This window comes from Acetobacter papayae, from assembly GCF_047721125.1.
Taxonomy (GTDB): Bacteria; Pseudomonadota; Alphaproteobacteria; order Acetobacterales; family Acetobacteraceae; genus Acetobacter; species Acetobacter papayae.
The window spans coordinates 1-55,850 of sequence record NZ_JBDNWF010000013.1 but is presented as its reverse complement, the minus strand read 5'-3'; the positions used below and the strand labels follow the sequence as shown (position 1 = coordinate 55,850).

General features: G+C 60.0%; 56 protein-coding genes, 3 tRNA genes and 2 pseudogenes (1 of these 61 running past the window's edge). 29 read left to right on the top strand and 32 right to left on the bottom strand.

All coding sequences use genetic code 11. The features are described from left to right. The 3 genes in view from ruvC to secA are tightly spaced (at most 48 nt apart) and all read right to left on the bottom strand, a layout consistent with a single transcriptional unit that may run on beyond the window. On the bottom strand, window positions 1–477 hold the 5' portion of the coding sequence (gene ruvC, locus ABF757_RS06205) for a crossover junction endodeoxyribonuclease RuvC (RefSeq protein WP_025860126.1). 30 nt of this gene lie to the left of the window's left edge; 477 of the gene's 507 nt are visible here — the first part of the coding sequence; the start codon lies at window positions 475–477; the stop codon falls past the left edge of the window. A 3-nt stretch (window positions 478–480) separates the two neighbouring features. Next, entirely contained in the window at window positions 481–1,230 is a 750-nt protein-coding gene (locus ABF757_RS06200; RefSeq protein ID WP_415481384.1) for a YebC/PmpR family DNA-binding transcriptional regulator, read from the bottom strand. A 48-nt stretch (window positions 1,231–1,278) separates the two neighbouring features. After that, window positions 1,279–4,005: a preprotein translocase subunit SecA gene (gene secA / locus ABF757_RS06195; RefSeq protein WP_415481382.1), complete on the bottom strand. Its 2,727-nt coding sequence runs from the start codon at window positions 4,003–4,005 to the stop codon at window positions 1,279–1,281. Between the two features lie 294 nt (window positions 4,006–4,299). Here secA and ABF757_RS06190 point away from each other — a divergent pair, with 294 nt between their 5' ends. From ABF757_RS06190 to ABF757_RS06170, 5 genes are all read left to right on the top strand, one after another. Then, window positions 4,300–5,247, top strand: a complete 948-nt coding sequence (locus tag ABF757_RS06190; protein WP_415481380.1) for a peptidylprolyl isomerase — start codon at window positions 4,300–4,302, stop codon at window positions 5,245–5,247. Window positions 5,248–5,374: 127 nt separating this feature from the next. Then, window positions 5,375–6,616 carry a bifunctional glutamate N-acetyltransferase/amino-acid acetyltransferase ArgJ gene (gene argJ, locus ABF757_RS06185; protein ID WP_415481379.1) on the top strand — a complete coding sequence of 414 codons (1,242 nt, stop codon included), beginning with the start codon at window positions 5,375–5,377 and terminating at the stop codon, window positions 6,614–6,616. A 20-nt stretch (window positions 6,617–6,636) separates the two neighbouring features. Continuing rightward, complete coding sequence (locus ABF757_RS06180; RefSeq protein ID WP_415481377.1) at window positions 6,637–7,308, top strand: RDD family protein; 672 nt, start codon at window positions 6,637–6,639, stop codon at window positions 7,306–7,308. Between the two features lie 83 nt (window positions 7,309–7,391). Further along, window positions 7,392–9,908, top strand: coding sequence for a mechanosensitive ion channel family protein (locus ABF757_RS06175; protein ID WP_415481376.1), 2,517 nt, complete (start codon window positions 7,392–7,394; stop codon window positions 9,906–9,908). An 88-nt stretch (window positions 9,909–9,996) separates the two neighbouring features. After that, a complete protein-coding gene (locus ABF757_RS06170) occupies window positions 9,997–10,755 on the top strand; it encodes a 2OG-Fe dioxygenase family protein (RefSeq protein ID WP_415481374.1) in 759 nt (252 codons plus the stop codon). A 45-nt stretch (window positions 10,756–10,800) separates the two neighbouring features. Here the strand turns inward: ABF757_RS06170 and ABF757_RS06165 are convergent, their stop codons facing one another. Beyond that, complete coding sequence (locus tag ABF757_RS06165) at window positions 10,801–10,947, bottom strand: hypothetical protein (RefSeq protein ID WP_199897826.1); 147 nt, start codon at window positions 10,945–10,947, stop codon at window positions 10,801–10,803. A 274-nt stretch (window positions 10,948–11,221) separates the two neighbouring features. Between ABF757_RS06165 and ABF757_RS06160 the strand changes: the two genes are divergently transcribed. Continuing rightward, window positions 11,222–11,683, top strand: coding sequence for a hypothetical protein (locus ABF757_RS06160; RefSeq protein WP_415481372.1), 462 nt, complete (start codon window positions 11,222–11,224; stop codon window positions 11,681–11,683). Between the two features lie 112 nt (window positions 11,684–11,795). Here ABF757_RS06160 and ABF757_RS06155 read toward each other — a convergent pair whose 3' ends face one another. Next, window positions 11,796–12,668, bottom strand: a complete 873-nt coding sequence (locus ABF757_RS06155) for a DnaJ C-terminal domain-containing protein (protein WP_025860121.1) — start codon at window positions 12,666–12,668, stop codon at window positions 11,796–11,798. 304 nt (window positions 12,669–12,972) lie between these two features. Between ABF757_RS06155 and ABF757_RS06150 the strand changes: the two genes are divergently transcribed. The 6 genes from ABF757_RS06150 (at window position 12,973) to ABF757_RS06125 (ending at window position 17,024) form a co-directional block, all read left to right on the top strand. After that, on the top strand, window positions 12,973–13,248 hold the full coding sequence (locus tag ABF757_RS06150; protein ID WP_415481371.1) for an accessory factor UbiK family protein: 276 nt from the start codon (window positions 12,973–12,975) through the stop codon (window positions 13,246–13,248). Between the two features lie 73 nt (window positions 13,249–13,321). Further along, a complete protein-coding gene (locus ABF757_RS06145) occupies window positions 13,322–13,822 on the top strand; it encodes a type III secretion system chaperone family protein (RefSeq protein WP_025860120.1) in 501 nt (166 codons plus the stop codon). A 34-nt stretch (window positions 13,823–13,856) separates the two neighbouring features. After that, complete coding sequence (gene proC, locus ABF757_RS06140; protein ID WP_415481369.1) at window positions 13,857–14,678, top strand: pyrroline-5-carboxylate reductase; 822 nt, start codon at window positions 13,857–13,859, stop codon at window positions 14,676–14,678. Window positions 14,679–14,733: 55 nt separating this feature from the next. Further along, window positions 14,734–15,381, top strand: coding sequence for a TetR family transcriptional regulator (locus ABF757_RS06135; RefSeq protein ID WP_415481368.1), 648 nt, complete (start codon window positions 14,734–14,736; stop codon window positions 15,379–15,381). 95 nt (window positions 15,382–15,476) lie between these two features. Beyond that, a tRNA-Gln gene (locus ABF757_RS06130) sits at window positions 15,477–15,551 on the top strand. Between the two features lie 240 nt (window positions 15,552–15,791). Beyond that, complete coding sequence (locus ABF757_RS06125; protein WP_415481367.1) at window positions 15,792–17,024, top strand: MFS transporter; 1,233 nt, start codon at window positions 15,792–15,794, stop codon at window positions 17,022–17,024. 110 nt (window positions 17,025–17,134) lie between these two features. Here the strand turns inward: ABF757_RS06125 and ABF757_RS06120 are convergent, their stop codons facing one another. Next, window positions 17,135–17,404: an HU family DNA-binding protein gene (locus tag ABF757_RS06120; protein ID WP_025860118.1), complete on the bottom strand. Its 270-nt coding sequence runs from the start codon at window positions 17,402–17,404 to the stop codon at window positions 17,135–17,137. Between the two features lie 678 nt (window positions 17,405–18,082). Between ABF757_RS06120 and ABF757_RS06115 the strand changes: the two genes are divergently transcribed. Beyond that, a complete protein-coding gene (locus ABF757_RS06115; RefSeq protein WP_025860117.1) occupies window positions 18,083–18,289 on the top strand; it encodes a hypothetical protein in 207 nt (68 codons plus the stop codon). Here the strand turns inward: ABF757_RS06115 and ABF757_RS06110 are convergent. The 10 genes from ABF757_RS06110 to ABF757_RS06065 form a co-directional block, all read right to left on the bottom strand. Further along, the gene (locus ABF757_RS06110) at window positions 18,240–19,283 is read right to left on the bottom strand and encodes a LysR family transcriptional regulator (protein WP_415481366.1); all 1,044 of its coding nucleotides are present in this window, start codon (window positions 19,281–19,283) and stop codon (window positions 18,240–18,242) included. The genes ABF757_RS06115 and ABF757_RS06110 overlap by 50 nt on opposite strands. Continuing rightward, window positions 19,273–20,238, bottom strand: coding sequence for an agmatinase (speB, locus tag ABF757_RS06105; RefSeq protein WP_025860115.1), 966 nt, complete (start codon window positions 20,236–20,238; stop codon window positions 19,273–19,275). Before speB (ABF757_RS06105) ends, ABF757_RS06110 begins: the two co-directional genes overlap by 11 nt. Next, entirely contained in the window at window positions 20,235–21,194 is a 960-nt protein-coding gene (gene speB / locus ABF757_RS06100; RefSeq protein WP_025860114.1) for an agmatinase, read from the bottom strand. Before speB (ABF757_RS06100) ends, speB (ABF757_RS06105) begins: the two co-directional genes overlap by 4 nt. Further along, a complete protein-coding gene (locus tag ABF757_RS06095; RefSeq protein ID WP_025860113.1) occupies window positions 21,191–21,964 on the bottom strand; it encodes a creatininase in 774 nt (257 codons plus the stop codon). The genes speB (ABF757_RS06100) and ABF757_RS06095 overlap by 4 nt, the downstream gene beginning before the upstream one ends. Before the next feature lie 67 nt (window positions 21,965–22,031). Continuing rightward, a complete protein-coding gene (locus ABF757_RS06090; RefSeq protein WP_415481365.1) occupies window positions 22,032–22,745 on the bottom strand; it encodes an SDR family NAD(P)-dependent oxidoreductase in 714 nt (237 codons plus the stop codon). Window positions 22,746–22,756: 11 nt separating this feature from the next. Further along, window positions 22,757–23,515 carry an SDR family NAD(P)-dependent oxidoreductase gene (locus ABF757_RS06085; protein ID WP_415481364.1) on the bottom strand — a complete coding sequence of 253 codons (759 nt, stop codon included), beginning with the start codon at window positions 23,513–23,515 and terminating at the stop codon, window positions 22,757–22,759. Continuing rightward, entirely contained in the window at window positions 23,512–24,351 is an 840-nt protein-coding gene (locus ABF757_RS06080) for an ABC transporter ATP-binding protein (RefSeq protein ID WP_415481363.1), read from the bottom strand. The genes ABF757_RS06085 and ABF757_RS06080 overlap by 4 nt, the downstream gene beginning before the upstream one ends. Next, the gene (locus tag ABF757_RS06075) at window positions 24,348–25,151 is read right to left on the bottom strand and encodes an ABC transporter permease (protein WP_415481362.1); all 804 of its coding nucleotides are present in this window, start codon (window positions 25,149–25,151) and stop codon (window positions 24,348–24,350) included. The genes ABF757_RS06080 and ABF757_RS06075 overlap by 4 nt, the downstream gene beginning before the upstream one ends. Then, complete coding sequence (locus tag ABF757_RS06070) at window positions 25,148–26,134, bottom strand: ABC transporter substrate-binding protein (RefSeq protein WP_415481361.1); 987 nt, start codon at window positions 26,132–26,134, stop codon at window positions 25,148–25,150. Before ABF757_RS06070 ends, ABF757_RS06075 begins: the two co-directional genes overlap by 4 nt. A 1,074-nt stretch (window positions 26,135–27,208) precedes the next feature. After that, complete coding sequence (locus ABF757_RS06065) at window positions 27,209–27,382, bottom strand: tlde1 domain-containing protein (protein WP_415481390.1); 174 nt, start codon at window positions 27,380–27,382, stop codon at window positions 27,209–27,211. A 291-nt stretch (window positions 27,383–27,673) separates the two neighbouring features. Here ABF757_RS06065 and ABF757_RS06060 point away from each other — a divergent pair, with 291 nt between their 5' ends. Continuing rightward, the gene (locus ABF757_RS06060) at window positions 27,674–28,720 is read left to right on the top strand and encodes an exodeoxyribonuclease VII large subunit (RefSeq protein ID WP_415481359.1); all 1,047 of its coding nucleotides are present in this window, start codon (window positions 27,674–27,676) and stop codon (window positions 28,718–28,720) included. Between the two features lie 200 nt (window positions 28,721–28,920). Here the strand turns inward: ABF757_RS06060 and ABF757_RS06055 are convergent. Further along, a tRNA-Gly gene (locus tag ABF757_RS06055) sits at window positions 28,921–28,995 on the bottom strand. Window positions 28,996–29,179: 184 nt separating this feature from the next. Between ABF757_RS06055 and ABF757_RS06050 the strand changes: the two genes are divergently transcribed. From ABF757_RS06050 to ubiM, 9 genes and pseudogenes are all read left to right on the top strand, one after another. Then, window positions 29,180–31,228: an NAD(+) synthase gene (locus ABF757_RS06050; protein WP_415481358.1), complete on the top strand. Its 2,049-nt coding sequence runs from the start codon at window positions 29,180–29,182 to the stop codon at window positions 31,226–31,228. A gap of 96 nt (window positions 31,229–31,324) precedes the next feature. Continuing rightward, entirely contained in the window at window positions 31,325–31,921 is a 597-nt protein-coding gene (gene hisB / locus ABF757_RS06045; RefSeq protein WP_415481357.1) for an imidazoleglycerol-phosphate dehydratase HisB, read from the top strand. A gap of 72 nt (window positions 31,922–31,993) precedes the next feature. Further along, entirely contained in the window at window positions 31,994–32,653 is a 660-nt protein-coding gene (gene hisH, locus ABF757_RS06040) for an imidazole glycerol phosphate synthase subunit HisH (protein WP_415481356.1), read from the top strand. Beyond that, window positions 32,653–34,002: pseudogene (hisA, locus tag ABF757_RS06035) on the top strand (1-(5-phosphoribosyl)-5-[(5-phosphoribosylamino)methylideneamino]imidazole-4-carboxamide isomerase). Before hisH ends, hisA begins: the two are co-directional and overlap by 1 nt. After that, window positions 33,996–34,778, top strand: coding sequence for an imidazole glycerol phosphate synthase subunit HisF (hisF, locus tag ABF757_RS06030; protein WP_025860106.1), 783 nt, complete (start codon window positions 33,996–33,998; stop codon window positions 34,776–34,778). The pseudogene hisA and the gene hisF overlap by 7 nt, the downstream one beginning before the upstream one ends. A 1-nt stretch (window position 34,779) precedes the next feature. After that, on the top strand, window positions 34,780–35,247 hold the full coding sequence (locus ABF757_RS06025) for a phosphoribosyl-ATP diphosphatase (RefSeq protein WP_025860105.1): 468 nt from the start codon (window positions 34,780–34,782) through the stop codon (window positions 35,245–35,247). 3 nt (window positions 35,248–35,250) lie between these two features. Beyond that, window positions 35,251–35,628 carry a histidine triad nucleotide-binding protein gene (locus tag ABF757_RS06020; protein ID WP_025860104.1) on the top strand — a complete coding sequence of 126 codons (378 nt, stop codon included), beginning with the start codon at window positions 35,251–35,253 and terminating at the stop codon, window positions 35,626–35,628. A 94-nt stretch (window positions 35,629–35,722) separates the two neighbouring features. Continuing rightward, complete coding sequence (locus ABF757_RS06015; protein WP_415481354.1) at window positions 35,723–36,325, top strand: nitroreductase family protein; 603 nt, start codon at window positions 35,723–35,725, stop codon at window positions 36,323–36,325. Beyond that, window positions 36,322–37,530 carry a 5-demethoxyubiquinol-8 5-hydroxylase UbiM gene (gene ubiM, locus ABF757_RS06010; protein ID WP_415481353.1) on the top strand — a complete coding sequence of 403 codons (1,209 nt, stop codon included), beginning with the start codon at window positions 36,322–36,324 and terminating at the stop codon, window positions 37,528–37,530. The genes ABF757_RS06015 and ubiM overlap by 4 nt, the downstream gene beginning before the upstream one ends. On the opposite strand, the gene ABF757_RS06005 is transcribed toward ubiM, so the two are convergent. Then, window positions 37,519–37,989 carry a DUF4186 domain-containing protein gene (locus ABF757_RS06005; RefSeq protein WP_415481389.1) on the bottom strand — a complete coding sequence of 157 codons (471 nt, stop codon included), beginning with the start codon at window positions 37,987–37,989 and terminating at the stop codon, window positions 37,519–37,521. The genes ubiM and ABF757_RS06005 overlap by 12 nt on opposite strands. Window positions 37,990–38,240: 251 nt before the next feature. On the opposite strand from ABF757_RS06005, the gene ABF757_RS06000 reads away from it, so the two are divergent. Continuing rightward, window positions 38,241–39,368 (top strand): hypothetical protein, encoded by a 1,128-nt coding sequence (locus tag ABF757_RS06000; RefSeq protein WP_148300004.1) that lies wholly within the window; start codon window positions 38,241–38,243, stop codon window positions 39,366–39,368. Window positions 39,369–39,437: 69 nt separating this feature from the next. Here the strand turns inward: ABF757_RS06000 and ABF757_RS05995 are convergent, their stop codons facing one another. The 6 genes from ABF757_RS05995 to ABF757_RS05970 all read right to left on the bottom strand — a co-directional run bounded on the left by ABF757_RS05995 (window position 39,438) and on the right by ABF757_RS05970 (window position 45,305). After that, window positions 39,438–39,836, bottom strand: a complete 399-nt coding sequence (locus ABF757_RS05995) for an Ivy family c-type lysozyme inhibitor (RefSeq protein WP_415481352.1) — start codon at window positions 39,834–39,836, stop codon at window positions 39,438–39,440. Between the two features lie 113 nt (window positions 39,837–39,949). Continuing rightward, window positions 39,950–40,264: an antibiotic biosynthesis monooxygenase family protein gene (locus ABF757_RS05990; protein ID WP_415481388.1), complete on the bottom strand. Its 315-nt coding sequence runs from the start codon at window positions 40,262–40,264 to the stop codon at window positions 39,950–39,952. Between the two features lie 7 nt (window positions 40,265–40,271). Beyond that, window positions 40,272–41,093, bottom strand: coding sequence for an ATP-binding cassette domain-containing protein (locus ABF757_RS05985; RefSeq protein WP_415481351.1), 822 nt, complete (start codon window positions 41,091–41,093; stop codon window positions 40,272–40,274). Further along, window positions 41,090–42,118, bottom strand: coding sequence for a FecCD family ABC transporter permease (locus tag ABF757_RS05980; protein WP_025860100.1), 1,029 nt, complete (start codon window positions 42,116–42,118; stop codon window positions 41,090–41,092). Before ABF757_RS05980 ends, ABF757_RS05985 begins: the two co-directional genes overlap by 4 nt. Continuing rightward, window positions 42,115–43,047 (bottom strand): heme/hemin ABC transporter substrate-binding protein, encoded by a 933-nt coding sequence (locus tag ABF757_RS05975; protein WP_415481350.1) that lies wholly within the window; start codon window positions 43,045–43,047, stop codon window positions 42,115–42,117. The genes ABF757_RS05980 and ABF757_RS05975 overlap by 4 nt, the downstream gene beginning before the upstream one ends. Then, a complete protein-coding gene (locus tag ABF757_RS05970) occupies window positions 43,047–45,305 on the bottom strand; it encodes a TonB-dependent hemoglobin/transferrin/lactoferrin family receptor (protein ID WP_415481349.1) in 2,259 nt (752 codons plus the stop codon). The genes ABF757_RS05975 and ABF757_RS05970 overlap by 1 nt, the downstream gene beginning before the upstream one ends. A gap of 205 nt (window positions 45,306–45,510) precedes the next feature. On the opposite strand from ABF757_RS05970, the gene ABF757_RS05965 reads away from it, so the two are divergent. The 4 genes from ABF757_RS05965 (at window position 45,511) to tolA (ending at window position 48,231) form a co-directional block, all read left to right on the top strand. Continuing rightward, a complete protein-coding gene (locus ABF757_RS05965) occupies window positions 45,511–46,089 on the top strand; it encodes a biliverdin-producing heme oxygenase (RefSeq protein WP_415481348.1) in 579 nt (192 codons plus the stop codon). A gap of 67 nt (window positions 46,090–46,156) precedes the next feature. Further along, the gene (gene exbB / locus ABF757_RS05960; RefSeq protein ID WP_415481347.1) at window positions 46,157–46,891 is read left to right on the top strand and encodes a tonB-system energizer ExbB; all 735 of its coding nucleotides are present in this window, start codon (window positions 46,157–46,159) and stop codon (window positions 46,889–46,891) included. Between the two features lie 9 nt (window positions 46,892–46,900). Then, window positions 46,901–47,362, top strand: coding sequence for a TonB system transport protein ExbD (exbD, locus tag ABF757_RS05955; RefSeq protein ID WP_415481346.1), 462 nt, complete (start codon window positions 46,901–46,903; stop codon window positions 47,360–47,362). 455 nt (window positions 47,363–47,817) lie between these two features. Beyond that, a complete protein-coding gene (gene tolA / locus ABF757_RS05950) occupies window positions 47,818–48,231 on the top strand; it encodes a cell envelope integrity protein TolA (protein ID WP_415481345.1) in 414 nt (137 codons plus the stop codon). A gap of 63 nt (window positions 48,232–48,294) precedes the next feature. Here the strand turns inward: tolA and ABF757_RS05945 are convergent, their stop codons facing one another. The 7 genes from ABF757_RS05945 to mnmE form a co-directional block, all read right to left on the bottom strand. Continuing rightward, on the bottom strand, window positions 48,295–48,570 hold the full coding sequence (locus ABF757_RS05945; RefSeq protein WP_234394941.1) for a hypothetical protein: 276 nt from the start codon (window positions 48,568–48,570) through the stop codon (window positions 48,295–48,297). 343 nt (window positions 48,571–48,913) lie between these two features. Beyond that, window positions 48,914–48,989 (bottom strand) — tRNA-Lys (locus ABF757_RS05940). Between the two features lie 68 nt (window positions 48,990–49,057). Beyond that, window positions 49,058–50,014, bottom strand: a complete 957-nt coding sequence (locus ABF757_RS05935) for a ParB/RepB/Spo0J family partition protein (RefSeq protein ID WP_415481344.1) — start codon at window positions 50,012–50,014, stop codon at window positions 49,058–49,060. After that, on the bottom strand, window positions 50,011–50,796 hold the full coding sequence (locus ABF757_RS05930; protein WP_415481343.1) for a ParA family protein: 786 nt from the start codon (window positions 50,794–50,796) through the stop codon (window positions 50,011–50,013). The genes ABF757_RS05935 and ABF757_RS05930 overlap by 4 nt, the downstream gene beginning before the upstream one ends. After that, the gene (gene rsmG, locus ABF757_RS05925; RefSeq protein ID WP_025860083.1) at window positions 50,786–51,385 is read right to left on the bottom strand and encodes a 16S rRNA (guanine(527)-N(7))-methyltransferase RsmG; all 600 of its coding nucleotides are present in this window, start codon (window positions 51,383–51,385) and stop codon (window positions 50,786–50,788) included. Before rsmG ends, ABF757_RS05930 begins: the two co-directional genes overlap by 11 nt. After that, complete coding sequence (gene mnmG / locus ABF757_RS05920; RefSeq protein WP_415481342.1) at window positions 51,369–53,249, bottom strand: tRNA uridine-5-carboxymethylaminomethyl(34) synthesis enzyme MnmG; 1,881 nt, start codon at window positions 53,247–53,249, stop codon at window positions 51,369–51,371. The genes rsmG and mnmG overlap by 17 nt, the downstream gene beginning before the upstream one ends. A 42-nt stretch (window positions 53,250–53,291) precedes the next feature. Next, entirely contained in the window at window positions 53,292–54,611 is a 1,320-nt protein-coding gene (gene mnmE / locus ABF757_RS05915; RefSeq protein ID WP_415481341.1) for a tRNA uridine-5-carboxymethylaminomethyl(34) synthesis GTPase MnmE, read from the bottom strand. A 190-nt stretch (window positions 54,612–54,801) separates the two neighbouring features. Between mnmE and ABF757_RS05910 the strand changes: the two genes are divergently transcribed. Next, window positions 54,802–55,266: a methylated-DNA--[protein]-cysteine S-methyltransferase gene (locus tag ABF757_RS05910; protein ID WP_415481340.1), complete on the top strand. Its 465-nt coding sequence runs from the start codon at window positions 54,802–54,804 to the stop codon at window positions 55,264–55,266. Window positions 55,267–55,337: 71 nt separating this feature from the next. On the opposite strand, the pseudogene ABF757_RS05905 reads toward ABF757_RS05910, so the two are convergent. Then, window positions 55,338–55,850 (bottom strand): annotated as a pseudogene (locus tag ABF757_RS05905) (hypothetical protein); the annotation flags it as partial.

Sequence of the window (55,850 nt, the reverse complement as noted above, 5' to 3'; positions counted from 1 at the left end):
GCGCGCGCTGGCGCGATGGTGGGCGTGGCAGATAGCCACGGCCAGCGCATCGGACGCATCGGCCCGCACAACCTCCACCCCCGGCAAAAGGCGGCGCACCATCATTTCAACCTGTGTCTTGTCAGCCGAGCCGGTGCCCACCACGGCCTTCTTGACTGCCAGCGCACCGTATTCCGCCACAACAATCCCCGCCAGCGCCGGGGCCAGCAGGGCCACACCACGCGCATAGCCCAGCTTGAGCGTGGCGGTGCCGTTCCGGTTGACGTAGGTTTCCTCTACCGCCGCCTCGTCAGGGCTCAGCCTGTCGATAAGGGCGGTCAGGCTTTCATGCAGCATACGCAGCCTGTCAGGCACGCTCTCCGCACTATTGGTCGCGATAACGCCATTGGCAACATGCCTCAGCCTGTTGCCCTCGACATCAATCACGCCCCAGCCGGTAAAGCGCAGGCCGGGATCAATGCCGAGCAGACGCGCCACGGATCAGGACGACAGCTTTTCCGCCAGATCATCCGGCAGATCGAAATTGGCGTAAACATTCTGGACATCGTCATGATCATCCAGAACATCGAGCAGCTTGAACACGCTGCGTGCCTTTTCCTCATCCAGTGTCACGGTGTTTTCGGGCCGCCAGTCCAGCTTTGCACTTTCGGGCTCGCCATAACGGGTTTCAAGCGCATCGCGCACAGCAAAGAACGACTCCACCTCGCAGGTGATTTCGTGCCCGGCGGCGGTGCTTACCACGTTCTCAGCCCCGGCCTCGATCGCGGCCTCGAGCATGTCATCTTCTGAGGCGGTGGCCGCCGGATAGACCACAACACCCAGACGGCGGAACATGAAGGACACGGAATTGGCTTCGCCCAGCGAACCGCCGTATTTGGAGAACGCTGCGCGCACATCCGAAGCGGTGCGGTTGCGGTTGTCGGTCAGGGTTTCCACAATCACGGCCACACCCGCCGGGCCGTAACCCTCATAGCGGATTTCCACGTAATCATCGCTGCCCGCGGCCCCGCTGGCCTTCTTGATCGCGCGTTCGATCGTATCCTTGGGCATGTTCACTTCACGCGCGGCAACAATGGCCGCACGCAGGCGCGGGTTGGAGGCGGGCTCCGGCAGGCCGGAGCGCGTGGCCACCGTCAGTTCGCGGATAATCTTGCCAAACTGCTTGGCACGCTTGGCATCCTGCGCACCCTTGCGGTGCATGATGTTCTTGAACTGGGAATGACCAGCCATATTCCTTAACCCTGTCTCATATACTGCCGTGCCGCCACACGCCCCTTATCAGGGCACGCGGCCATGGCAATGCTTGTATTTACGCCCCGAGCCGCACGGACACGGCGCATTGCGGGGCGTTTCCCCCCAGCTTGAGGGGTCATCCGGCATGATGGCGCTGCCCCCTATGGGCGTTGCCATGACCGGACTGGCACCCGGTGTGAGTTCCGCCGCCGTATTGGCCGCAAAGCCCGGCACTTCGGGGTCCGCATGGATGGCGGCGGTATCCGCGAACGGATCAACCGCAACCGGCGGGGGTGTTACCTCCACCCGCGCCATGAGCGACACCACGCGCTGGCGCATTTCCTCCAGCATGAACGTAAACAGCGTGAAGGCTTCATGCTTGTATTCGTTCAGCGGATCTTTCTGCCCGTAGGCGCGCAGGCCAATACCCTGACGCAACTGGTCCAGCGCATGCAGATGCTCTTTCCATACCGCGTCATAGGTGGTCAGGAGAACCTGTTTTTCAATGAAGCGCATAAGCTCGGGGCCGATATTGGCAGCCCGTGCCGCCTGCGCCTGCGTGGCCGCCTGGCTGATACGCCCGGCCATGCCTTCAGCATCCATGCCATCTTCACGCGACCAGTCCGCCAGCGGCAGGTCTAGGGCGAAGATCCGGCTTACCTCCAGAGAAAGACCTTCGATATTCCACTGCTCGGCAAAGGCTTTTTCAGGAATATGCTGGCTTACCAGCATCTCGATAACATCATCCTGCGCATCAGCCACAATGGTGGAGACATCTTCCGTCGCCATGAACTCGCGGCGCTGGGTGTATACCTCCTTGCGCTGGTCGTTCATCACATCATCATATTTGAGCGTGTTCTTGCGCATGTCGAAGTTACGGGCTTCGACTTTTTTCTGCGCCCGCTCCAGCGCCTTGCTCAGCCACGGGTGAACAATGGCCTCGCCCTCCTTCATGCCCATTTTCTGGAACATGCCGCTCATGCGGTCGGAGCCGAAAATCCGCATCAGGTCATCCTGAAGCGAAATAAAGAAGCGTGAGTTGCCCGGATCACCCTGTCGCCCGGCGCGGCCGCGCAACTGGTTGTCGATCCGGCGGCTTTCATGCCGCTCGGTGCCGATAACATACAGGCCACCGGCCTCACGCACGATTTCGTGATCGCGCGCGACGCGGGCACGGATGGCCTGCTCGGCGGCATCGCGCTCGGGGCCTTCGGGCACATCGTCCAGTTCCTGGGCGATCAGCATTTCCACATTGCCGCCCAGCTTGATGTCCGTACCACGCCCGGCCATGTTGGTGGCGATGGTAATGGCACCGGGTGCGCCCGCCTGCGCGACAATACCGGCTTCCTTTTCATGGAATCGGGCATTGAGCACGTTATGGGGCACTTTTTCGCGGGTCAGCAGGTCCGACAGAGCCTCGCTTTTCTCGATGGACGTGGTGCCCACCAGAATGGGCTGCCCACGCTCATGCACCGCGCGGATAAGCGTTACCACCGCGCCGAACTTTTCGGCCTCGGTCAGGTAAATCTCGTCATCCTCGTCCTTGCGGGACACGGGACGGTTGGTGGGAATAGCCACCACATCGAGATTATAGATCTCGGCAAATTCGTCGGCTTCCGTCATGGCGGTGCCGGTCATGCCCGACAGGCGCGGATAAAGCCGGAAGAAGTTCTGGAAGGTGATGGAAGCCAGCGTCTGGTTTTCCTGCTGGACCTCGACATGTTCCTTGGCTTCGAGTGCTTGATGCAGGCCATCGGAATACCGGCGGCCTTCCATCATACGGCCGGTAAACTCGTCGATAATGACCACCTTGCCGCCCCGCACGATGTAATCCACATCGCGCGCGAACAGCGTATGGGCACGCAGCGACTGCTGCACATGATGCACAACGGCCACGTGGTGCAGGTCATACAGCCCGCCTTCACCCAGAACCCCGGCAGCGCGGAGCAGCTCTTCCACCTGTTCGGAACCGCTATCCGTCAGGATGACGGTGCGGAATTTCTCGTCCTTTTCGTAGGCCGTTTCATCGCGCACCAGTTCGTTCACAACCGCATCCACCGCGCGGTAGAGGTCGGAACTGTCTTCTGCCGGGCCGGAGATGATCAGCGGCGTGCGGGCCTCATCGATAAGGATGGAGTCCACTTCGTCCACGATCGCATGATGGAAGGGCCTCTGAACCATTTCGTTCAGATGGTACTTCATGTTGTCACGCAGGTAGTCGAAGCCGAATTCGTTATTGGTGCCGTAGGTAATATCGGCCGCATAGGCCTGCCGGCGGGCATCGTCCGGCATATTGGGCACAATCACGCCCGTGGTCAGGCCCAGAAATTCGTACAGTCGCCCCATCTCGGCCGCATCGCGCGCAGCCAGATAGTCATTGACCGTAACAACATGCACGCCCTTACCCGACAGCCCGCTGAGATAGACCGCCAGCGTTGCCACAAGGGTCTTACCCTCGCCGGTACGCATTTCCGCGATCCGGCCAGCGTGCAGGACCATGCCGCCAATAAGCTGCACATCGAAATGCCGCATGCCCAGCACGCGCCGCGCCGCTTCGCGCGTAACGGCAAAGGCCTCGGGCAAAAGCTCGTCCAGTGTCGCACCGTTACCCAGACGGGCCCGGAATTCCTGAGTTTTTGCGGCAAGGGCTGCATCATCCAGAGCCTGGATCTGCGGTTCAAGCGCGTTGATTTCCTGCACTCGGCGCTGGAAAACCTTGAGTGTCCGCTCATTGGCTGTGCCAAACAGGGCGCGGATGACGCGAGAAAACATGAACACCTTTCCGGAACTGAACCGCCTTACGAATGTTACGCTCATGACGCCTGACGCAACGGCAATGGCACCAGCGCGCGCAGGCCTGTCTTGGGCATGGCTTGCTCCGCAAAATAGGACCGGGCTGGTCTGCGGTCAACCAACCCCTCCCTTTTGTCCCCCGCGGCACCGCCCGCGCACCCGCCCCACCAGCCGCAACGGCAGAGCGAAACCACAAGAAACAGGGCTTGCCGGGCCGGTTAGCCTCCTTCATACAGGGTAGACAGTTTTTACCTGTGCAAGGTTCTGAATTTCATGCGGTTCACGTCTTACGCGTCCGGGCTGGCTACTGCCGCCCTGCTGGGCTCATCCCTGCTGGTTCACCCCTCCTACGCGGCTGCCCCTGCTGCTCCTCCCGCTGCGGCTCCGGCTGCTGACAAGGAAAAACCGGCTGACCCGGCTTCTGTCGTCGCGACCGTGAACGGTGAAAAAATCACCCTCGCGGATGTGCAGGAAGCAGCGGGCAGCATTCCCCCGCAGATGCGCCAGCTCCCGCCCAACGTGATCATTCCCATGCTGGTCAACCAGCTGATCGACCAGAAGGCGATCCTGATCGCGGCTCACAAGGACGGGCTGGACAAAAAGCCCGAAACCCAGAAGCTGATGACCTCTGCCGCCGATACGGCGCTGCAGAACGCCTGGCTGTCGCAGTCTGTCATGCCGCACCTGACGGATGCGGACATGACGAAGTATTATGAAGAAAACTACGCCAACAAGGCCCCGGAAAAGGAAGTGCATGCACGGCACATCCTGCTCAAGACCGAAGCCGAGGCGCAGGATGTCATCAAGAAGCTGAAAGCCGGTGCGGATTTCGGCAAGCTGGCATCTGAACTCTCCACCGACAAGGGCAGCGCCCAGCAGAACGGTGGCGATCTGGGCTGGTTCAAGAAGGGCGACATGATCCCCGCCTTCTCCGATGCCGCTTTCGCCATGAAAAAGGGCGATATCAGCACCACTCCGGTCAAGAGCCAGTATGGCTACCACGTCATTCAGGTGCTCGACACCCGCACGGACCCCGTGCCGTCGCTGGATTCCGTGCGTGACAAGATCCGTCAGGCCCTGATCCAGAAATACGTGCGTGAAGCCGTGGATAAAGCCGCAGCACAGGTGAAAGTCGTGCGCTTCGACCCCACCAGCGGCAAGCAGCTGCCCAACGCCCCGGCCACACCGGCCGGTGCCGCAGCCGCACCTGCCAAGAAATAAGTCAGGCATAACCCCACCCCGTAGCGGCCCTGCCGCCATGGGGTGGCTGACTACGGAACGGGCGGGTATGATCCCCGCCCGTATTCAATTCTGCCCACCAGTCCTTCCCGTTCAAGGATTCCGCCTCATGGCGCAGCCTCTTCCCGTTTCTCCGCTTGCTCTCCCCCTGCCTGAACTGGGCCCGGTACGCGGGGTTCGTCTGGGGGCCATTGCCGCAGGCATTCGCTACAAAGGCCGTACGGACCTTGTTCTGGCGGAGTTTGATGCTGGCACCACCGTGGCCGGTGTTTTCACGCGTTCCAAATGCCCCGGCGCGCCGGTGGACTGGTGCCGGGCCATCCTGCCCGAAGGCCGTGCGCGCGCACTGGTGGTGAACGCGGGCAACGCCAACGTATTTACCGGCCGCGCAGGGCGTGAAACCTGCGAGCAGACAGCACAGGCCGCAGCCAAGCTGACCCAATGCGCACCCGGCGAGGTCTATCTGGCCTCCACAGGCGTGATTGGCGAAATCCTGCCTGCCGAGCGCATTACCGCCGCCCTGCCCGCCCTGCATGACGCCCTGAGCGAAACCGGCTGGGAAGCCGCCGCGCGCGGGATCATGACCACCGATACCTTCCCCAAAGCCGCGCGGCGCACAGCCCTGCTGGGCGGGGTTGAAGTAACCATTCAGGGCATGGCCAAGGGCAGTGGCATGATCGCGCCAGACATGGCCACCATGCTGTCTTTTGTCGCAACGGATGCAGCCCTGCCCGCAGCCCTTCTGCAGGCCATGCTGTCTGCCGGGGTCAAGCGGACGTTCAACTGCATCACGGTCGATTCCGACACCTCCACCTCCGATATGGTGCTGCTGTTCGCCACGGGTGCAGCAGGCAACGCCCCGCCCGCAAGCACGGCCCCCGATGCCCCGGAACTGGCGGCCTTCCGTCAGGCGCTGGACAGCCTGCTTGAAGAGCTGGCCCTGATGGTGATCCGCGATGGCGAAGGAGCGACCAAGCTCATGACCATTGATGTGACCGGCGCGGTTTCCGATGATTCGGCCTGGCGTGTGGCCATGGCTATCGGCAACTCCCCTCTGGTCAAAACCGCTATTGCGGGAGAAGACGCCAACTGGGGCCGCGTTGTCATGGCCGTTGGGAAATGCGGTGAACCCGCAGACCGTGATACGCTCAGCGTTTCCATAGGCGGAGTATGTATCGCCCAGAACGGCACAGTGCGCGATGGCTATGACGAAACCCCGGTGGTTGCCCACATGAAGGGGCAGGAAATCTCCATCGCCGTTGATCTGGGGCTGGGCGAAGGCCATGCCCGCGCATGGAGCTGCGATCTGACCCACGGCTATATCGACATCAACGGCTCCTACCGGAGCTGAAAACCCGGAGCAGGCTTTCAATGTCCACGTTTACGCCGCCCCCCGGCTGGGGCGCTGCCCCTTCCGCTCCACCCGCGCCGGATAATGGTGCATGGTTTAGCCCTCAGGCCCCGGTGTGGGTTTATGCCGGGTTCTGGTGGCGTGTCTGGGCGTTTCTGGTCGATTCACTCCTGCTATCCGTGACCGAGGGCGTCGTGGGGCTGTTTGTGGGGCCGGAAATTTCCGTCCGCTGGCAGGAACTGCCAATATCGGGGGCGGATGGCCAGTCCACCAATGTGGTCGATATTGCAGCCTTCGCGGGTAACGCGCAGCCCTATGACCACCTGCTGCATGGGGTGTCGGTGCTGGTGCCCCATATCCAGACCGGCAACTGGCAGACACCCGGCAGTGTGCTGCTGGCCCTGCTGCCTGCGCTGTATTTCGTCCTGTTCGAATCCTCCCGCCTGCAGGCCACACCCGGTAAGCTGCTGTGCCGCCTGCGGGTTGTTACCCTCTCGGGCGAGCGTATCTCGCTGCCGCGCGCAGTGGTGCGCTTTGCGGTCAAGGCCTTCATCTCCTTTCCGTTCCTGTATATCGGCGTGCTGATGGTAGCCTTTACCCGCCGCAAGCAGGGCCTGCATGATCTGATCGCGGGCACCCTTGTGATCCGCCACGACGAGCCGCGCACCGTATCCTTCCGCCCCCGGGGCTGAACGCGCGCGCACGGCCCCAGCCCGTTCAGGGCGGGGCCTGCTTTTTTTCCTGTTCCTTCATCAGAAAAAGGATATGGCACCCCATGGTAGCTACCAGCCCGGACCAGACCCGTTTTCTCACGCATGAGGCCGCCATGCGCCCTCATGTCCGCCCCTCCGGCCCTGAAGGACAGAAACGCGTTCCTTCCCGTCTGTTCAGAGCGTTTATGATGCTCGCCGGGCTCTGCCTTGGCCTGCTGAGCCTGACCCTGATCACCAGTGCTCGCGCGGCCGACACAGCCGCTGCCACACCGGCAAACGGGCTCAGCCAGCAAGATGCCCAGCAGCTTCTGTCCGTGCTGAACGACCCACAGAAACGCGCGGAATTCTCGCGCACGCTCTCGCTCATGGCCAAAGGACTGCCCGCGGCACCTACCGCCAAGCAGAGCCCCGGCACCCCGGGCACTCAGGCCATGCTGGATACGGATGTCCATTCCGAGCTTGGTGTTCTGGGCGACACGGCACAGTCTTACGTGCAGAATTTCACCAGCCTGTTCACGGATCTGGGCGTTGTCGGCACATGGATGCACCATGTGCTCCATACACCTGACCTGCGCCAGAAGCTGACGGACTCCTTCACCCGCGCCTTTCTGATTCTGATCGTGGGCCTGCTGGCCGAACGGGGGGCCAGCATTGCCCTCAAGCGGCCCCTGCTTTCCGTCACCCGCCATGCCGAGGCCCGCGAGGCGCGACAGGCCATGGCGCAAGCCACCGCCAACGTGCAGGAAAGCACCTCCGAAAACCATGACGACGCCGACCAGAACTCCATTCAGGCACGCGAAACCGACCAGAGGCGCGGCAATGAAGTACTGCGCTACCTCGTGCGTGTGCCCTATAACGTGCTGCATTTCCTCATCAAGCTCGTGCCTGTGGGCGTGTGCCTGCTGCTGGGCTATCTGGGCGCGGAATTCCTGACCACCACGGATCAGGCCAGCACTGTCACGATTACCCTTGTCAACGCTTATGCCATTGCCCGCGGCCTGTATCTGGTTGTGGAAACCACGCTGGCCCCGCGCTCACCCGTTATTCGTCTTGTGCCTGCCTCCGACACTACGGCCCGCCTGCTTACACGCTGGTGGAACGTGCTGGTGGCGGCCCCTTCGCTGGTTATCTGCCTGTCCACGCTGGGCAGCGAGTTCGACATGGCCACACGCGGTGTGGATGCCATGCTGCGCGCCGTGGTGCTGATCCAGCATCTGATTATTGCCGCGTTTATCTGGCGTATCCGCTCCATTGTCGGCTCCGCACTCCAGCCCTCCGAAGAATGGCGGCGCAAAAATGCGCTCTGGGGCTTTGTCAGTTCGCTGGCGCGGCTGTGGTGGGTGCCGATCATGTTTCTGGACATGGCGTTGTGGTTTGTCTGGGCGGCCCATCTCAAGGGCGGCTACCAGTGGATTTTGCACGGCTCGCTGCTCAGCCTGCTTTTTCTGGTGCTCTCGCGCGTGGTGGCCCTGCTCGTTTACGGCTTGCAGGACAGGCTGTTCCGGGTCAGCCCCGAGTTGCAGGCCCAGTATCCTGACCTGCAAAAACGCGCTGATTTCTACTACCCCTTCGTACGCAGGATCATGACGGCGTTCCTGATCCTGCTCACCCTGATTGCTCTGGCCCAAAGCTGGGGACTGCCTGCGCTGCACTTCTTCAGTGACTCACCCATTGGCACGCGCCTGCTGGGGGCGGCGATCTGCCTTGTTATCGGCATGGCCGTAGCCGCCGTGGCGTGGGAACTGGTTAACGGGCTGCTGAACAAGCAGATCACACGCTACGCATCCTCCGCGCAGGCGGGGCGTGCGGCGCGGTTGCGCACCATTCTGCCGATTATCCGCACCTTTCTGCTTACGATCATTATCGTGTTCGTGGCCGTTACCACCCTCTCCCAGATCGGGATCAATGTTGCCCCGCTGCTGACAGGGGCGGGCATTCTGGGTGTTGGCCTGTCCTTTGGTTCACAAAGTCTGGTCAAGGACGTGATCACCGGCTTTTTCATGCTGGCAGAAGACGCGATACAGGTAGGGGACTGGGTAACAACCGGCGGTGTGGCCGGTACGGTGGAGCATCTTTCCATCCGCACGCTGCGGGTGCGCTCTTTCGATGGCGACCTGCATATCATCCCCTTTTCGTCCGTGACATCGATCGCCAACACCGCGCGTGACTTCAACCAGATTATCGTGCGCCAAACGCTCGACCTGAGCGAGGACTCGGTAAAAGTCGCGCAGATCATGAAAGACACCATCACGGAAATGCGTGAGGAAGACGCCTTCGGCCCGCTGATCCTGTCCGACTACACGGATCTGGGGGTGGATAGCTCTGACCAGAACGGTGCCGTGCTGATTGGTATCATCAGAACCGCGCCGATGATGAAATGGAAAGTGCAGCGCGAGTTCTACCGCCGCATCGCCCTGAAAATGGCGAAGGCGGGGATCAAGTTCTACACGCCCACTGCCTACACCACCTCCCCGCCGGGTATTCCTATGCATCTGGCGCTGGATGCCATGCCCGAAGCCGCGTATGCGCCCGCGACCATTGCGGACAACGCGCAAAAACCGGCAACACCCCCGGCCTGAGGCTGCGGGGTGTCTGTTCGGCGCGGCTGGTTTGGGGCAGACTGGCCGCGCCGCCCCTGATGCGGCGCAGATTGCAGGAAACGCTCTCATGTCCACCATCGTCCCGCCCCCTTCCCAGCCGGAAGAGACGCGGTCTCCCCTTCAGACCCTTCTGGAAAATCCGCTGGCGCACGATGGTTTCGTGTTTGTACAGGCCGAAGCCATGCACAGCCTGCTGCCGGGGCTGACGCAGTGGGACCAGTTTGCCGCAAGCTGGAACGATCTGGGGGTGGATCTTTATATGGCCGATGGCGGGCGCTACCGGCGGCGGCGCTATGCCACGTTTTCGCTCAGCGGCGAGACAATCAGCCGCAAACCGCACCAGCCCCATTACCAGAGCCGCGATTATAATACCCTCAATGGCGGGATCGAACGCTGGTTCGAACCCTTCCTGCCTGAGACCGCAACCAGCCCAGCGCTGGAGGCCATTCTGCGCCTTGTCTGCCGGGTGGCAACAGACCTGACACCCCCTGCGCGCAGGCCCGGCTCATGGCATGCCGAAACGCACCAGTTCCGCATTGAGGCGCAATCCGACAAACCCGGCCACCCCACACCAGAAGGGCTGCACCGTGATGGCGTGGACTGGGTGTGTGTTATCATGATCCGGCGCGAGAACGTGGCCTGTGGCGAAACCTCAATCCACGATCTCAACCGCCAGCTTGTGGGCAGTTTTACCCTGACCCAGCCGCTCGATACCGCCTTCGTGAACGATAACCGCGTCTATCATGGGGTCACGCCGGTTGAACCGAACGACCCCACGCGCCCCGGCTGGCGCGATGTGCTGGTTGTAACCCTGCGGCACGAATAAGCGGCAACAGGGGTAAGTGCGGCCACACCGGGTGTGGCCGTGCGTTCAGTAACCCGCGTAGGAAATAGCGTGCAGGCCCAAGGCCAGAACCGCGAGCACAAACAACATGGCCCCCGCCATCTGGGCACCTTCGCGCAGGCCAATCCGTTCCGATGCCTGACCAGTATCCGCCTGCGTGAGCGATTCACCCATGGTCTGTTCCCTTCTGCGAGGCTGTAACGGCCCCTGTCATCGTCGCGTCATGGCTCCTGCCGCCGTACCTGTCTGGCGCTATTTCGCCCCCTGTCATCGGGGGTTTGCGGCCTGATGTTTTCAAGGCGCGCGGCATGCCCTGTCTTTCTTATCCGGTCCGGGGTGGGCTGCCGTCAAGCACTGGACGCATGCCCCCAGAATACGGCACACAGGAGAGCCGGCCCCGAGGCGGTTTGCCGCACCGTGGAACGGCCTTGTATTTCATGGAGCTGGCATGACCCGTTTTTTCAGTTTTTCCGCCGCGCTGCTCTTGAGCATCAGCCCCGCTCTGGCCGCAAACGCCACCGCACAGCCGGACACCAAACCCGCCCCGGCGACACATGCGGCCAAAGCCAGCGCGCCGGAGCACAAGGGCAGCTACCCGACAGCCCTTTTCTGCGGCACATGGGCAATGATGTCCGCCGCCGATGCCATTGAGGTTGCGGCCAACCGGGCCATGGGGCCTGCCGCCCGCCTGATGCTAACACTGCCCCCGATGTACAGCCGGGTGGTCAAGCAGGAGCATTTCAGCCTCTCACGGGTTGATGGTGCAAGCTGGACAACCTCCAGCCCGCCCCTGAAGCTGACCTTCACCTTGCAATCAGAAAACACGGCGCTGCTGGTTATCGACAGCTCGGAAGGCCATAAAATGGAACTGCCGCTCTACCGTGACGACACCCGCACCCAGAACCCCTGACAGCGCTACGCGGCTGCCAGCGTGGGCTTGTCCGCACGGCCATAACCAACCGGGCAAGTAGCGGGGCACCCGCCTGCCACATTCAAAGCGGCAGGCATCAACCCGGCTGCGTTCAGGCCTGCGGGGTCCAATCCTTCAGGAAGGTTTCCAGTGCGGCATCGGCCTTGCCGATCTTGACCTGTAGCGTGACATACAGGTTGCCCGCCTCGCGCTTGCCGTAAGCCTGCACGCCCTTGCCGCGCAGGCGCAGCACCGTGCCGCTGTCGGAATTTGCGGGCACATTCATCCTGACTGTGCCGGTAGGCGTCGGCACCATAATGGGCCCCCCCAGCACGGCTGTTTTGATATCAACCGGCAGGGTCTCACGCAGGTCCACACCATCGCGCGTGTAGGTGGCGTCGGGCTGCACGGTTACGGTAATCAGCGCATCGCCATCCGGCCCGCCCTGCACGCCGGGATTACCCTTGCCGCGCAGGCGCAGCACCTGACCATCCTCTATCCCCGGCGGGATTTTTACATCCAGCGTGCTGCCATCAGGCAGGGAAACGCGCGACGTGGTGCCATTGACCGCATCCTGAAAGCTGACCTTGAGCGCATAGGACGAGTCCGCCCCCTGTCGTGGCCCGCCCCGACGCCCGCGCGCGCCGCCAAACCCGCCGAACATGCTGCCGAACAGGTCATTGAGGTTTTCCTCATTAAACCCGCCGCCTGCGCCACCGCCATGAAAGCCGCCGCCATAGCCGTGGGGGGCCCGTTCCTGACCCGAGGCGTCTATTTCACCCCGGTCAAAACGGGCGCGCTTTTCCGCATCGGACAGCAGATCATTGGCCTGATTGACGGCCTTGAACTGCTCTTCAGCCTTTTTGTCATCCGGGTTGAGGTCCGGGTGATATTTCTTGGCCAGCTTGCGATATGCCTTGCGGATGTCATCCTGGCTGGCTGTCCTTGCTACACCAAGAACCTCGTAGGGATCACGTCCGCTCATGCAACCGGTTTCTCCATGTCTTGCCCAATGGCGGAACCCGCGCCGGGCATTGTCTTTGTCTTTTTATCCATTGCCTTAAATAATGGGAATGCTCCATGCCCCGGTCAATGGAAAGCCGCACCGAAATGGACCGCCGCACCGGGGCCGCGCTGTGTCCACAAAGCCCCGGCCCGGAGCGTTGGCATAAAGTTGGGGCGGAACATCTGGGCGCGCCAGCCTTTATCCTCTATAGGTTCAAAGGCAGAAGAGGAGATACCAAGCGCGTGAAGGGCTTGTGTATCCCGGATTGAATGGAGAACCGGCCATGGCTGACAGACCCCGTTTCCTTGATGACCTTGCCGGTGTGGCAGGTGGTGCCGTTTCCGCCCTGACAGGCGTGCGCGAGGAAATTCACGCCATCGTCCGCAGCCGTGTGGATGAAGTGCTGACCACGCTACAGGTCGTCCGCCGGGAAGAATTTGAAGTCATGCGTGAGCTGGCCGCACAGGCCCGCATCGGGCAGGAAGAGGCTGAACGCCGCCTGAACGCCCTTGAAGAGCGTGTACGCACGCTTGAGCACGCATCGGCGCACAAGGGCTGAACAACGCGCCTTTAGCCCTTTTGCCAGTGTGTCAATCCGTTCATATCTCACGCAGGCACGGAGAACCGCCACCATGCCAGCCCTGACGAGCGATTCCACGCCAGTACCCGCCAACCCGCTTGACCTGATGGAACAGGTTATCGGGGGGCTGGGCTGGACATTCGACCGCTGCACCCCCACCGAAATGGCCGCCGAAGCCCCGGCCCGCTGGTGCGATTACGGCCTGTTCTTTTCATGGTCGGCCGAACTGGGCACGATCCTGTTCACCTGCGCGTTTGACCTGCGCACAAGCGCAACCCGCCGCGCAGCCCTGTACGAACTGATCGGCCTTGCCAACGAGCAGATGTGGATTGGCCATTTCAGTGTCGATGCGGAAGACGGCGTGCTGCTGTTCCGCCACGCGCTGCTGCTACGCAACACGCAGGCCGTGGCCGATATTTTTGAAGACATGATCGACATCGCCCTGAACGAATGCGAGCGGTTTTACCCCGCGTTCCGTTTTTTCCTGACGGAAAAGCTCTCCGCCTCCGAGGCGCTGGGCATGGCCCTGCTGGACTGTCAGGGCGAGGCCTGAGTACCCCAAGCCCGCGCATGAACAGGATTTTGCTATGAGCACACCCACACAACTGCCCTCTATCCTTCTGGTCGGGTGCGGCAAAATGGGCGGCGCCATGCTTGATGGCTGGCTGGCCTGCGGGCTGCCACCCTCCGCCGTGATCGACCGCCACCGCGACAGCCTGCCCGCGCCGCATATTCTCGTGCCTTCGCTGGATGACCTGCCCGCGGACTTCCAGCCCGATATCATCATACTGGCAGTCAAACCCCAGAAGGCCGATGCCACTCTGGAAATACTGGCCCGGCGCTTTGCCCGCGCAACCCTGCTATCCGTCATGGCGGGGCGCAGCATTGCCAGCCTGAGCAGCGTTTACACCGCCGCCGCCGAGGGCACCGCCCCGGTTTTCATTCGCGCCATGCCCAATACCCCCAGCACGCTGGGTGCGGGCATGACCGGCCTCTACGCCCCGCCCGCCGCCACCCCTGAGCAAAAGCAGCAATGCGACAGCCTGATGCGCGCCGTAGGCGAAACCGTGTGGGTGGAAACGGAACAGCAAATCGATGCCGTAACCGGTATTTCCGGCAGTGGCCCGGCCTATGTGTTCCTGCTGGCCGAACTGCTTGAAAAAGCCGGGGTGGAGCAGGGCCTGCCACAGGCCACAGCCCGCACGCTGGCCCGGGCCACGCTGTACGGAGCCGGGCAGATGCTGCACAGCCTACCAACCGATGCCGACGAACTGCGCCGCAATGTCACCAGCCCCGGCGGCACCACCGCTGCGGCACTGGGTGTGCTGATGGCCCCCGATGCCTGGCCCGCCAGCACATCGCAGGCCGTAGCCGCCGCCGTACGCCGCGCAGGTGAACTGGCGGGCTAAGCCCCCACCCACGATTGCAGCCCCAGCCTGACGACTCCACCCGGAAAGTGCCACCATGACAACCGATCCGTTCGAAACAGCCCTTGTAACCGCCGCCCTGTCTTTGGCGGCTGAAAAGGGCTGGGGGCAGTTTAGCGTGCAGGATGCCGCCCGCGCGGCGGATCTGTCCGAAACCGAGGCGCGCAGGCGTTTTTCCTGCAAAACCGGCATTGCTCTGGCACTCGGCCGTATGGCGGATGACGCAGCCCTTGCGGACGAGGCAGGCTATGGCTCCACGCGCGAGCGGCTTTTTGATTTGCTGATGCGCAGGCTCGATGTGTTTCAGGCCCACAGGCCGGGCGTACGCGCCCTGCTCAAAGCCATGCCGTTCGACCCGCCAATGGTTCTGGCCCTTGGAGCCGCCACACTGCAAAGCATGCGCCAGATTGCTCAGGCAGCGGGTATCAACGCCTCTGGGCTGACGGGCATGGCCCGCGCCTCCGCCCTGACCGCGATCTGGACTGCGACATTCCACACATGGGAAAAAGACGACAGCCCCGATATGGGCCGCACCATGGCAGCACTTGATCAGGCACTGGACAAGGCCGGGCGCTGGGGGCTGTTTACCAGCAGCAATACCGCCCAGGACGAAGACACAGGCCTGCCTGATCTGCCCGATGATACTCTGGCCGATACCAACTGGCCGAGCAGCACTACAGCATAGGGTTTCGAAATCTCGCCCAGCCGGTCTTTACGAAAGCCTACGGTTCAGCCTAAAAGGAAACCGCTGGGCAGGACGGTTTATCCCGTCCACCATAATGGGGCGTAGCCAAGCGGTAAGGCAGCGGATTTTGATTCCGCCATGCGGAGGTTCGAATCCTCCCGCCCCAGCCATTTTTTCCAGCTTTTTCACACTACATCTCATCGGCTGGCAGGCATTTAAGCCCTTTCAGCCCCACCACACCCAGCCGCCCTGTGCAGGGTATCTCTCTTCCGTGACTTTTCTTTTTGTCGCGATGAGTGCCAAAGTGCTCCCCCTTAAAAACACCGGCGCCGGGCGCGGTCTTTTCTGCCCCTCAGGCCACCCGCGCCGGATGTCCGTTCTGTCTCTCACTTCTTCCACGGCCATCCCCCATGTCTGAACCGTCTTCTCCCTCTCTTTTCAGCCAACCCGGCCTGCCTGCCGTTCTGGGCGGGCGCGCCCTTTCGGCCTTTGCCGCACAGGTGCTGGCCGTAGCCGTGGGCTGGCAGATTTACGCCCTGACACACAGCACGGCGGCTTTGGGTTTTGTCGGACTGGCGCAGTTCCTGCCTATGTTTGCGCTGATTTTGCCCGCAGGCCACGCCGCCGACCAGCATAACCGCCAGAAAATCGTCCTGACCTGTCAGGTGCTGGAAATGCTGGCAACAGCCGCCACGGCCTATGCCGCCTTCACCCACAGCCTGACACCGGGCATGCTCTACGCGCTTGTTGCTCTTTTTGGAGCCTGCAAAGCGTTTGAAATGCCAGCCCAGCAGACATTCCTGCCCTCTCTGGTCACGCCCGCCCTGTTTCCACGCGCAACAGCCCTTTCTGCCTCGCTGTTTCAGGTCGCCAGCATTGCCGGGCCATCGCTGGGGGGGCTGCTATACGGTGCCGGGGCGGCATTATGTTACAGCCTGTGTGCCATAGGCTTTGGCATGGCGGCTCTGGCCACCGCCTCGCTGAATATCAAAAGACCCGCCAAGGCCCGCCAGCCTGCAACGCTGGCCAGTGTTTTTGGCGGCATTGCCTTTCTGCGGCGCAAACCCGCCATGTTTGGCGCGATTTCGCTGGATCTGTTTGCCGTGCTGCTGGGCGGTGCTACCGCCATGCTGCCGGTTTTTGCCACCGATATCCTGCATGCGGGGCCAGTCGCCCTTGGCTTTTTGCGAGCCGCCCCGGCCGTGGGCGCGCTGATGGTAGCCGCCGTTCTGGCCCGGCACCCGCTGGGTCGCCATGCGGGGCTGTGGATGTTTGGCGCTGTCGGTATTTTCGGCCTTGCCACCATTTGTTTCGGCCTGTCACGCTCAGCATGGCTTTCGGTTATCATGCTGGCGATACTGGGCGGGGCGGATGTTGTCAGCGTCATGGTGCGTGGCGCGCTGGTACAGCTTGGCACACCGGATGAAATGCGGGGCCGCGTTTCCGCCGTGAACATGCTGTTTATCGGCTCATCCAACCAGCTTGGCGAATTCGAAAGCGGAATGCTGGCCTCACTCACCGGCCCTGTGGGGGCTGTTGTGCTGGGTGGAGTCGGCACCCTGCTGGTGGCGGCAAGCTGGATGCTGCTCTTCCCCGGTCTGCGCAAGCTAGACCGGCTGGAGGATATTACCCCCGAGGGCTGAAGGCTGAGGGATGTTGCCCCCCGGAGACTGGACACAAAAAAACCGCGCTGGCTTAAAACCAGCGCGGTTTTTTATACGCTCTGCCTGAACAGACGGAATGACAGCTTGTGTCAGACCGCTTTTTTCAGGTTGGGGCTGGCCTTGAAACGCACCGTCTTGCCTGCCTTGACCTTGACCGGCTCACCCGTGCGGGGGTTCAGCGCCTTGCGGGCCTTGGTCTTACGCACCGTGAACGTGCCGAAAGAAGGCAGGGTAAAGCCACCTTCGCGCTTGAGTTCCTGCACGATCGCATCAATCAGATCATTAGCGGCCTGATTGGCAGCAACACCGGTGCAGCTGATCGAATCCTGGATCACCGCCGCAATAAAGGCTTTGCTCATTGAGTTTCTGGCTCCCTACTTTTTCAGACAGAATTTTAGAGACAATAATTACCTGGCCGTGACGCCCATACTTTATGGGCTTGTAGTCATGTTTTTCTGAAAAACCAACCCAAAAATGTCCCCTCTTTCGATTCTTTCCGACAGGGACAGCAGAAAGGACGGTCGCATTTTGCAGTATTCACCCCTGTCCATAACGGGGGGCTTACGAGAAATCGCCATTCCCTGCGGAATTATGTGACCTTTTCCACCCGGACAGAGGGTATATATATCCGTAAAAAATAAATTAATTACTCATTCTGTTCTCCTTATTATTACAAAAAACGCACTACCGTTTTTCTGTTTTTTATTCGTAATAACTACCCTGCGCCGCCCCCCTTGGTCCGTGGGGCATAAAGTCACGTTTTGAGAAGTGGATTTTTGTATTTTATTTATTCCACTATTTTTTGTTGACTAATAAAATATAACACCATAAAGATTCGTTCCATTGCCGCGCAAAGAGGCCGCCAAAGTCACTGCGCGCGTTAACACCACTGCCGTCAGGAAAGTTCCCATGACTCCCGCACGAATGCCATGGCCGCCGCGATGTCTCGCGGCACCAATTCAACAGGCTTTTCCTTTCCCCGGCTGAACGCAGCGTCTGGCCGGGAGCTGATTTTTCCCGATCCAGGACAGAAAACCATGCGTGACTCGATCATTCTTGAAATCAACGGCGTTTTTGTCGGCACCGTCATTTCTTCCGGCAACCCGCGCCAGAAGCGCTTCTATGCCGTGCATGAAAGCGTGCACGCCCTGCATAACCATGTTTTTTCAGACCGCGATGATATCCGCCGTCTGGTTATCGGGCATTTTCATCATTCAACACCTCGGAACGCCCTGCCTGCCTGAGCAGTTCGCGGATAAAAATCTGCAGCACATTCCGGCTCTGATCGATGGCTCTGAAAGCAATATAGTGTTGCGAAACAAAGTGATAGGCAGCAGGCAGAATGGGCCGCAGGCGACCTGCGCGCCGGTATGGGGCTGCTGACTGCTCGGGCAGAAAACCAATGAACCGGCCTGACAGGATCATCATCAACTGTGCTTCCATATGCACAATACTGCCGCTGGCGCGCGGGTGGTTGATGCGTTGCAGGTCTTCAAGCTTACGATAAGCCCGCACGGAAAAACGCGCCCGGTCTATCATGTCCTTGGTGATCAGCTCATCCGCCATGTCAAAAAACGGATGGCCCTGCCCGCAATACAGCGCATGCGGCTCCTCACACAGGGACAGGTAGCGCACACCGGGGGCATGGCGGGCAAACGGGCCTATCGCCACATCCCGCGTGCCATCTGCCACCTGTAATTCCAGATCCTGCGGGATACCCAGTTGCAGATCGACATGCACGGTGGACACCTGATCGATCACGCGGGCCAGCACATCCTGCAACCCGATATCCGGGTTGTTGATAATACCGCCGATACTGCCAATCCGCAGTCGTCCGCCCAGTTCCTGCGGGGCCTGACTGACACGCGCCTGAAAAAGCTCAATACTTTCAAAAAGGTCCTGTATGGCTTCAAGGGTTTCCTGACCGAACGCGGTCAGGCGGAACCCCTTACGCCCACGCAAGCACAAAGGCCCGCCCAAACGCTGCTCAAGAGACGCCAGATGTGTGCTGAGTGTGGACTGGCTGAGGTTGAGGGCAATCTGTGCCGCGGCAAAGCTGCCGGTTTCAGCCAGCACAGCAAAAACCCGCAGCAACCGCAGGTCTATGTTATCGAGCCGCCGGACACGGGTTGCCCCGGAGACAACGCGCTTGGGCGGAAAGCCCGGCTCCACCGCCAGAGCTTTCTGACGGCGGGCCGGGTTGGATGGTGTCGAACGCTGCTCTGGTTTATCGCTCATTGTTCCTGAAATACAGGATACGGCCGATCAGATTAAGCAGAAGCTGCGCCGCCAGAATGGGCGTTACGCGGGCGGGGTCATAATCGGGGGCGACTTCCACCAGATCCACCCCGGCAATACGGCCACGCGCGGCAAGCCCCGCCAGAAATTCCAGCATTTCGTAATACAGGAATCCGCCATGGCTGGGGGTACCCGTGCCGGGTGCTATCGAAGGGTCGAACCCGTCGATATCGATCGACACGTAGTAGTTTACCCCTGCAGGTATCCGCTCCAGCAGAGCCTCAACCCCCATGGCGCGCACCTGTCGCACGCTCAGAATATCTGAACCGAAACCGCGCGCATCATCATATCCTTCGCGCGCGGTGGAGGACACGTTGCGGATACCGATCTGGGTCATGCCCGTGATATGCGAACGCTCAGCCGCCCGGCGCATGGGGTTGCCATGGCCATGGCGCACGCCGTGGCGCTCGTCCACAAAGTCCAGATGCGCATCAATCTGCACGAGGTGCATGGGCGGCTGGTCATCAAACGCGCGGATACAGGGGATATTGATCGAGTGATCTCCCCCCAGCACCACCGGCAACGCCCCCGCTGCCAGAATGGCGCGCACCCCGGCCTCTATGCTCGCATGGCTGCGCTCGGTATCGGTATGGACGATATCGGCATCACCTACATCGACAATGCGGCTGCCCTCACCCCCCAGATAGACGCGGTCATCCTCATGATCATAGGCCCCTGCATGGCCGAATGCGAACAGGGTGGACGCCTCGCGGATACTGCGTGGCCCAAAACGAGCCCCCGCACGCCACTGGGTGCCGCCATCAAACGGTGCGCCCAGAATGGCAATATCCGCATCAATAGCCGACCAGTCTGTCTGGATCGGGTATTTTCCAAAACTGCAAATGCCGACAAAAGGCAGGTCCAACCTGCCGCTGTCATACCCGTTGGCACTCATGCGCCCCTCCCTGCCGCGATAGCGCACAGCAATTCAAACATAATGGTTGCGCCTGCCAGAGACGTAACCCCCCCCACATCGAAGGGTGGCGAGACTTCCACGACATCCGCCCCGACAATATCGAGCCCGTTCAGCCCCCGGATCATGCGCTGGGCCTCACGCGTGAGGAACCCGCCCGCTTCAGGCGTGCCGGTGCCCGGTGCTACGGCCGGATCGAGGCAGTCGACATCAAACGAGATATAAACCGGGCCATCACCCACGCGGGCGCGAATGGCCTGCACAATGCCGTCCGGCCCCAGTTCCGTGGCTTCATCCATCAAAATCAGCTGAAAACCGGCATTGCGGGCGTAATCATAGTCGCGCGGAGTGTACAGCGAGCCGCGCAGGCCGATCTGCAACGTGCGTTCGCAATCGATCAGCCCTTCCTCCACCGCGCGGCGGAACGGCGTGCCGTGCGTGTAGCGGTTTTTACCGAAATACGAATCCGCCGTGTCAGTATGGGCATCGAAATGGATCAGCCCCACCGGACGTTCCGCCGCAAGACCGCGCAGAATGGGCAGGCTGACCAGATGATCGCCCCCTGCCGCTACGGGAATAGCCCCGGCAGCCGCAATACGGGCAAAATGGCGGCTTATCAGGTCAAGGCTGTCCATCACGTCAAACGGATTGACCGGGCAATCGCCTATATCCGCCACTTTCAGCGTATCGTACGGGGCTATGCCATTGGCATTGACCTGCCGCATGAGCGATGAGGCATTGCGCAGCTCACGCGGGCCATGGCGCGCGCCGGAGCGATTGGTTGTGCCACCATCATAGGGAATACCGGTAAAAACGACATCATACCCTTCCGGGCCCGTCGCCAGCGGCAGGCGCATGAAGGTCGGCACCCCGGCAAAACGCGGCACCATGCTGGCATCGGCCACCTGCGTTTCCACGGCATGTGGTTGGGTGCTCACAGATCAAACTCCTTGCGCAGGGCAGCGGAGAGCAGGCGCACGTGGTCATCCATCAGCCACTGCCCCTTCTCCGCCGTGGAGCCCTGCGCGCGCGCCAGCACGCCCGAAGCGGGCACCACACCGGGGCGCAGGGGCCAGCGGTCATAGGTGGGGAAATCGGCCGGGCCATCCGTCGGCACTTTTGTCATATCCACCAGATCCTCGCGCAGCAGCAGCATGAGCGAGGTTTCAAGCAGGCTTGCATGCTCCAGCTCGGTGCCGGGGAAACCATCGGGGAACAGCTTGTCCAGCGTAGAGCGCTCGACAAAATCCCAGTATTCGAGACGCATGGCCACAAAATCCGTAATCCCGTCGCGCCGGATTTCGCGCATGGCCAGATCCAGCCCTTCGACCGCAGGCCAGGCGTTTTCAAAATGCCCGTTCACCAGCACCAGCCGCCGTACGCCATTTTGCGCCAGACGATAGACCACATCGCGGATAACCAGCGACAGCGTTGCCGCATCCAGCCCGATACAGCCGGGAAACTGCTCCCCCCCACCGGAACGAGGCTGCGACTTGTAGCCATAGGGCAGAGTGGGGGCCACAAGCCCGCCCAATTCCGCCGCCACGCAATTGGCAACACCGGAGGGCAGAACCTGATCGACATTCAGCGGCAGGTGCGGGCCATGCTGCTCCGTGGCACCCAGCGGCAGGAACACAACCGGGTTGCGGGCAATCCGCTCCGCAAAGGCGGGCCAACTCAGTTCGGCAAGCTGAACGGTTTCAGACATGATGAACGTATTCCTCTAGTTTTGAAAAACGATCTTGTTCTTAAAAAACACCCGGCACAGGCACTGTTCAGTGCATGGCCGCCCCGCCATCCACACTCAGGCACTGCCCGGTAATGAACCCCGCATCGGGCGATGCAAGGAACAGTGCCGCACGCGCTATTTCGTCAGGCTGGCCAATGCGGCCCATCGGGTTGGAGATGTCCTGCGCACGGGTTTTTTCATCCTGTGCGGCAAAATTGAGCAGGGGCGTATCCACCGGGCCGGGTGCAATGGCGTTGACCCTGATCCGTGGGCCAAGTTCACGCGCCCATGAGCGCGTGAGCGAGAGCATGGCCCCCTTGGTGGCACAGTAGAGCGACGCCCCAGCACGGCCCAGATATGCCAGTTCGGAGGCGATATTGAGAATGCACCCGCCTTCCCCCATGAAAGGCAGGGCCGCCTGCGCCACCAGAACCGGCGCGCGCAGATTGACCGCCAGTGTCAGGTCGAGTGCCTGCTGCGTAACCTGTGCCAGCTCCTGCTCCAGCATAACACCAGCGCAGTTCACCACCACATCGATACGCCCATCCAGCAGGGCGGCAGCCTGTTTTACAGCACCCGCCGTAGCCTGTGGGTCCGCCAGATCAACCGTTACGATCTCTAGCCCAGAGCGGGTATCAGCCTTGATATCCAGCCCGACAACACGCCCGCCCGCAGCCTGCCACGCAAGGGCAATGGCCTGCCCAATACCCGATGCGGCCCCTGTTACCAGCACATGCTGGCCTGTCCTGCGTTCACTCATGATCCACGCCCCTAAAACGGATGTTCGCCGCGATCGACGCCGAATGTCTGCCCGGTAATGCTGGCGGCATGGGCAGATGCCAGAAACAGATACGTGCTGCTGATATCGTCAGGGTTCATGAAACCGGACAGAGCCTGCCCATCCAGTATTCCCTGCATCAGATCAGCCTCATCACGGCCTGAGCGCTCGGCCATGGCAGCGAGCGAGCGTAGCGAGGCCTCGGTTTTGACCCAGCCGGGCGCTACCGCGTTCACGCGGATTCCGCGTGGCCCGAGTTCTTTCGCCCATGTTTTGGTCAGGCCGATAATCGCGTGTTTGGACGCCACATACGCGCCAAACAGCGGCTCTGCCACACGGCCCCAGATGGATGCGGTGTTAAGAATGCACCCGCCCTCACCCATATGCGGCAAGGCCAGCCGCGTAACATGATAGGTGCCCACAATGTTGGTGTGGATAACCTGCTCAAACAGGCCGACAGTCTGCTCATCCTGCGCCGTTACGGGCGTCAGGCGCTCAAGCCCTGCATTGTTGACCAGCACATCCACCGGGCCGTGATCGTGCAGAATGGCGGCCATGGCAGCCGCATTCCCGATATCGGCCACATAGCCGCGCGCGCCGAGCGTTGCGGCCACTTCGGGCATGGTTTCATCCTGCGCGACAAGGCTGAGCGAAGCCCCGGCGGCGGCAAAGGCACGGGCAATACCCAGCCCTATCCCCCTGCTGGCGCCGGTAATCAGAACCGACCGGCCAGAAAAATCGAACGCTGTCATGCGCCCTCCAGCCCACCTTCGCGCATGCGCCCGCGCAGGAGGTGAAGAATATCCGTACGGATATGAAAAAACTGCTCACTATCGCGCAGGGTTTCATCCCGCACGGAACCTATCATGGACAGGATATCCATATCCGCCATAACCCGCGCGGGCCTGCTGCCAAACACGATGATACGGTCAGCCAGAAAAACCGCTTCCTCTACGTCGTGTGTTACAAAAATTGTTGTCTTGCCAGATTTTTTCTGGATTTTCCGCAGTTCATACTGAAGGTCTTCACGCAGATTGGCATCGAGCGCGCCAAAAGGCTCATCCATCAGCAGCACGTCAGGGTCCGCCGCGAGCGTACGGGCAATGGCCACACGCTGGCGCATACCGCCCGAAATACGCGAAGGATAGCTGTTGGCGAAATCCGCAAGACCAACAAGATCAAGAAAATATGAAGCTCTTTCGCGCTTCTGTGCCTTTGTCATATCGCGACGAAAACGCATGCCAAATTCGACATTTTTGCGCACGCTCAGCCACGGAAACGACGAATAGGACTGAAACACCATACCCCGGCGGATATCCGGCCCACCCACAGGCTGCCCCTGCAACAGGATACGCCCGGAGGACGGTGTATCCAGCCCGCCGATCATGCGCATGAGGGTGGTTTTGCCACAGCCCGAAGGCCCCAGAAACACCACGAACTGCCCTGCGGGAATATCCAGCGAAAACGGCTCCTGCACGACAGGCACAGTGCCGAAAGTCTTTGTTACGGACTCAAAGCGCAGATACGCGCCCTGCCCTTCGGGTGCGAGACCCGTGCTGTTGTCCGTATTACCGAGCGTGTTACTCATGACGACTGATACCTGAAAAGATAGCGGTGCAGCAGGCGCAGGCACTGATCTGTCAGCAACCCGATCAGACCGATCATGATCACACCCGCCATGACCTGATCCGTTTTCATGAACCGGCGCGCCGTCCAGATAACAAAACCCAGACCGCTATCCGAGGCCACGATTTCGGCAATAATGACATACGTCCAGCACCAGCCGAGGCTTATGCGCATGCTGTCCATAAGCTGGGGCAACATGGCGGGCAGCGCCACCGTGCCCAGTGTCTCGTGCGGTTTGGCCCCCAGCGTATAGGCCGTTTCAAAATACTCACCGGGGACACGCTTCATATCGGCGGCCACCATCAGCACAAGCTGGAAGAACGTACCCAGCCAGAGCAGGAAAATCTTGGTTTCCTCCCCCACGCCAAACCAGATGATGGCCAGCGGCACCAGTGCGGGCACAGGCAGGTAGCGGATGAAATCGATCAGCGGCTCAAGAAACGCACCTATAATCCTGTAGCCGCTCATCAGAATACCAAGCGGCACCGCAATCAGCACGGATAGCAGGAAAGCGGACCACACCCGGCCAATGGAAATCAGCGCATTGGGCATGGCCACGCCATCGGCACACATGGTCCAGAACGCGCGGGCCACGGTTGCGGGCGAGGGCAGGAAGATGGGCGCTACAACATGCAGCGCCACAATAAGCCACCACGCCCCCAGAAATGTCGCGGCCCCCAGAAAGGCCGCAACCACAACCGCCGCACGCGGCACCGCCGAGCGAAAACGCAGCAGCCCCCCGGAAGAGGATGCGCTGCTCATGGCGTGGACAGAGCCGCGATCGGCGCACTGTTGATGGCGCGTGTTGCATCCAGCTTTACCGAGGCCGCGCCGTTTTCAACATTCAGATCCATGAGGGTGTTAAAAATACCGTTAATGGGGCCGGGTTTCTGCGGTGTGCCCATATAGGCGGAAGACTGTTCAAGCCCGGTATATTCAAGGCTGCCATTAATGCTTTTCTGGAAATCATCAACTGACAGGTTGAAATGCGGCGCAGCCATGCGCGCAAATTCCGCATTATGGGTTTTATGGTAATCCACCGCCTTGTAGATGCACGACAGAAAGCGCGAATACTTGCCGGGATTGGCCGCCAGATCATCATTGCGGGCAATCATCACATCCACAATATAATCAGGATAGTCAGCCGAAGACACAAGGACTTTTGGCTTACGGGCCTGATCAATGCTCATGATCTGCTGCAGGAACGGCTGATAGGTTACAACGGCTGCAAGACTCGTATCGGCAAAAACCGCAACGCTGTCGGAAGTCAGGATTTCCTTGATCTTCATATCCGCAAGCGACATGCCGTGCTTGTGCAGTTCAAGCTGCAAAAGCATAAGCCCGGGCACATTGCTTTCTGATGCAATGGTCTTGCCCTTGAGTTCCGTTACGTCGTGGATAGCCCCGTCAACCACGACACCATCGCCGCCCATGCTGCGGTCAATCGGCCCGATGATAACGCCGGGGGTATCATTGTCGCGCGGGCGGCCCTGATACTCGCTGATGGTGCGCATTTCCATCTCGATGCTGCCATGGGCCATGGCGGCCATGACATCGGCGCGTTCATCCGCGAATTTCAGATCCACATTCAGGTTGGCATCGTGGAAGCAGCCCATATCCTGCGCCACAAAAACAGGTGCGAATCCAGACCAGACAGGCGCCATGATGCGGATCGTATCCTCCGCATACGCACCAGTAGAACAGGTCAACCCCAGAGCAACGGCCAGTACTTTGACAGACTTCATCTCACACCCCACTACCACAACGTTACGTTAACATATTAATCGCACGTTTGGTTAAGGTGTATCAAAATATTCCGAACATTATATCGATATACGCCAATGTATGGCGCAGGCCTCACACGCGCCACCACCCCACCGAACCGGGCACGATAGCGTAATTCATCAGACCCACAACAAGACTCAATGCATTGTATTTGTTGAGTTTTTTATTCTTTTTGCCGGGGTGGAAGCAGGAAAGCAGAGCCATGGTGAAGGGCGGCGCAGCGTTTCATCCGGCAAACGGAACTGAGTGCCTGGAACGCATCTGTTACAACGGGTTCAGAAACAACAGGGGGCCGGACTCGGCATGGTATATCCCTCTGGAACGGATATCAGGGCTCACCACAAGACGGCGAGAACTTCCAAACGGGATCGCGCTCGTCGCAAGCAAGACCATCATGACGCAATGGCGTCGCTCTCACGATGGCTATAACATAACAGTCAGCATGATCGCAGACTGCCCCCGGGCAGGCTCATGCACTGCCTTTGGCGGTAGCCATGCTCGACGCTCTTGCCACCTTCCTCTGTGGATGGTGGCAAGCAAAACCTCTGTCAGGCATCCTTGCCGCAGGCAGGCTCCAATCCTGACCGGGGATCAGCTTTGTGTAATAAACAATTATGCCTGCGGGTCAGGGCTTTTCTGGCGCGACCGTCGTCTGATTAATTTAACAGCCAGTTTATGAAGACCATATATAATAACACCACAGAACGCCGCTCCGAGGAATATAACTATGAGCTCGGCGAAATCTTCCACTTCGGGAGTGGTCAATCATATCTTCAGTTTCTATGAAACGAAGAATGGTTTTCAAGGTTATCTCGAGATCGCGAGGCATTACACCGGGGAAACTATTAATGCAATCTAAAATAATTCCACCGCCAATCAAGGCAGCATAGACTTCTAAAAGAAGAAAAAAACTTTAAGAATAAAAATAGATATTTTAATCACTTTTTTCATTTTACAACGACCGTTCCGTAAGCCTTGCCGCCGCCCGGCATGGATAATGAAGCTCCATTTTTTCGCAAAGCATCAGACACTCTCTAAAAATCAATCAAATTAACGACAGTAATACAGCCTTCACTGAACTTCAGCTCACCTTCTGGGTAAAGACGAAAATTTCCACGGCGAATACCGTTAACGATTGTCTGTTTCCCTATTTTTTCTTCCTTTTTCATAACCCAGCCACCCCTCTTCTGTATAAGCCAGATATACATTCCCTTCATAAAGAATTGGGTATTGGCTTCCTTGTTTTGATTTATGGCATTCGTCCTTTACGTTCTAAATCTACATCAGATCACATCATTCTCGTTGCACCAGAATATCGTGGATATTGAAGCTTTATGCAGCGGGGTCTTGCCTTATGGGCAAACCGCTTCAATCAGCCTCTCCCTGATCACCCCTGTTTTGATCTGTGAAAATGTCTGACCTGTATGCTGACACTCTAGAAAAAGTTTCCAGAAAGAACAGGCCCTAGATTGCAAAGAGAAACCGGGCATAATGCGCACATGACTACGCTGATTCGCGCTTTTGCAAACCCCGGGTCCACCGGGCAGGCTCCCCTTCTTCGTCCAGCACAGGTCGAACGATTATTCGCCGATGGTCTGAGCCAGATTACCGCACAGATTTGCGACTGGGCTTTTCCCGTTACACTTGTCGGGGTGCTGGGGCATTATTCCGACCGGGCCCCCAAGGCACCCCGTTATTATCAAGTGCCTATCGAGGATCTGGCGGATGGGTCGGTCATCCATATGGATATCGATAAAACAGCACTCAATGGTAGCGGTATCGAACCCGGCGATCAGGTGCGGGTGGTAGGCCGGATTGGTGCCAATCTTTTCCGTGGAGAGATTTCGCTCCGGCTCAACGCGCTGGCGATTTCCCTTGATGAAGAGCCGTCCCATAACCGCCGCCGTCAGGAACGCCCCCTGCTGGACCTGCTGCGCCACCTGCCCCGCAAGCGTCATGCTTTTCCTGAACAGCCAGAGCCGACACTCACCCTGATTCATTCCGCCTCATCAGAAGCCCGCGTGGCGGACGATTTCCTGAACGCCCTGCAGGACAGGGTTTCGGCAGGCCGGCGCATTCTGGTACCGGTATCCATGAATGACCCTATCCGCATTGCCGCGGCCATTCGCGATGCCAGCACAGCGATTGTGGCCGTTGTACGGGGCGGTGGACCTGCTTCGGATTTTCGCGTGTTCGACCACCCCGATGTGCTCGAAGCCCTTGCCCACTCGCGCGCGTACAGGGTGCTGGGCCTCGGCCATAGTGCAGACACGTCGCTGGCGGAACTGGTGGCCGATCACCCCGCTACCACGCCCTCCGCGGCGGGGCAGTATGTGGGGGACCAGATCATGAAAATCCGCGCGACGCGCTTTCGCGAGCAGCGGGAGGCGGAACCACGACGCGTGGAAACGATCACCCCGCCTGCCATGGCTGGTAAGCATGCTCCGGCTGGATCAGCCCTGCCAGAATGGCTCAGAAACCATACAACCCTGAAACTGCTCGCACTGGGCACACTGGTCGGGCTTGCACTCGCCCGGATGCTCTAAACCGCACAGTAAAACCCTGCCCGGCAAACGGGCAGGCCCCAACACCATGCAACATGGCGGACGGGAAACAGATCAATCAGGAAAAGCCCTGATAGTGGCTGCTTTTATACTTAATTTTTCTATTGATTATCGACAATGCATAAGGATGAAAGAAAAGTTTTTTCTTTTATCCTGAACCGCTCCAGACTTACCATAAAATCTGGAGCGGGCGATGGGATTCGAACCCACGACCCCAACCTTGGCAAGGTTGTGCTCTACCCCTGAGCTACGCCCGCATTGGATGGCTGCCTTTTACGGCTGATGGGCACACTGCGCAAGAGGGAAAATTGAAAAATCTTTCTTTTTTATCATCTTCACCCCTGTTCGCGCTTCTGTGTGTTCTGCGCTGGCGGGTTGGCGTGGTTTTTTTTACCCTGCTAAACAGGGGGCGGCCATTCCGGCAGCAGGAAGGGTAAGATCGTGGCTTCATCCGTATTCCGTTCGCTCTATCATCAGGGATTTGCCCGGATTGCGGCCTGTACCGTGCCTGTCAGTCTGGCGGACCCCGCCACCAATGCCGAGCAGATTCTCGCCGTGGCGCAAGCCTGTGCGCGGGAAGGAGCCAGCCTGTGCGTTTTTCCCGAACTGGGGCTGACCGGCTATTCGATAGAAGACCTGATCCAGCAGGAAGCCCTGCTGAACACCGTGGAAACCACGCTGGCCGATCTGGCGGCCCGCACGCGCGACCTGCTCCCCGTTATTGTGGTGGGCGCCCCCTTGCGGCTGCGCCATACGCTTTACAACTGCGGTGTTGTTATCCATCGCGGGCGGATTCTGGGGGTGGTACCCAAGAGTTTCCTGCCTGATTACCGCGAGTTTTACGAAAGCCGGCACTTCACTTCGGGAGCAGACCTCTTTCAAGAAACCCTCCCCCTTCCCGGTGGCGCCGTTCCCTTTGGGGTTGATCTGCTGTTTGAAGCCTCGGACCTGCCGGGTTTCTGCCTTGGCGTGGAACTATGCGAAGACCTGTGGGTGCCCGCCCCGCCCTCCACCGCGCAGGCTCTGGCGGGGGCCACGCTCATTGCCAATCTCTCCGCCAGCGACATCACCGTGGGCAAGGCCGAAACACGCGCCATGCTGTGCCGTTCGCAATCAGCCCGCTGTATTGCCGCCTATCTTTACGCTGCCGCCGGTGAGGGCGAATCCACCACCGATCTGGCATGGGACGGCCAAACCGCCATTTTTGAAAACGGCACGCTGCTGGCCCAGAGCGAGCGCTTTCCCTCCGGCGCACGCATGGTGCTGGCGGATACGGACCTGACACTGCTGCGGCAGGAACGCCAGCGCATGGGCTCGTTCAGTGCATGCGCGCGGGCGCAGGACAGCGGCAGGCCGTGGCGGCGCATCGGGTTTACTCTGGCCCCCCCCATGGACACTCTGGGCCTGCGGCGGCCCGTGGCGCGCTTTCCCTTTGTGCCCTCAGACCCCGCAAGGCTGGAGCAGGACTGCTCCGAGGCTTTTGCCATTCAGGTTTCAGCCCTTGTGCAGCGGCTCAAAACCAGCGGCGCACGCAGCATGGTTATTGGCATATCGGGCGGGCTGGATTCGACACATGCGCTGCTGGTGGCCGTGCGTGCAGCCGATGCCCTGGCCTGGCCGCGCGAGGCCGTGCGCGGCTACACCATGCCCGGTTTCGGCACCACCGATAAAACACTGGACAGCGCACTGGCCCTGATGCGCGAACTGGGTATCCATGCCCAGACACTGGATATCCGCCCCGCGGCCCGGCTCATGCTGGGCGAAATCGGCCACCCCTTCGCGCAGGGCGAGCCTGTGCATGACATCACCTTTGAAAACGTGCAGGCCGGATTGCGGACGGACTTCCTGTTCCGTCTCGCCAACCAGCACGGGGGGCTGGTGATCGGCACGGGAGACCTGTCGGAACTGGCACTCGGTTGGTGCACCTACGGCGTGGGCGACCAGATGGCGCATTACGGCGTCAATGCCGGTCTGCCCAAAACGCTCATCCAGCATCTGATCCGCTGGTGCATTGCCTCGGGTCAGTTCGCACCTAGCGTCAGCACCGTGCTTGAAACGGTGCTGAACACCGAAATATCGCCCGAGCTGGTACCCGCCACCGAAGGGGAAAGCCAGAAGACCGAAGAAATCATCGGCCCGTATGCGCTGCATGACTTCACGCTTTATCACATCCTGCGCCATGGCTTTACCCCCACGCGCATTGCCTTTCTGGCAGAACACGCATGGGCCGATGCACAGAAGGGGGAATGGCCCCCCGGCTTCGACCCACAGGCCCGCACGGCTTATGAGTTGCCCGTTATCCGCCACTGGCTGGGTGTTTTCCTGCGCCGTTTTCTGGCTACCAGCCAGTTCAAGCGCTCGGCCATGCCCAATGGCCCAAAAGTGATGGCGGGTGGTGGCCTCTCCCCCCGGGGTGACTGGCGCGCCCCCTCGGATGGCAATGCCCGGCTCTGGCTGGAAAACCTTGAGCAGGGCGTGCCCAAAGCCTGACCCCATACCCCACCACAGGCACAACGCATCACGAACAGACCCAAACCCGCAAGGCCGATAGCGCTACCGGGTCTCTTGGGCTATAAGCGGCACATCATGACCATATCACGCCAAGCCACGCTCCATCGCGTCACAAGCGAAACCGATATTGCCATCACCCTGAACCTCGACGGTTCGGGAACCGCACAGGTTGAAACCGGTATCGGCTTTTTTGACCACATGCTGACAGCACTGGCCAAACACGGGCTGTTTGACCTGACTGTGCGCGTGCAGGGCGACCTGCATATCGATGGCCACCACACGGTGGAGGATACCGGCATCGCTCTGGGGCAGGCCATGCGGCAGGCTCTGGGCGAAAAACGCGGCGTGCGGCGCTTTGGCCATGCGCTGGTGCCGCTGGACGAAGCGCTGTGCGAAGCCGTAGTGGACCTTTCGGGCCGCCCCTTCCTGGCGTTTGACGCCCATTTCGACCGGGACCGCCTCGGCACGCTGGATACCGAACTGGTGGAGGAATTTTTCCGCGCCTTCGCCATGTCCGCCATGCTCACCCTGCACCTGAACCAGAAAGCAGGGCGCAACTGCCACCATATTGCCGAAGCCGCGTTCAAGGCGCTCGCCCGCGCCCTGCGCATGGCCTGCGAGCCCGACCCCCGCGCGCTGGGGGCCATCCCTTCCACCAAAGGGGTTCTGTAACCCGGTGCGGCAGAGCACCACCCTGACCCGGCCAACCCCGGTCAGGGAGGATCAGACCAGCAGGAGGGTTCCATGACCCAGCCGCTTTCCATTGCCGTTATCGATTACGAAGGGGGCAACCTTGCCTCTGCCGCTCGCGCGGCCGTACGCGCCTCGGAACTCTCCGGGCTGGCCGCTGCGGTGGTGGTAACCAACGAACCCTCCGAGGTTCGTCGGGCTGACCGCATCATCCTACCCGGACAGGGGGCCTTTGCCGCCTGCGCACAGGGGCTGGAAGCCACACCCGGCCTGAAAGACGCCATTGCGGGCGCGGTTGCGGGGGGCACGCCGTTCCTTGGTATCTGCGTAGGTATGCAGCTTATGGCCGAACGGGGGCTGGAACACGGCGTGACCGAAGGCTTTGGCTGGATCCGTGGAGAAATCGCCCCCATGGATGCACCCGGCCTGCGCCTGCCGCAGATGGGGTGGAACGAACTGACCCTTACCCAGCCCGAACACCCGCTGGTGCGCGGCCTTGGCCCCGCACCGCACGGTTATTTCGTACATTCCTACGCCCTGCATGGCACGGAAAGTGAAACCCTGCTGGCCACCACGGACTATGGTGGCGCAGTTCCCGCCATTGTCTGCCGGGGCAATGCGGCGGGCACGCAGTTCCATGTAGAAAAAAGTCAGACCGTCGGCCTGAAAATTCTGGCCAACTTTCTGGCCTGGGAACCAGAAGAGCAGCTCTGATGCCCGAAAAACTTCGCGTTCAGCGCATTCTGAGTCTGGATGAGGACGACCTGACCGCCCTGTGCGAAGTCGTGGATGCCGCCATTCTGGATGGTGATGGCTTCGACTGGCTACAGCCGCAGGGGCGTCAGGTGCTTGAGCGCTATTTCCGTGGCCTGCTCATGGTGCCCGAGCGCATGCTGTTTGCCGTCCGTCAGGATGGCGTCATCATGGGGGGGGCACAGCTTGTCCGCTCTCCGCGCAATAACGAAATGCAGGCCATGTGCGTAACGCTGGCGCATCTGTTCGTGGCCCCATACGCCCACCGCAGCCTGCTGGGCGCCATTCTGCTGCAGGAAGTGGAAAGTGCGGCCCGCAACATGGGTTTTCGCGTTATGAACGCCGATGTGCCTGAAAACCGCACCAGCGCCATTACCCTGCTGCATCAGGCGGGCTTCACGCAGTGGGGCAGCCACCCGTTTTACGCCCGCGTGGGAGAAGACACCCTGCGCGGCCTGTTTTTCACTAAGCCGCTGGACGACACGCCGCCTTTCAGGGTGGACCAGCTTTCTTCCTCCGCCTCCAGCACCATGCAGGACTGAACCATGCTCCCCCCTGCCTCCTCCCCCCGCCCTCTCACGCTTTACCCGGCCATCGACCTCAAGGACGGCGCGTGCGTGCGCCTGCGCCGGGGCGAAATGGACGATGCCACAGTCTATTCCGACAACCCCGGTGCACAGGCCAAAGCCTGGCATGATGCGGGCTTTACCCGCCTGCATGTTGTGGACCTGAACGGCGCCTTTGCCGGGACTTCGGTCAATGCAGACGCGGTGCGCTCGATTATTGCAGCCACGGATGTGCCGGTTCAGCTCGGCGGTGGCCTGCGCGATATGGCCGCCATTGCCGGCTGGCTGGAAGCCGGGGTTTCGCGGGTTATTCTAGGGTCTGTGGCGGTCAAAAACCCCGCTCTGGTGCGTGAGGCCTGCCGGGCGTTCCCCGGTCAGGTCGTGGCGGGCATCGATGCACGCGCGGGCCATGTCGCTACCGAAGGCTGGGCCGAGGTTTCTGACATGCAGGCTACCGACCTCGCCCTGCGCATGCAGGATGCCGGGGTGGCGGCCATTATCTTTACCGAAATCAGCCGCGACGGCATGCTGGAAGGGCTGGATATCGAACAGACAGCCGATCTGGCGCGGGCTGTCAGTGTGCCGGTCATTGCCAGTGGCGGCGTGGGCGCGCTGGAACATCTGGTCGCCCTGCGCGATGCCGCGCGTGACGCGCCGGGCATTGAAGGCGTGATTATCGGCCGCGCGCTGTATGACGGGCGGGTAGACCCCGCCGAGGCCCTGCGGGTACTTGGCGCATGTTGAAGCTGCGCGTCATCCCCTGTCTGGACGTCAAGGACGGGCGTGTGGTCAAGGGGGTCAATTTCGTTTCCCTGCGCGATGCGGGCGACCCGGTGGAACAGGCCGCCGTGTACGATGCCGCGGGCGCGGATGAACTGACCTTTCTCGACATTACCGCCAGCCACGAAAACCGCGATACCATTCTGGATGTGGTCAGCCGCACCGCATCGCGCATTTTCCTGCCGCTGACGGTGGGTGGTGGTGTCCGCACCACGGACGACATGCGCCGCCTGCTGCTGGCCGGGGCCGATAAATGCGCCATGAACTCGGCCGCCGTCAGCCGCCCCGAACTCATTAACGAGGCAGCTCGCAAATTCGGCAGCCAGTGCGTAGTGGTGGCCGTGGATGCCCGCCAGACAGGCCCGGACCGCTGGGAAGTCTTTACTCATGGTGGCCGCACCGCCACCGGGCGCGACGCCATTGCCTGGTGTCAGGAAGTGGCCGAACGGGGTGCAGGCGAAATCCTGCTAACCTCCATGGACCGTGACGGCACGCGCTCGGGCTTTGACCTCGCCCTGCTGCGCGCGGCCACCCGTGCCGTGCGGCTGCCCATTGTGGCCTCGGGCGGTGTGGGCGCGCTCGAGCATTTTGTGGAAGGTGCCGCCGCTGGCGCTACCGGGCTGCTGGCGGCCAGTGTATTCCATTTCGGGCAATTCACCATTGCCGAGGTCAAGGCGGCACTAGCACAGGCCAGGCTGCCCGTGCGCCCTTCTCCCGCTCCCTTTCAGGATTTTTCGTGACATGATCAAGAAAGTCGATACCGCAGCGGCAAGCCCGGCCGCCACTCAGGGCAAGCGTGGGAAAACTGCCAAACCCGCAAAGCCTGCCAAGCGCAAGAACGAGGCCGCAACCGATCTGGCCATCGAAGCAGACAGCACAGTGCTGGAACGGCTCTATGCCGTTGTCCAGAGCCGCAAGGGGGGCGACCCCTCGCTCAGCCACTCGGCACGCCTGCTTTCGCGCGGCACCTACAAGATCGCGCAGAAATTCGGTGAAGAAGCGGTCGAATGTCTGATCGAAGCCGTGGCTGGCCGTAACGACCACCTTATTGGCGAAAGTGCTGATGTCCTTTACCATCTCATCGTCTTGTGGGTGGACGCGGGCATTACGCCTGAAGAGGTGTGGGCCGAGCTGCGCCGGCGCGAAGGCACGAGCGGCATTGCCGAAAAAGCCTCACGGCCACGCACGCCCCAGCCAGAAAAGGAATAAAGCATGAGCACGCCTGTTACCGGCAAGGGGCCTTACGATACGCAGAATATCTTCGCGCGCATCCTGCGTGGTGAAATTCCGTGCAAGACCGTTTTTGAAAATGAATGGGTGCTGGCGTTTTACGATATCGCCCCCAAGGCCCCCGTGCATGTGCTGATCATTCCGCGCAATCCGTATGTTTCTTTCATGGATTTCAGCAAAGCCCCGGCCGAGGAAATAGCAGGCGTCATGCAGGCCACGGGCGAGATTGCCCGTACCCTCGGGCTGGAAGAAAACGGCTACCGCATCATTACCAACGCAGGCACCGACAGCGGACAGGAAGTGCCGCATTTCCACCTGCACCTGCTGGGGGGCAAAGCCCTGCCCGCCTTCCCGCTCTGAAGTTCGGCACGGGCGGTATGGGGCTTAAAATCCCCCACACCACCCGGCCATGGCTGACACGGCCCCGCACAGACGCTGAACAGGAATCCATGCCATGACCTCGCCTATGGATGTTCTTCTCTCCCGCGCTTCCACCGACCGGCTGAAAGACCCTGCCCCCTCCGGTGCGCAGCTTGAGCAGATTGTGGCCACCGCCCTGCGCGCACCCGACCACGGGCGGCTCCAGCCATGGCGCTACGTGATCGTGCAGGGAGAAGCCCGCTCCATTCTGGCGGAAAAAGTGGTGGCCAGCACGCTGCGGGTAGCCCCGCAAACCCCACAGTTCAACCTTGATAAACGCCGCCAGCGCATGGCCACCATGCCCATGACCATCGTGCTGGGCATGCACCTGCAACCGGACCATAAAATCCCGCTCTGGGAGCAGGAAATGAGCGTGGGCGCTGGGGCCATGAACATTCTCAATGCCCTGCACGCGGAGGGTTTTGGCGGTATCTGGGTTTCCGGCCCTATTACGCAGGACCCCGTTCTGGCAGCGGAATTCGGGTTTGAAGCCCCCCACAAGCTGGCGGGTTTCATTTTTGTGGGCACACCAGATGCGCCGCTGCCCGCCCATACCCGCCCCGACCCGGCTGGTTTCATGGCACTATGGGATGGCACGCCGCCAGTGTTCGGGCAGGACGAAAGCCACACACCATGACAGACAGCCCTAAAACCACCCCCACCACGGCCGATGTTGTCGTCATCGGCGGTGGCCCGGTCGGGCTCGCCACAGCCCTGATGATGGCCAAGGCCGGGCTGCGCACCACCGTTCTGGAACGCGGCGCGCGCAACCAGTGGGAAGAACCGGGCTTTGACGGGCGCGAAATCGCCCTCACGCATGAATCCGTCCGCCTGCTACAGCAGGCCGGGGCATGGGACTTCATTCCCTCCGCCGTAATCTGCCCGCTCAAGGAAGCGCGTGTTGAAACCGGGCATTTCCGCCACCCCCTGCGCTTTGACACTCAGGGACAGGGCGTTGAGGCACTGGGCTGGCTGGTTTCCAACTGCCTGATCCGCCGCGCGCTGTTTGCCGCCGCCAGCCGCCAACCCGGTCTGACGCTGCTGGCCGGTACCGAGGTGGATACGATCCGGCAGGGACAGGATTACGCAGCGATCCATTTTGGCGACAGCCAGATCAACGCGCGGCTTGTGGTCGGGGCTGATGGCCGTTTTTCCCCCACCCGCAGGCGGGCTGGCATTGGCGCCATTATTCATGATTTCGAGCGCTCCATGCTTGTCTGCCGCATGGCGCATGAGTCCGCACACCACAATGTGGCCCTGCAATGGTTTGATGAGGGGCAGACCGTTGCCCTCCTGCCTGTTAATGGCCACGCCTCATCGCTGGTGCTGACACTGCCCGCCACCGAGATCCAGCGGCTGCAGACCCTCCCGCGTGAGGCCTTCAATGCCGAAATCACGCAGCGGGTAGACCAGCGGCTTGGCACCATGCGGCTGGTCAGCACGCGGCATGTCTATCCGCTCAAAGGCGTTTATGCACACCGGTTTACCGCACGCAGGCTAGCCCTTGTAGGCGATGCCGCCGTGGGTATGCACCCCATTACCGCCCATGGCTTCAACCTGGGCCTGAAAGGCCAGAAAACGCTGGTGGATGCCGTGGCTGCAGCCGTTGCCCGCACGGGAGATGCAGGTAACGCGCAGGGGTTGCGTCAGTTCGAACGCCAGCACCGTATGGCCACGGCCCCGCTCTTTGCGGGTACAAACGGCATTGCCTCGCTTTACACCCATGATGGCCCGCCATTCCGGCAAATGCGTGAAGCTGGCCTGCGACTGGCGGAGCGTTTCACGCCCTTCAAAAAAGCCGTGACAGCCCTGCTGATGGACCGCGAGCCCTCAACGCCCTGATGTTTTCCCGGCCCCCCGTGGGCCGGGAGCCAGAGCCCTCCGCCTGTCGCGCTCAATCCATGCGGCAATAACCGCCAGCACATAAGCCTGCTGGCCAGCATCAAGCGCCACCCCCTCGGGCAGACCATGCCATTTGTGCAAACACCCCCGGCAGCATGTGCCGGTGGCATGCTGTGCGACAAAAACCGGATGCCCTTTCCACGGTGTCTGCCGTCCATCCCGCGCGGGATGCGCCGGGGCAAGGCGTTTTGCAATGAAGTCCTGCCCGTGAAGCAGAACAGCGTCTTCCCCCTTTTCCTCCAGATAGGCGCGCTCCTGTGCGCCCAGATGAAAACGGCTGCGAAAGGCAGAACGCGCCAGCCTGTTCCATAAATCCGCAGGAACAGCAGTCTGCACAGAGGGCACCGATACGGGCTTAGAAAGCGGGGGAGCCTGCGCAAAAAGGTCTTCCTGCTGCACGGGGGTGGGCTGTCGTGTCATGCCTGCCCATATGGGGTGGCCGTGCAGGTGTTTCCAGCCACCGGGCGGGAAGCATGTGGCCAGCCGGAACCGTATCGTTTTTTAATTTCTATTATTTGTGCTGTATCGTAGTCCGCAACGATAACACTCACGGTAAAACCACGCTGGACATCGCCATGAGCCAGTCAAACATTCGGATATGGTAGCTGCGCATGCTGAAAATTTTAGATACGAAAATATTAAGCACCCCCATGGCGCGACTTTTCATATCCTCGTTATTTATCAATGTCTGCCTGATTGGTTTTTTTGCTCTTGTTTCGCAGCCTTTTGGCAAATTCCCCGGAACCGTGTGCCGGTGGGACTGCGGCTGGTATAGTGATATCGTACTGAACGGCTATGACCACACCCCCCCGGTGCCCGTGCTCGGGATGTATAAAAACTACGCTTTTTTCCCGTTCTTTCCATTATTGATGCATTATATCCGTGCGGTTATTCATCTGAGCTTCCCCACGCTGGCCATTATTGCAAACGCGACTTTTGCTTCCGTGATGAGCACGGTTGCCGTTTACTACATGAAAGAACGGTATAGTTTTCAAAACAGCAACCTTATTATCGTTCTTTTTTCGATGTTTCCGTACAGTTTTTACTTTATCATTCCCTATACAGAAGCCATTTACGGCCTTGCTCTCATTGCATTTACATTTCTGCTATACAGGCGCCACTGGTGGCAGGCGGGGCTGGCAGGTGTTGTTTTGTCAGCAACACGGCCTACCGGGTCTCTGATCATTGCCACCTTATGTATCCTTACGTGGCTGAGCATCTGGTTCAGAAAAAACACCATGCAGGAAAAACTGCACCAATCTCTCCCACTGGTTGGTACGGCAGTCATAAGCAGTGCGGGCCTGCTGGCCTATATGACGTTCCTGCAAATCCGTCTGGGCGATCCGTTTGCATTTGCTCATGCAGAGATTGCCTGGGGCCGAGGGCTTGGTTTTACCAATCCGCTCGTACATGTTCTACAGGGTTTACAGACACATGACCTGAAGGCCAGTTTATTCGTTACCGCTCAGGCAAGAAGCCAGACCTATCTGGCGGGTATGGCCCTTGCGGGGCTCGGCATTGCTCTTTGGGGTGCATGGCGGGGCTTTTATACAGAGGCCGCCTTACTGATTGTCACGTTCTGCGCGGCCGTTGGAGAAGGACCACTGGAATCCTCCCCGCGCTATCTGTTCGCCAACCCGGCCATGCTGTGCATCCTGTCCTCAGCCTTTGGCATGTTCCCTCCGTTTATCCGTCAGGTCATGCTGCTGTTATGCGCGATGCTTCAGGCCGTATTTCTCGTGCTGTGGAGTTCAGGACTAAGTGCATTCCTGATCTGATGCCGCGATAGGCCTCCCCTCTGCCACACCACGCTCCTGACAAACTGCATGGAGCGTGGTGTAGACACTTCAGGGATTATTAGCGCTATAGGCCGCGTGCATGGCGGCCAGCAGGCCGCTATCGGGTGTGCCAAGCGGCATCTGGTACAGCCTGCCCTCTACCCGGCGCGACAGCAGGCCCCATGCCTGTGCACCATCATGCGAGACCATGATTTCAAGCTGGTTATCGGCGCAGTCATGCGGTTTGCACAAATGCCCAACCAGATAGGCCTTGCCGTTAAAGGTGATATTGCCCATGGGCGTGGAAACCGCCGCCGCCTTGCTGACCCATTCGGGCAGTTCGACCATGGCGTGATACGCTTTGGAAAAATTTGGCCTCTGCATCATGTCCGCCGTATAGGGCAGGTCCTCGGCCCATGCGGGTGCGGCACAGCACAGGGCAGCCAGTACAACCATTACCTGACGCATGTCTGTTTTTTCTCCCCCAGATGATGGGCAGAGTGTCCGCCAGACAGGCGCGAAGGTAAAGAGGGTCGCGGGCGGGCCAGCCCCCCACCCGCGATAAAAAACGCACCCTGTGTTCAGGCCTCGACGTTCTGCAACACCGTAAAGCCTTCAAAAACCGGGCCGCCAATGGTCAGCTTAACCCCTTCCCCAGCCGTGGCGTGCGCCTGACGGAACTGCTCCGATTTTGTCCAGCCGATAAAGGCTTCTTCCGATGCCCAGACCGTATGCGAGGCATACAGCACATAGTCTTCGCTCGCTGGGCCTTTGAGAAACTGGAAGGAAACAAAACCCGGCACGGTGCGCAGCAGAACCTCGCGGTCAAGCCACCGGGCCATGAAGGCCTCCTGCTTGTCCGGCGCAACCCTGAAGCGGTTCATGGCGATGTACATCATCTGGTTATTCTCCATTCTGTTCAGAAAAATCATGGCCCACAATATCATGCGGCACCACAAACGGACGGCCCGTGACAGCATGCACAGGCACACGCTCCGTCACCAGCCCGAACACATCGCGCAGCAGGCCAGCGGATACGATCTGCTCTGGCCTGCCATCACCCTCTATCCGCCCGTTGCGCAACACGATAATCCGATCAGCAACACAAGCGGCCCAGTTGAGGTCATGCAGCACCATCAGGCACGCACCACCCTGCCGGGCATGCGCACGGGCCACATTTAGCACTAGCCCCTGCCGGGCCAGATCCTGCGCGGATACGGGTTCATCCAGCAAGAGCAGGCCCTGTCCTCCTGCGGCTGAACGAAGCTGCACCAGCACGCGTGCATAATGGGCGCGCTGGCGCTCCCCGCCGGACAGGCTGGTAATATCCCGATCCGCCATGGCCAGCAGGCCAACCTGCTCCAGTGCGGCCCTGACATGCCCGGCCATGGCCACCGCACTACAGGCACGCCCGGCATGCAGCCCGCCCATATAGGCCAGCTCACGCACGGTAAAACGGGCCTGTGCCGGGCTATTCTGCGCCAGCATGGCCCGCAATCCGGCCTTGCGGGCTTCAGACAGGGTGGTGATGTCATGGCCGCCAAGCAGGATTTTACCCTCCGTAGCGGGCCCAAGCCCGGCCGCCAGACGCAGGAGGGTGCTTTTGCCAGCTCCATTAGGCCCGATAATAACCACCACCTCCCCGCGCGCGACATTCAGGCTTACATCCCTGAGCAGGAAGCGCTCTCCCACGCCATAGGCGACATGCTGCATCGTCAGAATCATGAAAACCGGCCTGTCTGCTGGCTTCGGGCAAGCTGCCAGACAAAAACCGGCGCACCAATGGCCGCCGTTACCACACCCACCGGCACATCGGACGGAATGGCGATAACACGCGCCAGCGTATCGGCTACCAGCAACAGCGCTGCCCCCAGCAACGCGCTGGCAGGTAGCAAAATCCTGTGATCCGGCCCGCTTACAAGCCGGACAAGATGCGGCACCACCACGCCCACAAACCCGATCACCCCCACAAAGGAGACAATCGGCCCACAGGCCAGCGCCACGCACAACATGGCCAGACGCCGTATCCGCCCGACAGAACAGCCTGTCAGGGCGGCATCCTCATCCCCCAGCAAAAGCACGTTCAGCCCCCCGGCAATCCGCCCCATGATAAAGGCTGCGGGTAATAGAACGGGTAACAGAACCCCTATCTGCGGCCATGCGGCCCCTGACAGGCTGCCCATGGTCCAGAATGTAAGGTCTCGCAGGGCCGTATCATTAGCCCGAAACACAAGAATACCCGTGAGCGCGCCAGCAAACGCACTGAGTGCCACACCCGCGAGAATAATAAGCGTGGGAGAGGACACGCCCCCACGCGCAGCAAAGAGATACAGCACCACCGTACTGGCCAGTGCCCCCGTAATACCCCCGGCAGGCACGGCCCAGTGCGCCACAAACCCGGCCCCTGCTCCGGCATTACCCAGCACGATAACCAGTGCGGCCCCCAGAGCCGCCCCGGACGAAACCCCCGTAAGCCCCGGATCAGCCAGAGGGTTGCGAAACATCCCCTGCATAACGGCCCCTGAAGCCGCGAGCGCTGCCCCCGTAAGCAGGGCCATGACAGCACGCGGTGCCCGGATCTGGCTGATAACAAGCCAACTGGCCCGCGCTGCCTCCGAGTGGGGCTGTGTCCATAAAGCCCCGGGGCCAAAACCGGTGGCCCCGGTCATCAACGCACAGAGCAGCGCCACAAGCAGGAGAACAGACAGCCCCCCCAGCACCAGCCGGGGCGCGGGCCGGACAACCTTCATGCCGGAGACGCCGCCTCGATCATGCCTGCCAGTTTCAGTGCGGCTTCGGGCGTGCGGGGGCCAAAGCCCAGCAGTTCCTCTCCCTCCAGCGCAATAATGGCGTCATGCCGGACGGCGGGTGTCATCCTGAAACCGGCATCGGCCAGAATATCCTTGTGCAGGGCTGCGGAATCCTGCGCCATGATAAGAATAACATCGGGCTGGAGCGTAATAAGCGCTTCGTGCTCCACCACCTTGTATCCCTGCATGGCATGCCCGGCATTGGTGGCCCCGGTCAGACCGATAATCGCATCTGCTGCGTTACCGCTCCCTGCAACCATGGGGTGGCCATTGGTCATGCGCATGACAAACAGCACGCGCCGTTTGGTGGTATGGATGGCACGCCACTGGGCCAGGGCGTCAAAGCCTTTTTCAATCTTCGCCACAAGCTCCCTGCCCGCCTCATCCGCCCCGACAATCCCGGACAGAAAAGCCGTGCGTGCGACAATGGCCTCTACCGAAGGCGTTGCCTCCACAAACACCACCGGCGGCCCGGAGGCCACAAGCTGGTCCATGGCGGCGGGCGGGCCCGCATTGTTCATGGCAAGGATCAGATCGGGCTGGAGCGACAGAACGCCCTCAGCCGAGACCGTGCGCATATACCCGATGGATTTTTTATCTTTTAGAGCGCTTTCCGGCCATGTGGAGGTGGTATCCACTGCGATAATGCGCGCCTGTGCCCCCAGATCATACAGGGTTTCGGTAATGGTGCCGCCAATACACACGATCCGGCGCGCGGGCCCGACTGCCACACGGCGGCCTCGGCAGTCCGTTACCACATGCCCTTCCTGCGCATGGGCATAAGACAGCGCCAGCGGCACTGCCACGCTGCCCATACCGGCAAGGGCTATCAATTTCCTGCGTGAAAACAAAAGGTTTTGTTCAGTCATCAGAAATCGATCCTTGCTGTTACTTTGAAAGAACGGCCGGGCTGGCTGTAGTAGCGCATATCAAGCGAGCTTGAACTCTGCCCGTAGGGGAGTGCCGCTGCGTTGTAGTATCGTTTGTCAAAAATATTGTACATGCCAGCTTGAATACGCAGAGATTTGTAAAAAGTCGGGCTGTACCAGCCTGTCATGTCAAACAGAACATAGCCGGGTGTGTTCCACTGATTCTGAAGAGCGCCTGATGAAGTAATGAATTTTGCGTTATCTCTTGAAAGGGCGAACGTGCCTGAAAGATCAGCACCCCAGCGCGGTGTTTTATAACCAAAGCCGATAATGCCACGGAATGGCGCAACTGACGCCAGATGGAAATGCCGGTCGGTATCCTGCCCATCGGAATAGGCGAATGACCCCCATGTGTGCCAGTGGTCGTCGAAGTCCCAGTTGACATTGGCTTCCACGCCATAAATGCGCACATTTGCAAGATTGGTATAGCCGTAGCACAGGTAATACCCTGAACATCCGGAAATACCCTGCATATCAATGTAGTTTTTGTAATAATTGTCAAAGAATGAAATATTCGCGCCACGTTTTTCGTTGCCATATTTCACCCCGACTTCCCACCCGCGGCTGCTTTCGGGCTTTAGATCCGGGTTGCCAACCACCTGATAGAAAGGCGGGGTGCTGTAGTTCAGATATTCCTCCGTAGCGGAGGGCGCGCGGAATGCCTGTGAATACAGGGCATACAGCGTGACATCATGCGCGACCTTTGCCTCGATCAGAACCTTGGGCGAGAAATGCGAGCCATGCGCCCCATGGGGCAGGCCCGTATAACCTGCATTCGCCTGATACGAGGCGGTATTGGACGGATCACGCTGGAAGTAATCAAAGCGAACCCCCGGTGTAATATGCAGCCAGTCAGCCCCCCTGAACCCGATACGGTCCTGCACGAGTGCGCCCAGATCCGTACCGTGGACTCGAGGCATGTCAGAAAAATTATTGTGCAGATAAGGGCTTGATACCGCACGCTCGCCTGTCTGGGTCTGGTAGGTATCGGTCAGGAAGACCTCGCCCCCATAGGTCAGGTCATGGCGGAACGGCCCTGTGACAATATGGTTGGTTGCTGACCCTCTGACACCATAGGACTCGACAGGCAGGGTCAGGTGTTCGTGGTAATACGAACTGGCATTCGCGCTATCGCGGTTGGTGATGTCGGTATCGGTCTGGATGCTTTGCCAGTAGGCCAGAAAATGCGCCTCGCTGAACAGCGCATTCGGGGTTTCGCTCTTGTAGTCATAATCGAACGATACGCGTGAGCGCTGGTTTTCGCTGCGGGTATCGTAACGGCTGGTGGCGGTTTTTTCCGATGTGCGGGTCCGCTCATTGTACTGGCGGTCATACCATTCGCCAGTCAGGGTAACCCTGTGCCCGCCCTCAAAATAATGTCTGATTTTTCCAAGGAAGTTTCCCTGCTCATACCATGCCGGGTTTTTTTCCGTACGGGTTGTACCATAGCCGCCGACATTGCCCATATTGCCGGTCTGGCTACCGTTCTGATAGCCGCCCTGTACCAGAAAGACCGTATTATTATAGCGCGCGGCAAAAGCCTGATTGAGCAGTGCCGCTTCAGCCGCCCCATTATAGGTGGCTTTGGTAATGCCGCCAAAATTCTTGCCGGGTTTAAGAATATCCTCGGGGTCTAGCGTGCGCAGGGCAATGACACCACCAAGCGAGCCCGTGCCGAAAAAGCTGGAATCCGCACTTTTGACAACATCAATCGCGCCGAGCGAATTGAAATCGAAATCCGACACGCCGCCCTGAGCCGTGCTGAAAGACCCCGCATAGGCACCATCATTAGCCCATGGCATGCGAATACCGTCGATGGAGGTCAGGATACGGTTCTGGTCAAGCCCACGGATGTTGATGCTGGAATTGCCCTCACTATAATTGACCGAGGCATCAACACGGCGGGCATAGTCTTCAAGATTATCGATCTGCCGGTCACGGAAGGTCTTGAACGTGGTGTTTTTGGTCAGAACCGATGCTTTGCCCACTGCGCTATGATCCTGATCGGGATCATATTTCATTGAATCAATAATATCGGCCTTGCCGCGCACCCGAACGGGGGAGAGAGCGATCGGCTTTGCGGTGGCGGGGGGCTGCGCACTGGGCGTGGCCTGCGGAGTGGCGGCCGGTTTCGCGGGGGTGGTGGTGGTTTCAGCCCGCGCGACGGGAACAGAGGCGCAGAAAAAGACCGTCGTCATCAGGATATAATGCCGATGACTGACAGTGTGCTTCGAAAAGAAGCTGGGCATCGCGGGTCACGTCCTTTTCGTTGCATTATCGTTTATGATTATCATTCTCATCTGAAGGAATGACCGCGCCCTGTCAACAGTTGATTATGATTCTCATTTGCACTATTTTGGGATAGGAGAATAACCCCGGCCCCTAGAACAAGGATGTCGCGCCATGTCGGAAACGCTCTCCCCCGCACCGCTTTCTACCCGGCTGAAAGCCGAAACCGCAGCACAGCACCAGTTGCTCGATAACGAGATATCAGGCCGGAACCTGTTTGGCTCCGCGCAGGGATACCGTGATTTTGTCCGCCTGCAATACCGCTTTCACCGCGATCTTGATCCCGTATACCGTGATACCCGGCTAGAGGCCTTCATTCCCGATCTGCAAAGCCGCAACCGCTTTGCTCATATCACACAGGATATGAAAGACCTCGGGCTGGATATACCCCGGCAGAACACGCCTAACGGGCCAGATTTTTTCACCCGCATGCAAACGGAAACAGCCATCGGCTGGCTATACGTTGCCGAAGGCTCGAAGCTGGGGGCCAATATTCTTGACAAACTGGCCCAGAACCTCGGCTACAGCGCCGATTTTGGAGCGCGCCACCTCGCCCCCGACCCGGCAGGCCGTGGCCCCTCATGGCTGGCGTTCAGAAATATGCTCGATGATACAGCCATAGACCCAGAGGCCTGTATCGATGGGGCGCGAGACGCCTTTGCGCATATGGCGCGCTACCTTGCCGAACAGTAAGGCCGCTTTTTCCACCCCTCCCGCACAGCCCGCAGAAATGCTCCGTTTATCCTTGAGGTAAAAAGCCATGCTGAACATGCCACCTCCCCAGTTCTCTCCATGGGACATGTTTTCAGGTGCCGGGCCTGTCGTGCGGGGAGTGATGATCCTGCTGGCACTGGCCTGCCTGCTTACATGGACAATCTTCATAGCCAAATCTGTTGAACTGCTACGTGTCCGCCGTGCGCTGGCGGCGGCTGCGCGCCAGATGGAGCAGGCTAACTCGCTGGAACAGGCAGGGGACCTCACGTGCAGGCGGAATATTGCGCATGCGCTGCTTATGGCCGCCGGGGCTGAGCGCGCCCGCTCGCACGATATTCCCGAAGACCGCGAGGGCATGAAAGAGCGCACTGTCCTGCATCTTGAGCGCCTTGAAGCCGCCGAAAGCCGCAGGCTCATGCGTGGCACCGGCCTGCTGGCTACCATTGGGGCAACGGCACCGTTTATTGGTCTGTTTGGCACGGTATGGGGCATCATGACCGCATTTACGGGCATTGCAGCCAGCAAGGCCACAAGCCTTGCCGTGGTGGCCCCCGGCATTGCCGAAGCCCTGCTGGCAACGGCTCTGGGCTTGATTGCAGCCATTCCGGCGGTGGTTATTTACAATTTTCTCGCCCGCCAGACCGCCGCATGCCGCGCACAGGTGGCGGACCTGACAGCGCTTGTCATGAGGCTTGTTTCACGGGATCTGGGCCGCATGCAGGCCCTGACCGCACGCGGGCAGGTCGTGCGCCTGACCCCTTCGCGCCTGGCGGGTGAGTGAGGCGAGACCATGATCCGTATCCGCCATGCTGACGAAACCCCGCATGAAGCGAGTGAAATCAACGTCACACCGTTTATCGATGTCATGCTGGTGCTGTTGGTCATTTTCATGGTTACCGCCCCGCTAACCACGGTCAACGTACCGGTAGACCTGCCCTCATCAACCGAAAAACCGGCACCCCGGCCTGACAACCCTGTTTTTCTTACTATCCGGGCGGATCACTCCCTTGCCTTGGGGGAGGATAACGTTACCGCCGAAACCCTGCCCGCAACGCTGGATGCAGCCACGCACACCAATAAAGACGAACGCATTTTCCTGCGGGCAGACAAAACCGTGGATTACGCCACACTCATGCAGATTATGGACCAGTTGCGTGCCGCAGGTTATCTCCGGGTGGCGCTGGTAACCCAGCAGGGGCAGGAAGAAGGACAGGAAAGCGCGTCAGTTCCCATTCAGGCGCCCCCGCCATGAGCGGTGCAACCCGTTTACCGCAGGACAGGCTGCTACCGCACCAGCAGGCAGGCGGCTGGCTGTCTTTTGCAGACTGGCAACAGGACCAGCAACGCTTGATCCGGCGAGAAGACTCCCTTCGCTGGACGGCGTCCTTTCTGGCTACGCTGGCTATAAGTGCCACCTGCCTGTGGTGGGTACTTAACCGGCCCCACCCCGTGACACCATTGCCTGAGCAACCGCCCACAGCGATTGCCATTGATCTGGCACCCGAACCCGCTGCCATACCGGCTCCGGCAACGGATAAGTCTCCAGCGCCACAGCCAACACAGGCGACCGCTGTACCCACAGCATATGAACCGCCAAAGATAATGGCCCCGCCATCCCCCGCGCCCAACCCGCCAGACCCCGTAGCCAGACAACAAAAACCAGTCAAAATCAGCAAAAAACATAAACGGCCAATACCACAGAACAAAATGGCCGATGCCAGAGAGCAGCCCGCAACCACCTCAAGTGCGCCGCCGCCATCCGAAACACAGAAAACCCCCATTGCAGCGGCCGCGGCGGCGGGAGGTTCATCCACCCAGACAACGCATGATCCGCAGACATGGCAGAGCGCATTGCTGGGTCAGTTGGAAAAATTCAGGCGTTATCCCTCTCAGGCCATGGCCGAGCATCAGGAAGGCACACCCAGAGTGACTTTCTCGATGGACCGGCAGGGTCATGTGCTGTCGGTCATTCTCGCCCAGACATCAGGTTACGCCCAGCTCGATCAGGAAGCACTCTCTCTCCCCGCACGCGCTCAACCTTTGCCGCCACCTCCGGATGAAATCATGGGCAATCCCGTAACACTCACGGTACCCATAGAATTCACCCTCTCACAGAACTGATGGCCAAAAGGCGGAAGGGGCAACACCACCCCAACCAGCCGACGCCATCTGCCCCATGCTGCCTTATTGCGGCATATCGGGATATTTGACCCTGACATGCTCGGAAATTCCGCCATCCCACACACCGCCACGCGTCGTATCGGGGGTATCGGGGTGCATGACCTTAACCTGCCGGGCAATACCTGCATCCCACACACCGCCTTTTGTCGTATCTGGCGTGGCCGGGTGCGCGACTTTGACATGTCTGGAAACACCGGCATCCCATGTTTCAGCATGGGCCGTGTGCGTAACAGCAAGCCCCAGAACCAGCGCACAAGCATAGTATGTTTTTTTCATCATACTGCCTCCTGTTTAACAGAACTGTAACAGTATTTATTTACGCATCTCTAGCATTCAAGGTTCATTTTTTAAAACTTATTATATACCAACCATTCCTGCATATGAGCCTGACATATTGCGCAGGACTGTGGCCGCACTAGCCATGCCAGCAAGGCATGAAAACCACGCGCCAGAATCAGCCTATTTCTGAAGAAACAGTCTGATAACAACAGGATATGAATAAGGAAGAAAAAGCCCCGTGCCGGAACAACGCAGGCAAAGATGGTTCTACATGAACAGGGCGTAAGGCTGGGCTACCTGCCCGGCTTACCACCTAAAAACCACCAACATTTTTTTGAAAGATTGGTGGGCGCACAAGGACTCGAACCTTGGACCCGCTGATTAAGAGTCAGCTGCTCTACCAACTGAGCTATGCGCCCTTACAGCCTGTTCGGGCTGAAGTAGGCGCTTTCTAACACCTCTTCTGCCTCTGCACAAGCCATAAAAATCAAGATTTTAACAAAGCCAGCACCACATCGAGCTGATCAAGGTTTTTGTAGTGAATTTCCAGCGAACCGCTCTGGTGTCCGTTAAATTTCACAGCCACACGCAACCCGAGCCTGCTGGCCAGATCGCGCTCAAGCGCCTTGATTTCGGGGTCTTTGGGCGCTTTGTTCTCCGGGGTGGCGACAGGGCTCCCCTGCTGGCTCAGAGCCTTCTGTACAAGGGCTTCTGTCTGCCTGACCGACAGACCACGGCTAATGACCTCTGCCGCAGCAGCCACCGGATTGGGATGCGACAGCAGCGCTCTGGCATGGCCGGCTGACAGGTTGCCGGTCTTGAGTTCTGTCCGCACGGCTTCGGGCAGGCGCAAAAGCCGCAGCATGTTGGCGACATGCGGGCGAGACTTGCCAATGGCTTTGGCAAGGTCTTCCTGCGTAAGGTTATAGTCTTCCTGTAGGCGGTTAAGGCCTTCGGCTTCTTCAACCGGGTTCAGGTCTGCCCGTTGTAGATTTTCCACCAGCGCCGCCGCCATGGCATCGGCTTCGTCCAGGTCACGCACATGCACTGGCACATCATGACACTGTGCAAGTTGTGCGGCCCGCCAGCGACGTTCACCGGCGATAATCTGATACTGCCCCGGCTGGTCGGGGTCAGACCGGACCAGAATAGGCTGAAGGATACCGCGCTCACGGATAGACTGGGCCAGTTCTTCCAGCGCTTCAGGCTGCATATCCTGACGTGGCTGGAAAGGCCCCGGCACCAGAGCTTCCACCGGAAGAGAACTGACACCCACCACACGCACTGGCTCAGTTGGCTGTGTGTGCGCCTCAGCAACAGAGGCGCCGGCCTGCTGTGCTGCGGGAACAGAAACGGACTGCGCCACAGCCGCATCGCCCAGCAGCGCAGCAAGACCACGGCCCAGTCTCGGACGGGCGGCTGGTTTTTTCACGGTTCCGCTCATGCTGTCCTCTCGATGATTTCAGCGGCTAGTGCCTGATAAGCCATAGCACCGCTAGCCCTGCTGTCATAAACGGTCACGGGCTGGCCGTAGCTCTGCGCCTCGGAAATACGGATATTTCTGGGGATAACGGTTTGCAGCACGTCATCCTTGAAAAAGCTCCGGGCATCTGCCGCAACCAACTCAGACAGATTATTGCGCCGGTCATACATGGTCAGCACAATTCCGGCCATTTTCAGTGCCGGGTTAAGTTTTTTGCGCACACTGCCAATGGTGCGCACCAGATGGCCCAGCCCTTCAAGCGCAAAGAACTCGCACTGCAACGGCGCCAGCACACCATCCGCCGCAACAAGGGCGTTCAGGGTCAGCAGGCCCAGACTGGGGGGGCAGTCGATAATGATATAATCTGCCTCAGCCTGAAGCGGCGCCAGCGCCGAACGGAGCCGAGTTTCACGGTCAGGGGCATCGACCAGTTCAATTTCTGCGCCAACCAGTTCCGTATCCGAGGCGATAACGGACAGGTTTGGTACTTCGGTTGGCTGCAACAGATCATGCGCGGTTTTTTCGAGCATGAGCAGCCCGTATGTACCGCCCTTGCGGGCATCATACGCAACGCTAACCCCTGTGGAGGCATTCCCCTGTGGGTCGAGATCGACCAAAACAACCCGTGCACCACCAGCAGCCAGAGCCGCCGCCAGATTGATGGATGTGGTTGTCTTGCCTACGCCGCCCTTCTGGTTGGCGACGGCAAGAATACGACAGGTCTGTGTTTTTTTATCTGACACGATTGAAATTACTCACTTCCAGAATCACGCCATCGGACGCGGTTTGGCTCGGATAGGTTCGGATATCCATCCGCCAGTCCTTTTCCGCCTCCCTGATTTCCTGTGCGGCCTGCTGCCCTTTCAGGAACAGGCAGCGTCCTCCGGCCTCCAGCAATGGAAAGGCCCATTCAAGCAGCTTACCTAGCGGAGCCAGCGCGCGGGCTGTTACCACGGGGGCAGCGGGCACCTGTGCCTGTTCCAGCCGAGATGCCACAACCTCAAGCCGCGCACCGCTCACCCGAGCGGCCTCGCGCAGAAACGCCGCCTTTCTCTGGTCAGACTCGATCAGCACACCGGGGATATCTGCCGCAATACCCAGCACCACACCGGGAAAGCCACCGCCTGACCCCATATCGGTAAACCGCTCGTGCCCTTTTAACAAAGGAAGGAGTTGCAGACTATCCAGAATATGCCGCTCCCACAGGTTCTCCATATCTCTAGGCGAGACAAGGTTGATCCGTGGGTTCCATTTTTGCAGAAGCTCCGCATAACGGGTGAGCCGCTCGCCTGTTTCACGTGAAACAGGCAGGCTCTCATACGGTGCGGGCATGGGTTTTTCCCTTACGCAGATAAGCCAGAACCGCCATTAGCGCGGAGGGGGTTACCCCCTTAACCCTCTGCGCGGCCGAAAAACTTTCCGGCCGGGCGGCTTCAAGCCGTTCCTGCATTTCAGCACTCAGGCCACCAATAGCCGCAAAGTCCATATCGGGGGGAAAGCGGATTTCCGTTTCCACCTCAAGCTGCCGGATTTCGCGCTGCTGGCGCGCCAGATAACCGCTATAGCGGGCCTGCGTGACAATATAGTGCCGGGCACGCTCAGGCACCTGTAAAAACCATGGGGCAAGGCTGCTGATAACGGCCTCATCCGTGCCATAACCCAGAATTTCCACCAGACTGCGCCGCCGTCCATCTTGGGAGATTTTCATCCCCAGCCGGGTGAGTTCCTGCGGCTGCCAGCTCTGCTCTTCCGCCTGCCGGGTGGCACTCTCTATGGCCGCAAGATCACGCGCAAAGACCGCCTGCCGTTCTACCCCGACACACCCCCATTCCGCACCCAGTTGGGTCAGTCGCATATCGGCATTATCAGCCCGCAAAGTCAGCCTGTATTCCGCCCGCGAGGTAAACATGCGGTATGGCTCACTCACCCCTTGGGTGGTCAGATCATCGATCATGACGCCAATATACGCCTTGCCCCGATCAAGGCTGACTGCCTCCTGCCCGCCAGCACGCCGGGCCGCATTGACCCCGGCAACAAGCCCCTGCGCCCCGGCCTCTTCATATCCGGTGGTGCCATTGATCTGCCCTGCCAGAAACAGGTTGGGCACGGCACGCAGTTCCAGTGCGGCAGTCAACTCACGCGGGTCGACATAGTCATATTCCACTGCGTAGCCATGCTGGGCAATCACCGCGCGTTCCAGCCCGGGGATAGAACGGATCATCATTTCCTGCACCGTAGCGGGCAGGCTGGTTGAAATACCGTTCGGGTAAACGAGGTCTCCCCCTTCATGCTCGGGCAGGGCTTCGGGTTCGAGAAAAATCTGGTGGCTGTTTTTTTCCGCAAACCGCACCACCTTGTCTTCGATCGATGGGCAATAGCGCGGCCCACGGCCGGAAATGCCGCCACCATAAACAGCCGACAGATGCAGATGCTCGCGAATAATCCGGTGCGTTTCTTCCGTGGTAGCCGTAATGCCGCAGGTTAGCTGGGGCGTGGTAATGGCCTGAGTCATACGGCTGAACGGTTCAGGCACGGCATCACCCGGATCTCGCGCAAGACTGTCCCAGTCAATGCTCTCGCTCTTGATGCGTGCGGGCGTGCCGGTTTTCAGACGTCCCATTCGCAGGCCCAGCCCTTTGAGCCTTTTGGCAAGCTGGACGGAGGGTGCCTCGCCAATACGGCCTGCCGGGCGGCTTTCATGGCCGATATGAATCACGCCATCAAGAAACGTGCCGGTTGTCAGCACCACAGCCCCGGCCTGCAAATGCCTGCCGTCTTCCGTAACCACGCCACACACACGGCCCTGCGCATCACATACGAGATCAGCCGCAGCGCCTTCCACAACTTCCAGCCCGTCCTGCTCGGCCAGCAAAGCCTGAATGGCGGTGCGATACAAAAACCTGTCCGCCTGCGCGCGCGGCCCCTGCACGGCTGGCCCCTTGGAGCGGTTGAGCAGCTTGAAGTGAATACCGGCCCGGTCAGCTGCCTTGCCCATCACCCCATCTAGCGCATCAATCTCGCGCACCAGATGCCCCTTGCCAATACCGCCTATGGCCGGGTTGCAGGACATGGCCCCCAGCGTAGCCCGGCTATGGGTCAGCAATGCGGTACGCGCGCCACAACGCGCAGCGGCAGCGGCAGCCTCGCACCCCGCATGACCGCCCCCCACCACAATGACATCATAACCCGCCTGCATGACCCTAACCTTTTCCCTCACTTGGGCTGTATATCCAGCCCCCTATTTTCCTATGCAGAACTGCCCGAATATCGCATCCAGCAGATCTTCAACCCCGACTTCCCCCGTCAGGCGGCCTAATGCCCGCATGGCCAGCCGCAGTTCCTCGGCACGCATTTCGGGCCAATCCTGCACCATCGCGGCATGCAGGTGCTCACAGGCTTCTTTTACACCCGCGGCGTGCCGTGCGCGTGTCAGCAATGGCATGCCGGAGGAAGATGCTGTCAGCATTTCAGCCCGCTGTTCCAGCACAGCCCGCAAGTCTTGCAGGCCATTACCAGTTTTGAGGCTGACAGCCACAACCGGCACATCTTCAACCGATTCTGGCACGCTCCCGCAATCGGTTTTGTTTCCTACCAGAACAGCGCCGGGAAACACAGTGCGCGGTGGCGTATCTGCCGCGAACATCTGAATAACACAATCCGCTTGTTTCACGTGAAACAATGCCCGGCGCACACCTTCCGCCTCAATGGCATCTTCCGTCTCGCGCAGGCCCGCCGTATCAATGAACGTCACCCTTATACCCGCAAGGGTGGTGACGATTTCAAGCGCATCACGCGTGGTGCCCGCAACGGGTGAAACAATAGCGGCATCGCGCCCGGCCAGCCAGTTCAACAGGCTTGATTTGCCCGCATTGGGGGGGCCTGCAATAGCAAAAACCATCCCGCCCCTGATCCGCTCTCCCTGCTGGCCTTCGGCTATATGCTGCTCCATATCCGCCAACAGCGCCCCCATGCCAGATAACAGACCCTGCTCAACCTCAGGGGGGAGTTCTTCATCCGCAAAGTCTATCAGCGCTTCCTGCCAGGCCAGGCTTTGCTTGAGCTGGTCGGCCCAGTCCTTATACATCCGGCTGAGCGCGCCATCGGTCTGGGCCAGAGCCTGCCTGCGCTGGCCTTCGGTTTCAGCGGCAACCAGATCCGCAATACCTTCAGCTTCCAGCAGGTCCAGACGCCCGTTTACAACGGCGCGGCGGGTAAACTCCCCCGGTTCCGCCGGGCGGGCACCCTGCTCCACCAGCACATCCGACACCGCGCGGATAATGGCTGGCCCGGCATGCAGGTGCAGCTCAAACCCGTCCTCTCCCGTATAGCTGGCAGGGCCGGGAAACCACAGCACAACGGCGTGGTCCAACTCAGTCTCGCGGGTCTGTGCATTTCGCCAGAGCCTACGCAGGCCCGCATGGCGTGGGGGTGGCAGGCGTCCGCACAGATGCTCCAGCAGGGCTGCACTCCCTTTACCGCTCACACGCATCACGGCAATGGCGGCACGCTCCACACCGCTGGCCAGAGCAAAAATCGTCTCTTCACCCTGATAGCCCAATGCCGTGCTCCCCCTTTGCTGCTTCCTGCCCTTGTGGCACCACCGCTTCTAATGCAGTTTCCGCGCCAGTCGTAGATTCAAAAAATGATAAGATGCCAATAAGCTGGCAGGCGTGGCACAATTGCGCATTATCCAGAGGGTTTAGGCACCAGCCCGCCCTGATTGTTTCCCTAAAGGTTTCTTTCTGACCATGCCCCAGCTTTCCCTGCATTCCCCCCTCGGCCCACTCACCCTTTCGGAAGAAGACGGCGCCATTATTTCTCTGGACTGGGGCTGGGGTCGCGATCAGACCGAAACGCCCCTGCTCAGTCAGGCCTGCTCATGGTTGGATACATGGTTTGATGACCCCGCAGCCCAAGGGGCTTTCCCCCTTGCCATGGCACCTTTTGGCACGGCCTATCAGAAAAAAATCTGGGCAGCCCTCTGCACAATCCCTGTAGGGCAGACCCTCACTTATGGCGCACTGGCCGCACAGGTAGGCGGCAGCGCCCAGTCTGTCGGGCAGGCAGTGGGCCGTAACCCTATTCCCATTCTCATTCCCTGCCACCGTATTGTCGCGCAGCAAGGGCTGGGCGGTTACTCCGGTGATGGCGGGGTGGAAGACAAAGCGTGGCTTCTGAGGCTCGAAGGGGCCGAGTTCCCGAGCAAGGGCTGAGACAAAACCGGCCCGGCTCCCCTTAAGGGAAACCGGGCCGGGCACGCCCTCACACTCTCCCTGACCAAGCGTTACGGGCTGTCACAGCTCTGGGTCATGACGTTAAAGAACCGCCCACTCGCACAATGCACAACCGTTGGATCACCCTGCGTTGCACCGGGGTTTGTGGTCGGGGTTGCGGTATAAACCGGCGAGGGAAAAGGCGCCTGCCCGTTCACCTGCGTCATGCTCTGCACCCCACCCGGCACGGCATAGCTGGGATAGGATGTCATACCCCCGGACTGCATTGGCTGGGAGGTTACATACTGCCCCTGCTCATTGTAATACGCGCCACCGGACGAACCGGCCGACTGGCCATTACCCCGAACAGCAACAACATTGCCAACTGACGAGCCCATGGCAGCCCCGAACATGAACGGAGCCGACCAGCCCCAACCCCAGCCAGCCCAGCCGGGGCTGATCCACGGATCGTTCCAGCTATCATAGCCCCAGCCATAAGCCGGGTAGTTCCAGCCGCCATAGTAATCAGGGGCCCACCAGCCCATGGACGGATAACCGCCGCCCCAGCCGCCACCACCCCATCC

Coding starts and splice junctions, on each gene's coding strand:
- ABF757_RS05910 (WP_415481340.1), top strand. CDS start 54,802: ATGCCCCAGCTTTCCCTGCATTCCCCCCTCGGCCCACTCACCCTTTCG.
- ABF757_RS06080 (WP_415481363.1), bottom strand. CDS start 24,351: ATGAGTAACACGCTCGGTAATACGGACAACAGCACGGGTCTCGCACCC.
- ABF757_RS06070 (WP_415481361.1), bottom strand. CDS start 26,134: ATGAAGTCTGTCAAAGTACTGGCCGTTGCTCTGGGGTTGACCTGTTCT.
- ABF757_RS06180 (WP_415481377.1), top strand. CDS start 6,637: ATGTCCACGTTTACGCCGCCCCCCGGCTGGGGCGCTGCCCCTTCCGCT.
- ABF757_RS05975 (WP_415481350.1), bottom strand. CDS start 43,047: ATGACTGAACAAAACCTTTTGTTTTCACGCAGGAAATTGATAGCCCTT.
- ABF757_RS06025 (WP_025860105.1), top strand. CDS start 34,780: ATGATCAAGAAAGTCGATACCGCAGCGGCAAGCCCGGCCGCCACTCAG.
- ABF757_RS06110 (WP_415481366.1), bottom strand. CDS start 19,283: ATGAGCGATAAACCAGAGCAGCGTTCGACACCATCCAACCCGGCCCGC.
- ABF757_RS05980 (WP_025860100.1), bottom strand. CDS start 42,118: ATGAAGGTTGTCCGGCCCGCGCCCCGGCTGGTGCTGGGGGGGCTGTCT.
- ABF757_RS05990 (WP_415481388.1), bottom strand. CDS start 40,264: ATGTACATCGCCATGAACCGCTTCAGGGTTGCGCCGGACAAGCAGGAG.
- ABF757_RS06160 (WP_415481372.1), top strand. CDS start 11,222: ATGACCCGTTTTTTCAGTTTTTCCGCCGCGCTGCTCTTGAGCATCAGC.
- ABF757_RS05965 (WP_415481348.1), top strand. CDS start 45,511: ATGTCGGAAACGCTCTCCCCCGCACCGCTTTCTACCCGGCTGAAAGCC.
- ABF757_RS06135 (WP_415481368.1), top strand. CDS start 14,734: ATGACAACCGATCCGTTCGAAACAGCCCTTGTAACCGCCGCCCTGTCT.
- ABF757_RS06015 (WP_415481354.1), top strand. CDS start 35,723: ATGACCTCGCCTATGGATGTTCTTCTCTCCCGCGCTTCCACCGACCGG.
- exbB (WP_415481347.1), top strand. CDS start 46,157: ATGCTGAACATGCCACCTCCCCAGTTCTCTCCATGGGACATGTTTTCA.
- ABF757_RS06095 (WP_025860113.1), bottom strand. CDS start 21,964: ATGTCTGAAACCGTTCAGCTTGCCGAACTGAGTTGGCCCGCCTTTGCG.
- ABF757_RS06145 (WP_025860120.1), top strand. CDS start 13,322: ATGCCAGCCCTGACGAGCGATTCCACGCCAGTACCCGCCAACCCGCTT.
- ABF757_RS05985 (WP_415481351.1), bottom strand. CDS start 41,093: ATGATTCTGACGATGCAGCATGTCGCCTATGGCGTGGGAGAGCGCTTC.
- exbD (WP_415481346.1), top strand. CDS start 46,901: ATGATCCGTATCCGCCATGCTGACGAAACCCCGCATGAAGCGAGTGAA.
- secA (WP_415481382.1), bottom strand. CDS start 4,005: ATGTTTTCTCGCGTCATCCGCGCCCTGTTTGGCACAGCCAATGAGCGG.
- ABF757_RS06165 (WP_199897826.1), bottom strand. CDS start 10,947: ATGGGTGAATCGCTCACGCAGGCGGATACTGGTCAGGCATCGGAACGG.
- hisB (WP_415481357.1), top strand. CDS start 31,325: ATGACCATATCACGCCAAGCCACGCTCCATCGCGTCACAAGCGAAACC.
- ABF757_RS06125 (WP_415481367.1), top strand. CDS start 15,792: ATGTCTGAACCGTCTTCTCCCTCTCTTTTCAGCCAACCCGGCCTGCCT.
- ABF757_RS06000 (WP_148300004.1), top strand. CDS start 38,241: ATGGCGCGACTTTTCATATCCTCGTTATTTATCAATGTCTGCCTGATT.
- hisH (WP_415481356.1), top strand. CDS start 31,994: ATGACCCAGCCGCTTTCCATTGCCGTTATCGATTACGAAGGGGGCAAC.
- ABF757_RS06175 (WP_415481376.1), top strand. CDS start 7,392: ATGGTAGCTACCAGCCCGGACCAGACCCGTTTTCTCACGCATGAGGCC.
- ABF757_RS06090 (WP_415481365.1), bottom strand. CDS start 22,745: ATGAGTGAACGCAGGACAGGCCAGCATGTGCTGGTAACAGGGGCCGCA.
- ABF757_RS06115 (WP_025860117.1), top strand. CDS start 18,083: ATGCGTGACTCGATCATTCTTGAAATCAACGGCGTTTTTGTCGGCACC.
- ABF757_RS06120 (WP_025860118.1), bottom strand. CDS start 17,404: ATGAGCAAAGCCTTTATTGCGGCGGTGATCCAGGATTCGATCAGCTGC.
- ABF757_RS06085 (WP_415481364.1), bottom strand. CDS start 23,515: ATGACAGCGTTCGATTTTTCTGGCCGGTCGGTTCTGATTACCGGCGCC.
- speB (WP_025860115.1), bottom strand. CDS start 20,238: ATGAGTGCCAACGGGTATGACAGCGGCAGGTTGGACCTGCCTTTTGTC.
- ABF757_RS06190 (WP_415481380.1), top strand. CDS start 4,300: ATGCGGTTCACGTCTTACGCGTCCGGGCTGGCTACTGCCGCCCTGCTG.
- ABF757_RS05995 (WP_415481352.1), bottom strand. CDS start 39,836: ATGCGTCAGGTAATGGTTGTACTGGCTGCCCTGTGCTGTGCCGCACCC.
- ABF757_RS05945 (WP_234394941.1), bottom strand. CDS start 48,570: ATGATGAAAAAAACATACTATGCTTGTGCGCTGGTTCTGGGGCTTGCT.
- argJ (WP_415481379.1), top strand. CDS start 5,375: ATGGCGCAGCCTCTTCCCGTTTCTCCGCTTGCTCTCCCCCTGCCTGAA.
- ABF757_RS06155 (WP_025860121.1), bottom strand. CDS start 12,668: ATGAGCGGACGTGATCCCTACGAGGTTCTTGGTGTAGCAAGGACAGCC.
- ABF757_RS06075 (WP_415481362.1), bottom strand. CDS start 25,151: ATGAGCAGCGCATCCTCTTCCGGGGGGCTGCTGCGTTTTCGCTCGGCG.
- ABF757_RS05935 (WP_415481344.1), bottom strand. CDS start 50,014: ATGAGCGGAACCGTGAAAAAACCAGCCGCCCGTCCGAGACTGGGCCGT.
- ABF757_RS06065 (WP_415481390.1), bottom strand. CDS start 27,382: ATGTATATCTGGCTTATACAGAAGAGGGGTGGCTGGGTTATGAAAAAG.
- hisF (WP_025860106.1), top strand. CDS start 33,996: ATGTTGAAGCTGCGCGTCATCCCCTGTCTGGACGTCAAGGACGGGCGT.
- tolA (WP_415481345.1), top strand. CDS start 47,818: ATGGCCGATGCCAGAGAGCAGCCCGCAACCACCTCAAGTGCGCCGCCG.
- proC (WP_415481369.1), top strand. CDS start 13,857: ATGAGCACACCCACACAACTGCCCTCTATCCTTCTGGTCGGGTGCGGC.
- ABF757_RS06200 (WP_415481384.1), bottom strand. CDS start 1,230: ATGGCTGGTCATTCCCAGTTCAAGAACATCATGCACCGCAAGGGTGCG.
- mnmG (WP_415481342.1), bottom strand. CDS start 53,249: ATGCAGGCGGGTTATGATGTCATTGTGGTGGGGGGCGGTCATGCGGGG.
- ABF757_RS06150 (WP_415481371.1), top strand. CDS start 12,973: ATGGCTGACAGACCCCGTTTCCTTGATGACCTTGCCGGTGTGGCAGGT.
- ubiM (WP_415481353.1), top strand. CDS start 36,322: ATGACAGACAGCCCTAAAACCACCCCCACCACGGCCGATGTTGTCGTC.
- ABF757_RS05970 (WP_415481349.1), bottom strand. CDS start 45,305: ATGACGACGGTCTTTTTCTGCGCCTCTGTTCCCGTCGCGCGGGCTGAA.
- ABF757_RS06170 (WP_415481374.1), top strand. CDS start 9,997: ATGTCCACCATCGTCCCGCCCCCTTCCCAGCCGGAAGAGACGCGGTCT.
- ABF757_RS06060 (WP_415481359.1), top strand. CDS start 27,674: ATGACTACGCTGATTCGCGCTTTTGCAAACCCCGGGTCCACCGGGCAG.
- rsmG (WP_025860083.1), bottom strand. CDS start 51,385: ATGCCCGCACCGTATGAGAGCCTGCCTGTTTCACGTGAAACAGGCGAG.
- ABF757_RS06020 (WP_025860104.1), top strand. CDS start 35,251: ATGAGCACGCCTGTTACCGGCAAGGGGCCTTACGATACGCAGAATATC.